The 41,179-nt window shown below is 64.8% G+C and carries 38 protein-coding genes (1 of these 38 only partly in view); 26 read left to right on the forward strand and 12 right to left on the reverse strand.

Annotation, left to right across the window (positions count from 1 at the left end; all coding sequences use genetic code 11):
• The 13 genes from FAS41_RS06690 to FAS41_RS06750 form a co-directional block, all read left to right on the forward strand.
• Nucleotides 1–472, forward strand: the final stretch of a protein-coding gene (locus tag FAS41_RS06690; protein WP_138520820.1) for a CheR family methyltransferase. The gene continues 773 nt to the left of window position 1, outside the view; 472 of the gene's 1,245 nt are visible here — the last part of the coding sequence; its start codon lies off the left edge, out of view; its stop codon occupies nucleotides 470–472.
• Complete coding sequence (locus FAS41_RS06695) at nucleotides 465–1,166, forward strand: chemotaxis protein CheW (protein ID WP_138520821.1); 702 nt, start codon at nucleotides 465–467, stop codon at nucleotides 1,164–1,166. Before FAS41_RS06690 ends, FAS41_RS06695 begins: the two co-directional genes overlap by 8 nt.
• Complete coding sequence (locus tag FAS41_RS06700; RefSeq protein ID WP_138520822.1) at nucleotides 1,163–3,460, forward strand: hybrid sensor histidine kinase/response regulator; 2,298 nt, start codon at nucleotides 1,163–1,165, stop codon at nucleotides 3,458–3,460. Before FAS41_RS06695 ends, FAS41_RS06700 begins: the two co-directional genes overlap by 4 nt.
• Nucleotides 3,457–4,464, forward strand: coding sequence for a chemotaxis response regulator protein-glutamate methylesterase (cheB, locus tag FAS41_RS06705; RefSeq protein WP_138520823.1), 1,008 nt, complete (start codon nucleotides 3,457–3,459; stop codon nucleotides 4,462–4,464). The genes FAS41_RS06700 and cheB overlap by 4 nt, the downstream gene beginning before the upstream one ends.
• A gap of 25 nt (nucleotides 4,465–4,489) precedes the next feature.
• Entirely contained in the window at nucleotides 4,490–5,500 is a 1,011-nt protein-coding gene (locus tag FAS41_RS06710; protein ID WP_138520824.1) for a response regulator, read from the forward strand.
• Between the two features lie 119 nt (nucleotides 5,501–5,619).
• Nucleotides 5,620–6,715 (forward strand): peptide chain release factor 2 gene (prfB, locus tag FAS41_RS06715; protein ID WP_100227314.1). Its coding sequence is split into 2 segments (ribosomal slippage): nucleotides 5,620–5,691 and nucleotides 5,693–6,715, totalling 1,095 coding nucleotides; the frame shifts between segments, so codons are not numbered across the junction.
• Nucleotides 6,716–6,832: 117 nt separating this feature from the next.
• Nucleotides 6,833–8,338 carry a lysine--tRNA ligase gene (gene lysS, locus FAS41_RS06720; protein WP_138520825.1) on the forward strand — a complete coding sequence of 502 codons (1,506 nt, stop codon included), beginning with the start codon at nucleotides 6,833–6,835 and terminating at the stop codon, nucleotides 8,336–8,338.
• Nucleotides 8,339–8,628: 290 nt separating this feature from the next.
• The gene (locus FAS41_RS06725; RefSeq protein WP_138520826.1) at nucleotides 8,629–9,345 is read left to right on the forward strand and encodes a TetR/AcrR family transcriptional regulator; all 717 of its coding nucleotides are present in this window, start codon (nucleotides 8,629–8,631) and stop codon (nucleotides 9,343–9,345) included.
• Between the two features lie 107 nt (nucleotides 9,346–9,452).
• Complete coding sequence (locus FAS41_RS06730; protein ID WP_138520827.1) at nucleotides 9,453–10,016, forward strand: hypothetical protein; 564 nt, start codon at nucleotides 9,453–9,455, stop codon at nucleotides 10,014–10,016.
• Nucleotides 10,013–11,317 (forward strand): flavohemoglobin expression-modulating QEGLA motif protein, encoded by a 1,305-nt coding sequence (locus tag FAS41_RS06735; protein ID WP_081517831.1) that lies wholly within the window; start codon nucleotides 10,013–10,015, stop codon nucleotides 11,315–11,317. Before FAS41_RS06730 ends, FAS41_RS06735 begins: the two co-directional genes overlap by 4 nt.
• Before the next feature lie 159 nt (nucleotides 11,318–11,476).
• Entirely contained in the window at nucleotides 11,477–12,415 is a 939-nt protein-coding gene (locus FAS41_RS06740) for an alpha/beta hydrolase (RefSeq protein WP_138520828.1), read from the forward strand.
• The gene (locus tag FAS41_RS06745) at nucleotides 12,412–12,735 is read left to right on the forward strand and encodes a PA3694 family proteiin (protein WP_138520829.1); all 324 of its coding nucleotides are present in this window, start codon (nucleotides 12,412–12,414) and stop codon (nucleotides 12,733–12,735) included. Before FAS41_RS06740 ends, FAS41_RS06745 begins: the two co-directional genes overlap by 4 nt.
• Before the next feature lie 39 nt (nucleotides 12,736–12,774).
• Nucleotides 12,775–13,284, forward strand: a complete 510-nt coding sequence (locus tag FAS41_RS06750) for an O-acetyl-ADP-ribose deacetylase (protein ID WP_138520830.1) — start codon at nucleotides 12,775–12,777, stop codon at nucleotides 13,282–13,284.
• A 200-nt stretch (nucleotides 13,285–13,484) separates the two neighbouring features.
• Here the strand turns inward: FAS41_RS06750 and lptF are convergent, their stop codons facing one another.
• The 3 genes from lptF to FAS41_RS06765 all read right to left on the reverse strand — a co-directional run bounded on the left by lptF (nucleotide 13,485) and on the right by FAS41_RS06765 (nucleotide 17,243).
• Entirely contained in the window at nucleotides 13,485–14,276 is a 792-nt protein-coding gene (gene lptF, locus FAS41_RS06755) for a lipotoxin F family OmpA-related lipoprotein LptF (protein WP_138520831.1), read from the reverse strand.
• Nucleotides 14,277–14,313: 37 nt separating this feature from the next.
• Nucleotides 14,314–14,724, reverse strand: a complete 411-nt coding sequence (locus FAS41_RS06760) for a DUF4398 domain-containing protein (protein WP_138520832.1) — start codon at nucleotides 14,722–14,724, stop codon at nucleotides 14,314–14,316.
• 176 nt (nucleotides 14,725–14,900) lie between these two features.
• Nucleotides 14,901–17,243 (reverse strand): heavy metal translocating P-type ATPase, encoded by a 2,343-nt coding sequence (locus FAS41_RS06765; RefSeq protein ID WP_246084821.1) that lies wholly within the window; start codon nucleotides 17,241–17,243, stop codon nucleotides 14,901–14,903.
• An 87-nt stretch (nucleotides 17,244–17,330) separates the two neighbouring features.
• Here FAS41_RS06765 and cadR point away from each other — a divergent pair, with 87 nt between their 5' ends.
• The gene (cadR, locus tag FAS41_RS06770) at nucleotides 17,331–17,798 is read left to right on the forward strand and encodes a Cd(II)/Pb(II)-responsive transcriptional regulator (protein WP_017521130.1); all 468 of its coding nucleotides are present in this window, start codon (nucleotides 17,331–17,333) and stop codon (nucleotides 17,796–17,798) included.
• Nucleotides 17,799–18,061: 263 nt separating this feature from the next.
• Here the strand turns inward: cadR and FAS41_RS06775 are convergent, their stop codons facing one another.
• Complete coding sequence (locus FAS41_RS06775; RefSeq protein WP_138520833.1) at nucleotides 18,062–18,397, reverse strand: pilin assembly protein; 336 nt, start codon at nucleotides 18,395–18,397, stop codon at nucleotides 18,062–18,064.
• Between the two features lie 218 nt (nucleotides 18,398–18,615).
• Between FAS41_RS06775 and ppc the strand changes: the two genes are divergently transcribed.
• From ppc to FAS41_RS06815, 8 genes are all read left to right on the forward strand, one after another.
• On the forward strand, nucleotides 18,616–21,252 hold the full coding sequence (gene ppc / locus FAS41_RS06780) for a phosphoenolpyruvate carboxylase (protein ID WP_138520834.1): 2,637 nt from the start codon (nucleotides 18,616–18,618) through the stop codon (nucleotides 21,250–21,252).
• A gap of 247 nt (nucleotides 21,253–21,499) precedes the next feature.
• Nucleotides 21,500–22,147, forward strand: a complete 648-nt coding sequence (gene adk / locus FAS41_RS06785; protein WP_138520835.1) for an adenylate kinase — start codon at nucleotides 21,500–21,502, stop codon at nucleotides 22,145–22,147.
• 104 nt (nucleotides 22,148–22,251) lie between these two features.
• Complete coding sequence (gene tsaB / locus FAS41_RS06790; protein WP_138520836.1) at nucleotides 22,252–22,926, forward strand: tRNA (adenosine(37)-N6)-threonylcarbamoyltransferase complex dimerization subunit type 1 TsaB; 675 nt, start codon at nucleotides 22,252–22,254, stop codon at nucleotides 22,924–22,926.
• Nucleotides 22,927–22,992: 66 nt separating this feature from the next.
• A complete protein-coding gene (locus FAS41_RS06795) occupies nucleotides 22,993–23,337 on the forward strand; it encodes a hypothetical protein (protein WP_138520837.1) in 345 nt (114 codons plus the stop codon).
• Complete coding sequence (locus FAS41_RS06800; protein WP_138520838.1) at nucleotides 23,334–24,194, forward strand: DUF72 domain-containing protein; 861 nt, start codon at nucleotides 23,334–23,336, stop codon at nucleotides 24,192–24,194. Before FAS41_RS06795 ends, FAS41_RS06800 begins: the two co-directional genes overlap by 4 nt.
• Nucleotides 24,195–24,268: 74 nt before the next feature.
• Complete coding sequence (locus tag FAS41_RS06805; RefSeq protein WP_138520839.1) at nucleotides 24,269–25,096, forward strand: isocitrate lyase/PEP mutase family protein; 828 nt, start codon at nucleotides 24,269–24,271, stop codon at nucleotides 25,094–25,096.
• Between the two features lie 3 nt (nucleotides 25,097–25,099).
• Nucleotides 25,100–25,792, forward strand: a complete 693-nt coding sequence (locus tag FAS41_RS06810) for an extensin-like domain-containing protein (RefSeq protein WP_171049449.1) — start codon at nucleotides 25,100–25,102, stop codon at nucleotides 25,790–25,792.
• Between the two features lie 55 nt (nucleotides 25,793–25,847).
• Complete coding sequence (locus FAS41_RS06815; protein WP_138520840.1) at nucleotides 25,848–26,630, forward strand: class I SAM-dependent methyltransferase; 783 nt, start codon at nucleotides 25,848–25,850, stop codon at nucleotides 26,628–26,630.
• A gap of 238 nt (nucleotides 26,631–26,868) precedes the next feature.
• Here FAS41_RS06815 and FAS41_RS06820 read toward each other — a convergent pair whose 3' ends face one another.
• Nucleotides 26,869–27,501, reverse strand: a complete 633-nt coding sequence (locus FAS41_RS06820) for a TetR/AcrR family transcriptional regulator (protein WP_138520841.1) — start codon at nucleotides 27,499–27,501, stop codon at nucleotides 26,869–26,871.
• A gap of 97 nt (nucleotides 27,502–27,598) precedes the next feature.
• On the opposite strand from FAS41_RS06820, the gene FAS41_RS06825 reads away from it, so the two are divergent.
• From FAS41_RS06825 to FAS41_RS06840, 4 genes are all read left to right on the forward strand, one after another.
• Nucleotides 27,599–28,702 (forward strand): efflux RND transporter periplasmic adaptor subunit, encoded by a 1,104-nt coding sequence (locus tag FAS41_RS06825; RefSeq protein WP_138520842.1) that lies wholly within the window; start codon nucleotides 27,599–27,601, stop codon nucleotides 28,700–28,702.
• A 6-nt stretch (nucleotides 28,703–28,708) separates the two neighbouring features.
• A complete protein-coding gene (locus tag FAS41_RS06830; RefSeq protein WP_138520843.1) occupies nucleotides 28,709–31,777 on the forward strand; it encodes an efflux RND transporter permease subunit in 3,069 nt (1,022 codons plus the stop codon).
• Between the two features lie 803 nt (nucleotides 31,778–32,580).
• A complete protein-coding gene (locus FAS41_RS06835; protein ID WP_246084822.1) occupies nucleotides 32,581–33,060 on the forward strand; it encodes a BRO-N domain-containing protein in 480 nt (159 codons plus the stop codon).
• Between the two features lie 349 nt (nucleotides 33,061–33,409).
• Nucleotides 33,410–33,604, forward strand: coding sequence for a hypothetical protein (locus tag FAS41_RS06840; RefSeq protein WP_138520844.1), 195 nt, complete (start codon nucleotides 33,410–33,412; stop codon nucleotides 33,602–33,604).
• 99 nt (nucleotides 33,605–33,703) lie between these two features.
• Here FAS41_RS06840 and FAS41_RS06845 read toward each other — a convergent pair whose 3' ends face one another.
• The 7 genes from FAS41_RS06845 to FAS41_RS06875 form a co-directional block, all read right to left on the reverse strand.
• Entirely contained in the window at nucleotides 33,704–34,381 is a 678-nt protein-coding gene (locus tag FAS41_RS06845; RefSeq protein ID WP_138520845.1) for a DUF4197 domain-containing protein, read from the reverse strand.
• A 107-nt stretch (nucleotides 34,382–34,488) separates the two neighbouring features.
• Entirely contained in the window at nucleotides 34,489–34,887 is a 399-nt protein-coding gene (locus tag FAS41_RS06850; RefSeq protein ID WP_138520846.1) for a YbaY family lipoprotein, read from the reverse strand.
• A gap of 85 nt (nucleotides 34,888–34,972) precedes the next feature.
• A complete protein-coding gene (locus FAS41_RS06855) occupies nucleotides 34,973–37,060 on the reverse strand; it encodes a YjbH domain-containing protein (RefSeq protein ID WP_138520847.1) in 2,088 nt (695 codons plus the stop codon).
• Complete coding sequence (locus FAS41_RS06860; RefSeq protein WP_138520848.1) at nucleotides 37,057–37,830, reverse strand: capsule biosynthesis GfcC family protein; 774 nt, start codon at nucleotides 37,828–37,830, stop codon at nucleotides 37,057–37,059. Before FAS41_RS06860 ends, FAS41_RS06855 begins: the two co-directional genes overlap by 4 nt.
• Nucleotides 37,827–38,483, reverse strand: coding sequence for a YjbF family lipoprotein (locus FAS41_RS06865; protein WP_138520849.1), 657 nt, complete (start codon nucleotides 38,481–38,483; stop codon nucleotides 37,827–37,829). The genes FAS41_RS06860 and FAS41_RS06865 overlap by 4 nt, the downstream gene beginning before the upstream one ends.
• 9 nt (nucleotides 38,484–38,492) lie before the next feature.
• Nucleotides 38,493–39,599, reverse strand: a complete 1,107-nt coding sequence (locus tag FAS41_RS06870; protein WP_138520850.1) for a polysaccharide biosynthesis/export family protein — start codon at nucleotides 39,597–39,599, stop codon at nucleotides 38,493–38,495.
• A gap of 176 nt (nucleotides 39,600–39,775) precedes the next feature.
• Nucleotides 39,776–41,179, reverse strand: a 1,404-nt coding sequence (locus FAS41_RS06875) for an undecaprenyl-phosphate glucose phosphotransferase (protein ID WP_246084823.1), incomplete at its 5' end; no start/stop codon positions are given.

Genomic DNA, 41,179 nt, shown 5'->3' on the forward strand with positions numbered 1-41,179 from the left:
CGCCTTCCCACGGCAGGGCGCCGATCCAGTTCCTCGCACAGCGCCGCTGAACTGGACTGCCCCGGCGCCGATTCCGCGTCCGGCTCCGCCCAAGCCCGCGCCGGCACGTCCGCGTCCGGTCGCCAAGCCTGAGCAGTCTGAGCAGCCGATGCCCTTGTCTGCCGATAAGGCGCTGGCGGAGATCGCCCGGTTGGCCAATTCCGGCCAGGCCGATGAAGCGCGCCAGCGCTGCGAGGCGCTGCTGACCAAGCAGGGTCCGAACGCCGAAGCCTTCTACTGGCTCGGCCTGCTGGCCGACGCCCAGGGGCAAGGCAGCGAGGCCCAGGCGTTCTACCGCAAGGCGCTGTATCTGCAACCCGATCACCAGGAAAGCCTGCAACATCTGGCCGCGCTGCTCGCGGCCCAGGGCGACATGGCCGGCGCCCGTCGCTTGCAGGAGCGCGCCGCGCGAGGAGTGAAGCGCAATGGTTGAACGCAATTTGTCATCCATCGGCAGTTCCGCCTTCGGCGATGACCTGCCGACGGTGGACGACTGCTGGAACCGCATCGGCGTGCGTGGCGACCGCAGCTGCCCGAAGCTGGCCGAGTACATCCATTGCCGCAATTGCCCGGTGCATGCCGCCGCTGCCATCAGCCTGCTGGACCGCTACGCGCTGGGCAGCGAAGGCGTGGAACTGGCTCCTGTCGAAGTCGCCGAAGCGGCTGTCGAGGAAGGCCGTCAGCACCTGATCTTCCGCCTTGGCGAGGAATGGTTGGGCCTGCCCACCCGTGCGCTGGCTGAGGTTGCTCCTGCGTGCGTGGTGCATTCGCTGCCGCACCAGCGCTCGCCCGCGCTGCTGGGCGTTGCCAATGTGCGCGGCACGCTGGTGGCCTGCATTTCCCTGGGCGAACTGCTGGGCCTCGACGCTCGCGCGGCCGCCCGTGACAACGCGCGCATCGTGCCGCGCATGCTGATCCTGGCCGCTGTCGGAGGGCCGATCATTTCGCCGGTGGATGAAGTGGACGGCATCCATGAGCTGGACGAGAAGGCCATCGTCGAAGCCGCCTCCCAGAGCCACGCCGCCAACGACCGCTTCACCCGCGGGGTGATGCAGTGGCGCAATCGCAGCATCCGCCTGCTCGACCAGGAAGCCCTGCTCGACGCCGCTACCCGGAGCCTCGCATGACCCCGGACCAGATGAAGGACGCGTCGATGCTGGAGCTGTTCCGCCTGGAGGCGGAGGCCCAGACGCAGGTGCTGGTGCAGGGCCTGATGGCGCTGGAGCGCAACCCGACCCAGGCCGACCAGCTCGAAGCCTGCATGCGCGCGGCGCACTCGCTCAAGGGCGCCGCGCGTATCGTCGGCCTCGATGCCGGCGTGCAAGTTGCCCACGTAATGGAGGACTGCCTGGTCGGTGCCCAGGAAGGCCGGCTGCTGCTGACCTCGGGGCATATCGACGCGTTGCTGGCCGGCACCGATATCCTCCTGCACATCGCCGATGCTCAGCCCGAGCGCGCCGAACAGGCCCAGCAGGGCGTGCCGGCCATGGTCGAACGCCTGCAGGCGCTGGTTTCCGGAAAGGCTCCGGCGCCGCCAACCGCGCCCGTTTCGGCACCCGTCCCAGAACTTGTCGAACCCCCTGCGCCGGCTGTCGAACCGCCCGCGCCCGCCGCTAACACTCCTGCTCCCGCCGAGCGGGCTCCGCGTCGTCGCTCCAGCGACAGCGATGAAGCCGGCGAGCGCGTGCTGCGGGTGACCGCCGAGCGCCTGAACCAGTTGCTCGACTACTCCAGCAAGTCGCTGGTGGAGTCCCAGCGCCTGAAGCCGCTGCTTGATTCGCTGCAGCGCCTCAAGCGTATCCAGGCCAGCGCCAGCCGTGTGCTCGACGGTGCCCGCGATGCCGCCAGTACGGCCAACCTCGACGCCGAAGCGCAGGCCTATCTGGCCGACGCACGCCGGCTGGTCGGTGAGTGCCAGCAACTGCTCAGCGAGCAGATCGCCGAGCTGGATGAGTTCAGCTTCAAGGCTGGCCAGCGAGCGCAGTCGCTTTATGACACCGCGCTGTCCTGCCGTATGCGGCCCTTCTCCGACGTGCTGTCCGGGCAGGCGCGGATGGTCCGCGACCTCGGCCGCTCGCTGGGCAAGACCGTGCGCCTGGACATCCAGGGCGCCACCACCCAGGTTGACCGCGACGTGCTGGAGAAGCTCGAAGCGCCGCTCACCCACTTGCTGCGCAACGCCGTCGACCACGGTATCGAATCCGCCGAAGTGCGCGCCCGCACCGGCAAGCCGGAGGAGGGCAGCATCCAGCTGCTGGCCCGCCATCACGCCGGCATGCTGGTGCTGGAGCTGCAGGACGACGGCGCTGGCGTCGATCTCGACCGCCTGCGCTCGGCCATCGTGCGCCGCCAGCTGTCCACCGAGGAAACGGTGGCGCGCCTCACCGAGGAAGAGCTGCTGAGCTTCCTGTTCCTGCCCGGGTTCAGCATGCGGGAGCAGGTGACCGAGGTGTCCGGCCGCGGCGTCGGCCTGGACGCCGTGCAGCACATGGTGCGCCAGCTGCGCGGTGGCATCCGCATGGAGCAGGTGCGAGGGCAGGGGGCGCACTTCCATCTGGAAGTACCGCTGACGCTGTCCGTGGTGCGCAGCCTGGTCGTCAGTATCGGTGGTGAGGCCTACGCCTTCCCACTGGCGCACATCGAACGCATGCGCCGCCTGGCGTCGGACGAAATCGTCCAGCTCGAAGGCCGCCAGCAGTTCTGGCACGAAGGCCGGCATGTCGGCCTGGTATCCGCCAGCCAGCTGTTGCAGCGCCCCGATGGTGAAGCCGCGCCGGACGAGATCCCGGTGGTGGTGATCCGCGATCGAGAAAGCGCCTACGGCGTGGCCGTGGAGAAGTTCCTCGGTGAGCGCACCCTGGTGGTAGTACCGCTGGATACCCGGCTGGGCAAGGTGCAGGACGTTTCCGCCGGCGCGCTGCTGGATGACGGCACACCGGTGCTGATCCTCGACGTCGAGGACATGCTGCGTTCAGTGGAAAAACTCCTGGCCACCGGCCGCCTGGAGCGCATCGACCCCACCGGTCGCCTACTGGGTCCGGCGCGCAAGCGCGTGCTGGTGGTGGATGATTCGCTCACCGTGCGCGAGCTGGAGCGCAAGCTCCTGCTGGGCCGGGGTTATGACGTCGCCGTGGCCGTGGACGGCATGGACGGCTGGAACGCCTTGCGCTCGGAGCATTTCGACCTGGTCATTACCGACATCGACATGCCGCGCATGGACGGTATCGAGCTGGTCACCCTGATTCGCCGCGACACCCGCTTGCAGTCGCTGCCGGTGATGGTGGTGTCCTACAAGGACCGCGAAGAAGACCGTCGGCGCGGCCTGGATGCCGGCGCCGACTATTATCTGGCCAAGGCCAGCTTCCACGACGAGGCCCTGCTGGATGCGGTGGTCGACCTGATCGGAGGAGCACACGGGTGAAGATAGGGATAGTCAACGACATGCCGCTGGCGGTGGAAGCGATGCGCCGCGCGCTCGCCTTCGAACCGGCGCATCGCGTCGTCTGGGTCGCTGCCAATGGCGCCGAAGCGCTGGAGATGTGCGCCGCGCACAAGCCCGACGTGATCCTCATGGACCTGCTGATGCCAGTGATGGATGGCGTCGAGGCCACCCGCCGGATCATGGCCCAGAGCCCCTGCGCGATTATCGTCGTCACGGTCGACCTGGAACAGAACATGAGCCGGGTGTTCGACGCCATGGGCAACGGTGCAGTTGATGCGGTGAATACCCCGATCATCGGCGTCGGCGATCCCGCCGAAGCGGCCCGCCCGCTGCTGCGCAAGTTGCAGAACCTGGCCTGGCTCACCGCCCCGCGCGATACCCGGCCCACTACCAGCGTTTCCCCGGTACGCAAGGGGGGCGGCGCGCGCAAGCTGATCGCCATCGGCTCCTCGGCAGGCGGCCCGGCGGCGCTGGCGGACCTGTTCGCCCGGCTGCCGGCGGATTTCCCGGCGGCCGTCGTGGTGGTCCAGCACGTCGACGAGGTGTTCGCCGCCGGCATGGCCGAGTGGCTGTCCACCCAGTCGAAGATTCCCGTGCGCCTGGCGCGCAATGGCGAGCCGCCGCAGCCCGGCTGTGTGTTGCTGGCCGCGACCAATCACCATATCCGTCTGGTCAAGGGCGGTGAACTGGCCTACACCGCCGAGCCCAGCGGGCACATCTACCGGCCATCGATCGATGTGTTCTTCGACAGTGTGGTGGAACACTGGTCCGGCGATGCGGTCGGCGTGCTGCTCACCGGCATGGGCCGGGACGGTGCCGAAGGATTGAAACGCATGCGTGCGCGCGGCTTTTTGACGCTGGCCCAGGACCAGGCCAGCAGCGCCGTGTACGGTATGCCCAAGGCTGCGGCGGCGATCGGTGCCGCGGTGGAGATTCGTGCACTGGGCGACATTGCCCGAAGACTCGCTGAGGTCTGCGCCTGAGCGCAGCCTACGGAGCCCCCATCAGATGAACCCTTTGACGAGTGACTACCCCGTGAACACCCCAGGCGATTCCGCTGTGATGGTGCTGTTGGTCGACGATCAGCCGATGATCGGCGAGGCCGTGCGCCGCGCGCTGGCGGACGACCCCAGCATCGACTTCCATTTCTGCTCCGATCCGCACCAGGCCATCGCCCTGGCCATCCAGATCAAGCCCACGGTGATCCTCCAGGATCTGGTGATGCCCGGCGCCGATGGCCTTTCGCTGGTGCGCGAGTACCGTGCCAACCCGGCTACCCGCGACCTGCCGATCATCGTCCTGTCGACCAAGGAAGACCCGGCGGTCAAGAGCGCGGCATTCAGCGCCGGCGCCAACGACTACCTGGTCAAGCTGCCCGATGCCATCGAGTTGATTGCCCGGGTGCGCTACCACTCGCGTTCCTACCTCGCGCTGCTGCAGCGTGACGAGGCCTACCGCGCCCTGCGCGAGAGCCAGCAGCAGCTGTTGGAAACCAACCTGGTGCTGCAGCGGCTGATGAATTCCGACGGCCTGACCGGGCTGTCCAACCGCCGACACTTCGACGAATACCTGGAAATGGAGTGGCGTCGCGGCCTGCGCGACCAGACGCAGCTGTCGATCCTGCTGATCGACGTGGATCACTTCAAGGCCTACAACGACACCTTCGGCCACGTGCAGGGCGACGAGGCGCTGCGCCAGGTGGCCGGGGCGATCCGTACCAGTGCCAGCCGCCCCTCGGACCTGCCGGCGCGTTACGGCGGCGAGGAGTTCGTCATGGTCCTGCCCAACACCTCGCCCGGCGGCGCGCGCCTGCTGGCGGAGAAGCTGCGGCGCCTGGTGCAGGACCTGAACATCCGCCATGAACTGCCGACACCGGGTTCGTCGCTGACCATCAGCATCGGCGTGGCGACCCTGATCCCCCAGGCCGGGCAGGCCTGCCGCCAGCTCATCGAATTGGCCGACCAGGCGCTCTACAACGCCAAGCACGGTGGTCGAAACCAGGTGGCCATCGCCGGCTGAACGGGCGGGGAGGGTGCGGAAACGGTGAGCGTGCTTTGTCGTAAAGCCTGAAAGGGTGACAAAAAATCACGTATACTTGCCGGCTTTTCTACGCCCTTTACCCGTGAGAGATGCCCGCCATGGAAATCCAACCGATCCTCAACAGCATCAAGGACCTCTCCGACCGTACCCATTCGATTCGGGGGTATCTTTGACTACGATCTGAAACATGATCGTCTGATCGAAGTAAACCGCGAACTGGAAGACCCGGCGGTCTGGAACAAGCCCGAATACGCCCAGAACCTGGGCCGCGAGCGCGCCATGCTGGCGCAGATCGTCGAGACCCTCGACGAGCTCACCGGCGGTCTGGCCGATTCCCGCGACCTGCTCGACATGGCGGTCGAGGAGAATGACGAAGGCGCCGTCGGCGACGTTGAAGCCGAAGTCCAGCGCCTGCGCGAAATCCTCGAGAAGCTCGAATTCCGCCGCATGTTCAGTGGCGAGATGGACCCCAACAACGCCTACCTGGACATCCAGGCCGGCTCCGGCGGCACCGAAGCCCAGGACTGGGCCAACATGCTGCTGCGCATGTACCTGCGCTGGGCGGACAAGAACGGCTTCGATGCCGAGATCGTCGAGCTGTCCGAAGGCGAAGTCGCCGGCATCAAGGGCGCCACCGTGCACATCAAGGGCGAGTACGCGTTCGGCTGGCTGCGCACCGAGATCGGCGTGCACCGTCTGGTGCGCAAGAGCCCGTTCGATTCCGGCAACCGTCGCCATACCTCGTTCACCGCGGTGTTCGTCTCGCCTGAGATCGACGACAACATCGAGATCGAGATCAACCCGGCCGACCTGCGCATCGACACCTACCGCTCCTCCGGCGCGGGCGGTCAGCACGTGAACACCACCGACTCCGCGGTGCGTATCACCCACGTGCCGACCAACACCGTGGTGGCGTGCCAGAACGAACGCTCCCAGCACGCCAACAAGGACACCGCCATGAAGATGCTGCGGGCCCGGTTGTACGAGCAGGAGATGCAAAAGCGCACCGCCGCCTCGCAGGCGCTGGAAGACACCAAGTCCGATATCGGCTGGGGTCACCAGATCCGTTCCTACGTGCTCGACCAGTCGCGCATCAAGGACCTGCGTACCGGCGTGGAACGCAGCGATTGTGACAAGGTGCTCGACGGCGACCTGAACGAGTACCTCGAGGCCAGCCTCAAGCAAGGGCTCTGACGCAGAGCCCCATTGTAGGAGCGAGCTTGCTCGCGAACCCGTCCAAGAGCTTCGCGAGCAAGCTCGCTCCTACACGTATCCCCCAATTTGATTTAGACGCCAGGCAGATAGACGACCATGAGCGACCAACAACTCGACCAGCACGAACTGCAACAGGAAGAAAACAAGCTGATCGCCCAGCGCAAGGAAAAGCTTGCCGCCGTGCGTGAGGCCAAGGCCATCGCCTTCCCCAACGACTTCCGCCGCGAGAACTACTTCGCGGACCTGCAGAAACAGTACGAAACCGCGACCAAGGAAGAGCTGGAAGCAGCCGCCATCCCGGTCAAGGTTGCCGGTCGCATCATGCTCAACCGCGGCTCCTTCATCGTTCTGCAGGACAGCAGCGGCCGCCTGCAGGTCTACGTGAACCGCAAGACCCTGCCCGAAGAGACCCTGGCCGAGATCAAGACCTGGGACCTGGGCGACATCATCGGCGCCGAAGGCACCCTGGCCCGTTCCGGCAAGGGCGACCTGTACGTCGAGATGACCAGCGTGCGCCTGCTGACCAAGTCGCTGCGCCCGCTGCCGGACAAGCACCACGGCCTGACCGACACCGAGCAGCGCTACCGCCAGCGCTACGTCGACCTGATCGTCAACGAAGAAACCCGCCATACCTTCCGTGTGCGTTCCCAGGTCATCGCCCACATCCGTCGCTTCCTGTCCGATCGCGGCTTCCTCGAAGTGGAAACCCCGATGCTGCAGACCATCCCCGGCGGCGCGGCGGCCAAGCCCTTCGAAACCCACCACAATGCGCTGGACATGGCCATGTTCCTGCGGATCGCCCCGGAGCTGTACCTCAAGCGCCTGGTGGTCGGTGGCTTCGAGAAGGTCTTCGAGATCAACCGCAACTTCCGTAACGAAGGCGTCTCGACCCGGCACAACCCCGAGTTCACCATGCTCGAGTTCTACCAGGCCTACGCCGACTACGAAGACAACATGGACCTGACGGAGGAGCTGTTCCGCGAGCTGGCCCAGGCCGTGCTCGGCAGTACCGACGTGCCCTATGGCGACAAGGTCTTCCACTTTGGCGAGCCGTTTGCCCGCCTGTCCGTGTTCGACGCCATCCTCAAGTACAACCCGGAACTCACCGCGGCTGACCTGACCGACCTCGAGAAGGCCCGCGCCATCGCCAAGAAGGCCGGCGCCAAGGTCCTCGGCCACGAAGGCCTGGGCAAGCTGCAGGTGATGATTTTCGAAGAGCTGGTCGAGCACAAGCTGGAGCAGCCGCACTTCATCACCCAGTACCCGTTCGAAGTGTCCCCGCTGGCGCGCCGCAACGACAACGACCCGAGCGTTACCGACCGCTTCGAGCTGTTCATCGGTGGCCGCGAGATCGCCAACGCCTACTCCGAGCTCAACGACGCCGAAGACCAGGCCGAGCGCTTCATGCTGCAGGTCAAGGAGAAGGATGCCGGTGACGACGAGGCGATGCACTACGACGCCGACTTCGTCAACGCGCTCGAATACGGCATGCCACCCACCGCCGGCGAAGGCATCGGCATCGACCGCCTGGTGATGCTGCTGACCAACTCGCCGTCGATCCGCGACGTCATCCTCTTCCCGCACATGCGCCCGCAGGCGTAAGTGCAGGATCGGTGAGAAAGGCCGCCTTCGGGCGGCCTTTCTCGTTTGGGCAGCGGACGGCTTTTGTAGGAACGTGGGATTTGGGCGGTATGCCATCCGACGAAGTGCACCCGCGCACCGTGGCTCGGCGTGCCTGTGGCACGTCTCACTCCCAGGCCTGATTCCCAGCCGCCTGCTCTGCCTCGCGGTCTGCTCTGTGCGCCGGTGTCGCAGCTGCACGGCGGCAATTGTTTTCCCACAGAAAAGCTCGAACAATGCGCCATCAGGCCGCGCCGCCGGAGGTAATGCCAGTGACCCAAGTGTCCCCGCGAGACAGCGCAGCGCAAGTCGCCAGCGCCATCGCAGAAAGTGTCAAATACCAAGGCCGCAAGGCCAGCCGCCAGGGCAGCGAGCAGCGCCGCCAGGCGATCCTCGACGCCGCCCTGCGGATCATCGTGCGTGATGGTGTCCGCGCCGTGCGCCACCGCGCCGTGGCCGCCGAGGCGGGTGTGCCGCTATCGGCCACGACGTATTACTTCAAGGATATCCAGGACCTCATCACCGACACCTTCGCGCTGTTCGTCGAACGCAGCGCCGAAGCCCTGTCGACTTTCTGGGGCAGCGTCGAGGGTGACCTTCAGGCCATGGCCGCCGGCCTCGCCCAGGACGACCCGCAGGCACGCCGGGAGTTGACCGCCAATATCGTCGAGCTGGCGATCAAGTACGTGCAGGTCCAGCTCACCGAGCGCCGCGAGCACCTGCTGGCCGAACAGGCCTTCCGCCAGGAAGCGCTGCTCAACCCCAGCCTCAGCGATCTGGCGCAGCGTCACCGGCGGATTCTGTCCCTGGGCGTAGTGCATTTCTTCGAAGTGCTCGGCTCCAGACAGCCCGAGCAGGATGCCCGGGTGTTGACGGCCATCATCCTGCAGATGGAGTATCAGGGCCTGCTGGACGGGGCCGATCACCTGCAGATCGAGGAAATGCGTGCCATCCTTAGCCGCTATCTCGACCTGGTGATGGGCCTGTAGCCCCGGCTGCTGCATTCCAACCCCGCCATCCGGCGGGGTTTTCGTGTCGGAACTCTGGAGGCCTCTGCGCATCGCATGGGAAGGCATCCGGACCTAAGGAGGGCGTGATGAAAGTCTGGCGTGCACTGCTGCTGTTGAGCATCGGCCTGCTCAGTGGCTGTCTGGTGACGTTCAAGGACCCGATTCCGGCCAACGAGCCCGCTCCGGCTCACCTGCTGGGCCAGTGGTCGCGTGTGGACGAGTACGGCGAGGAGCAGTTCCTCGAAGTCACCCGTTCCGGCTCCAACCTTTACCGCGCTGTCAGCTATGTCGACAGCAAGGACAATACCGACAGCGTCGAGGACTTCGGCTTCACCGTCGCCCACCACGGCAAGCGCTGGTACCTGTCGGCCGGTTTGCCGAAAAGCATGGGTGGCAACTTCGCCCTGGCCGGCTTCGAGATCACCGACAAGGACGAACTGGTGATCTATAACCTGGATGTCGAGCACATCCTGCAGGACATGAAGGAAGGCGCGCTCAAGGGCGAGAAGGTCGACACCGAGCAGGGCGCCGGCGCCCTGGTGACCAGCCCGTTGCCCCAGGTGATCACCTACCTCAACGATCCGGCCAACTCTGATGTGTTCGTCGAAGCGCTGCGCTTTTCGCGCGTGACCCCGGGAGAACAGCAATGACCCCACGGCGCAAGAAGTCCACGCCCAACGAATACCAGCAGATCATTCGCGGCCTGTCTGACCGCATCGTCGAGGCGCAGACGCCGATCCGCGTGCTCGACGCCATCAAGTGGGATGACGGCATCCGCGATGACTTCCTCAAGGGCCGTGGCAAGCACGCGCCCAAGGTTGACCGTGCCTACTACGACAGCCGTCCGCTGTCCTTCGACAGCAGCGCGAAGAAGCAGGAATTCCAGAACATCGAGCGCGACATCACCCGTCACCTGGGGCAGTTCAACCCGGTCGGGCAGATCATGCGGCGCATGTGCAAGGAATACCGCATGGTCATCCGCATGCTCGAAGCGCGCGGCACCCAGGACTTCGGCCTGATTTCCCAGGAGCTCTACGGCTCAGCCTCCGACGCCTTCCACGCCGGCGACCCGACCTTGGCTGATCTGGGCCTGATGCTTTCGGATTACCTGAACAATATCGCTGACCGTGGTGACCTCAAGGATGAGCCCAAGACCCTGACTGCCAGCGACGCGGTGAAGATGCTGCAGGAACGCCTGAACAAGGTGTTCGACGGCAAGGAAGACACCATCCGTGTCTTCGAATCCGACGGTATCGTGGCCGACGCCGCGGCTGGCGCCGACTACATCAAGGTGCGCGCCGATGCCATGTTCAATGAGCGCGATGTGCGCGCGCTGGAAGTTCATGAAGGCCTGGTGCACGTCGGCACCACGCTGAACGGCCTCAACCAGCCGATCTGCACCTTCCTCGCCAAGGGGCCGCCGTCCTCCACTGTGACCCAGGAAGGCCTGGCGATCCTGATGGAAGTCATCGCCTTTGCCTCCTACCCGACGCGCCTGCGCAAGCTCACCAACCGCACGCGAGCCATCCACATGGCCGAAGAGGGCGCGGATTTCCTCGAGGTGTTTCACTTCTACCGCGAGCAGAACTACAGCGTGGAAAGCAGCTACCAGAACGCCAGTCGGGTGTTCCGTGGCTCGACCCCTGTCGGCCTGCCCTTCACCAAGGACCTGTCGTACCTCAAGGGCTTCATCCTGATCTACAACTACATCCAGCTCGCGGTGCGCAAGGGCAAGCTGGAGCAGATCCCGCTGCTGTTCTGCGGCAAGGCCACCCTGGAAGACATGCGCACCTTGCGCCAGCTGGTGGACGAGGGCCTGGTGGTGCCGCCCAAGTACCTGCCTCCGCAGTTCCGCGACCTCAACGCCTTGTCGGCGTGGATGTGCTTCTCCAACTTCCTCAATCACCTCAGCCTCGACCGCATCGAGGCGGATTACGCCAATATCCTCTGACTGCCTACGCGGGATGGACCGCGGTCGTAGGACGGTGTGGAGCGAAGCGATACCCATCGATGTTTCGGCGCTGCAGGGTGATGGGTATCGCAGGCTCCACCCATCCTACGCAAGGTGTTTCCCTGCAATCCCGGGGTGATGTATGCCAAGGACGAACTCATGCTGAACCGCTGTTTCCGCGCCGCCACTCTGACCTTGCTCCTCGCACTCGGCGGCTGCAGCTCGCTGCTGTTCTACCCCAGCGACGACGTCGCCATCACCCCGGCCCGCGCCAAGCTGGACTACCGCGACGTCACGATCACCACCGCCGACGGTGTGAGGCTGGCCGGCTGGTGGCTGCCGGCAAAGGCGGGTGTGCCGGTGAAGGGCACCGTACTGCACCTGCACGGCAACGGCGGCAACATGGCCTGGCACCTGGGCGGCGCCTACTGGCTGCCGGAGCAGGGCTATCAGGTGCTGATGCTGGATTACCGTGGCTACGGAAAGTCCCAGGGCGAACCCAGCCTACCGGCGATCTACCAGGACATCGACGCTGCTTTCGCCTGGCTGGACAAGGCTCCGGAGGTGCAGGGCAAACCGGTGATCCTGCTCGGCCAGAGCCTGGGCGGTGCCCTGGCGGTGCACTACCTGGGCCAGCATCCCGACCGGCAGAAGCAACTGCACGCGGTTGTGCTGGACGGCGTGCCGGCCAGTTACCGCGACGTCGCGCAATACACCCTCGGCAACGCCTGGCTGACCTGGCCGCTGCAGGTCCCGCTGTCCTGGCTGGTGCCCGATGGCGACAGCGCTATCCGTTCCATGCCGCGACTTTCTGGCGCACCCGTGCTGCTCTTCCACAGCATCGACGATACCATTGTGCCCCTGGACAACGGCCTGAGCCTCTACAAGGCCGCGTCGCCGCCCAAGGTCTTCCAGCTGACGCGCGGCAACCACGTGGAGACCTTCGGCGAACCCGTGTGGCGCGAAGTGATGCTGCGCTTCCTCGATGACCCGCAGCACTTCACCGGTTTGCGTCGTCTGGCTGAAGTCCCGAACTATCCCTCTCCGGCGAAGCCACAGGAATCGCAGGCGGACCCGAAACAACAAGGCACCCCATGAACGACCGCAACCCGATCTCCTACATTCTCACCGTCATCGCCACCATCTTCGTCTCGGTCGGCACGCTCTGGTACTACGGCTACCTGCACTTCGCCAAGCCCGAGGATGCGCTGGAACTGACCCAGTTCACCATGCTGAAAAGCATTCCGGGCCAGGACACCAAGCTGTCCCTGGACCCGGCCGACCAGCAGGCGCAGTGCATCGACGGAGTACTGGTGATGTTCGACATGAACCAGAAGGGCCTGACCGGTGTGCTGGTCGACGGTCGCAAGCGCGCCGTGCGCTGCATGGGCGAGCAGACCCCGCAAGAGGTCAAGTGACGGCGAGCCCGCCGTCGCAGGCCAAAGGGAGCAAGCAACATGAGCCATCCCGAGATCCGCGTCTGGCAGGGCGATATCACCCGTCTCGACGTCGACGCCATCGTCAACGCCGCCAACAGCTCATTGCTGGGCGGCGGTGGTGTAGACGGCGCCATCCATCGGGCCGCCGGCCCGGATCTGGTTCACGCTTGCCGCCCGCTGGGTGGTTGCAAGACCGGCCAGGCGAAGATCACCCCCGGCTTCCGCCTGCCGGCACGTTTCGTCATCCACACCGTCGGGCCGGTCTGGCGCGGCGGTGAGCACGGCGAGCCGGAGCTGCTCGCCCAGTGCTATCGCAACAGCCTGCAACTGGCCGAGGACAAGGGCCTCGCCAGTATCGCCTTTCCCGCCATCAGCACCGGCATCTATGGCTATCCCGCCGAAGCTGCAGCGCAGGTCGCCGTGGACGAGCTGAGTCGCCCGCGCGGGGAGGGGAGTTCGTTGAGGGAACTGGTGCTGGTGCCGTTCTCGGCGGAGATGGCGGAGCTCTATCGGCGCTTGCTGGGCTGATCGCCCTTAATGAACGGAGCGGATGAGGGCGTTCGCTTCGCGAGCAAGCTCGCTCCTACGAAGAGCACAAGAGCGGACAGTGTCGCCGGATCCTGATCGTAGGATGGGTGGAGCGCAGCGATACCCATGCTGCAGGTGCAGTGATCGATGGGTATCGCTTCGCTCCACGCCATCCTACAAGAGCGCCGTGTCCCGAAGGATCAATAGGTGCCGCTCACCGAAGAGCGCGGCTGCACCGGGTTGGCATCGTTGGAGATGGTCACCTCGACGCGGCGGTTCATCGCGCGGCCGGCCGAAGTCGCATTGCTCGATACCGGATACTCCTTGCCGTAGCCACGGGCGACGACGCGGTCAGGGGTTACGCCCTGGCTCAGCAGTGCCAGGCGGATGGCGTCGGCGCGGCGCTCGGACAGACCCTGGTTGTGGGAGGATGAGCCGCTGCTGTCGGTATAGCCCTCGACGATCACCTTGCGCTCCGGGTTCTGCTGCAGATAGCCGGCGAGGTTCTGCACGTTGCCCATGGCGCCGGGCTTGAGCTCGGCGCGGTCGAGATCGAACAGCACGTCACCGAACGACACCATGGTCCCGCGCGAGGTCTGCTTGGCGTTCAGCTCGCCCTTGAGCTTGTTCAGCTGCGCGGTGCGAGCATCCAGTCGAGCCTGGGCACGCTGAGCCGAGGTGTTCTTCATCTGGTCCTCGGCATTGCGCAGGGCCACGGTCTGGTTGGCCAGCTCGATACGCTGCTGGGTCAGGTAGGCCAGTTGGTCGACCTCCTTCTGCTCGGCACCGTCGCGGTAGGCCTTGTCAGTCTTGGCCAACCAGTCGCCAGCGTCCTTGGTTTCCAGTGCGGCCTGCTGGGTTGCCTGCGGTTCGGCCTGCAGGGCCTGGAAGTCGCCACGGGCCTTCTCCAGGTTGGCGTTGGGCGGCGTGGAGCACGCGGCCAAGGCCAGGGCAAGGGTCGAAATGGCGGGCAGTACGATGAGCTTGTTCATGTCGAAATTCCTTATATGACCGGACGTAGGGGCGGGATCACTGGGCCTGCTGCAGGCCTTCCTGACGCAACTCCATCACGCCCTGCTGGGCGTCCTTGACGTTGTTCTGGGCCTTTACGGCCTGCGACTTGCGTTCGGCCACGCGGGCGTCCCATTCGGCCTGCTGCGCCAGGCGCTTGGCCTGGTCGTATTCCTTGTCGTTCAGGGCGATGCGCGCCTGGGCGAGTTTGTCCTGGGCATTCTTGGTCTCGACCGGGGCGTATTCCGGTCCGCCGGAGCTGACGGCGGCATTCACCGCCGACTCGGTGACGGCCATCTGTTCGCTGGGCGGGTTACCGGCGCAGCCGGCCAGCAGCGCGGCGCTGCCAAGGGCGAGCAGGCTGAGGCGCAGGGAAGCGCGGGTGGAGGCGGTCGGGACGGTTCGAGCGCTCTGAGATTTCAGTTCCATTGGATGAATCCTCTGACGTTTGGTAAGGGGTTCCCTCGGCGATTCGAGTGCCGGTGGATGCCTGCCGCGCGGGTCTGCGACTTCGTGGGCATCTGATTAGGGGACTAAGAGTTTTGTCAGGGGGTTCAAAAAAAATGCCCGCCGTATTGGCGGGCATTGGCGACGATCCACTGGGATCAGCCGCGATGACGCAGTAATCGCAGGCCGTTGAACACGACCAGCAGGCTGGCGCCCATGTCGGCGAAAACCGCCATCCACAGGGTGCCTTCGCCGGCCAGGGTGAGGGCAAGGAACACCGCTTTGATGCCCAGCGCCAGGGTGATGTTCTGGATCAGCACGCGGTGGGTCTGTCGCGACAGGCGAATGAAGGACGGCAGCTTGCGCAGGTCGTCATCCATCAGTGCGACGCCAGCGGTTTCGATGGCCGTGTCGGTGCCCGCCGCGCCCATGGCGAAGCCGATGTCGGCGCGCGCCAGGGCCGGAGCGTCGTTGATGCCGTCACCGACCATGCCGACGCGCTTGCCGCCTTCCTGGCGCTGCTTCACTTCACGCAACTTGTCTTCGGGCAACAGGTTGCCCAGCGCCTCGTCGATGCCCACCTGGGCGCCGATGGCATTGGCGGTGTGCGGATTGTCGCCGGTCAGCATCAATGTCTTCACACCCAGTTCGTGCAACTGGGCGACCGCTTCACGGCTGGTCTGCTTGACGCCATCGGCCACGGCAAACAGCGCCAGCGGGCCGTCGTCATCGAGCAGCACGATGACCGTCTTGCCCTGCTGTTCGAGGGCATCGAGGCGGGCCTCCAGCTCCTTCGAGCACAGCTCCAGCTCCTCCACCAGACGGTGGTTGCCCAGGTGATAAGTGCGGCCGTCGATCTCGCCTTTCACGCCGCGGCCGGGCAGGGCGGTCAGCTCGCCGACGCTGTACAGCGAGATGTTGTCGGCTTCGGCGGCCTGGGCCACGGCGTGCGACACCGGGTGATCCGAGCGAGCAGCGAGGCTGGCGGCCAGTGCGCGCACGTCGCCGGCGGCGGTCTCCCGCAGGGCGGTGAAGTCGGTCTGGCGCGGGCGTCCCTCGGTGAGCGTGCCGGTCTTGTCGAGGGCGATCCACTCCAGGGAACGGCCCATTTCCAGGAACACGCCGCCCTTGATCAGGATACCCAGGCGTGCCGCTGCCGACAGGCCGCTGACGATGGTCACCGGAGTGGAAATCACCAGGGCGCAGGGGCAGGCGATCACCAGCAGCACCAGCGCGCGATAGACCCAGTCCAGCCAGGCGCCGCCGAAGAACAGCGGCGGAATTAGCGCGGTGGCGATGGCAATGAGGAACACCGCCGGGGTGTAGATGCGCGAGAACTGGTCGACGAAGCGCTGGGTCGGTGCGCGCGAGCCCTGGGCCTCTTCCACGGCGTGGATGATGCGCGCCAGGGTGCTGTCATCGGCCACGCGAGTGACGCGGTATTCCAGCGCGCTTTCACCGTTGATGGTGCCGGCGAACAGGGTGTCACCGGCCTGTTTTTCCACCGGCAGGCTTTCACCGGTGATGGGGGCCTGGTTGACGCTGGAGCGACCGTTAAGCACCTCGCCGTCGAGGGCGATGCGCTCGCCGGGACGCACCCGCACTCGTGCGCCGAGAGCGACGGACTTGGCGGAAACTTCCTGCCACTGCCCGTCGACCTGCACCGTGGCCAGTTCCGGAGCCAGTTGCAGCAGGCCGCGAATGGCATTGCGTGCGCGATCCAGCGACTTGGCCTCGATCAGTTCGGCGATGGCGAACAGCACCGCGACCATCGCCGCTTCCGGCCACTGGCCGATGAGCATGGCGCCGGTCACGGCGATGCTCATCAGGGCGTTGATGTTGAGGTTGCGGTTTTTCAGGGCGATCCAGCCCTTGCGGTAGGTCGGCAGGCCTGCACCGAGGATGGCGGCGATGGCCAGTGCTGCCACCAGCCATTGCGGGCCGATGGCGAACCACTCGAAGAACTCCGCGCCTGCCGCTGCGACACCGGCCAGCGCCAGCGGCCACCAGGGCTTCTGCTGGGTGGGCTGTGCGGAAACGGGGGCGTTTTCGTCCACTGGCTCGGCCTGCATGCCGAGGGAAGCGACCAGCTTCTGCAGCGGCTCGATGCTGTCGAAGCGATGCTGCACGCGCAGCAGGCGCTGCATCAGGTTGAAGTCGAGGTCCTCCACCGCCGACACGCGGCCCAGCGCATCGCGTAGCAAGCGCTCCTCGGTGGGGCAGTCCATGGCTTCGATGCGCAGGCTGGTCCAGCGCAGCTCGCCGCTGGCCGAGCCGGCGGCGGCAGTGGCGGCGCTTTCGGCTCGCGCACCGTGATCTTCGCCATGATCGTGATCGTGGGCATGGCCATGGTCGTGCGAGTGCGGTGCAGGTTCGGTGGCCGGGGCACGCAGCAGCGCGCCTTTGTCGCAGCCGCAGCAGCCGGCGGCTGGGTGTTCGCGGTGCTGCTCCTGGGTTGGGGCTGGACCGTGGATGATCGGGCCCTGGCGATTGGCAGTCATGTCGTCCGTTCCTGTTTGACGAGTTGCTGCTGATTGCACACCCTGTAGCAACTACAGAGTCAAGCGTCCGTTGGCGAGGAGTCGCACATGAAGATCGGTGAACTGGCGAAACTGACCGGCTGCCCGGTGGAAACCATCCGCTACTACGAGCGCGAAGGCCTGCTGCCCGCGCCGTCGCGCAGCGAAGGCAACTACCGGCAGTACGATGCCAGCCACGTCGAGCGGCTGTCCTTCATCCGCCATTGCCGATCGCTGGACATGACCCAGGAGGAGATTCGCATTCTCCTCGGCCTGCGCGATCGTCCCGAATCCGATTGCGGCACCGCCAATCGCCTGATCGACGAGCACCTGCACCATGTTGAGGTGCGCATCGCTGAGCTGCAGTCGCTCAGCCAGCAACTGCGCGACCTGCGTGCGCAGTGCCAGGGCGAAGGCAACAGCGAGGATTGCGGCATCCTGCGCGAGCTGGAGCAGCCGGCGGAGCCTTCGGTGATTCCGGAGGCCTGCGCCGAGGCGGGACATCTGCACGTCCCCGGTGTCCATGGGCGGCATTGATCGCACCCGGTAGGAGCGCCCTATGGGCCCGCTCCTACATGAGGTCCGGTGCGAGGATCTGCCCTCTCCCTAACCCTCTCCCTGAAGGGAGAGGGGACTGGTTCGGCACAGGTTGAAACCAATGTGTCAGCCGGCACAGACGGCTCCCTCTCCCTTCAGGGAGAAGGCGGGGGAGAGGGAAACCCTGGGCACGACCTCCCAGAGGAATGCTGTCGCTTCTACAGGTAAAACAAACGCCCCGGCATCTGCCGGGGGCGCTTTCATCAGGAGTGCTCCGCCTCCGTAAGTTCGTGCAGGTACTTGCGCGACAGTGCCAGGAAACGCGGAGTCGGGCCGATGTCCTCGTAGATCGGATCACCCTGTTCGTCCTGCGCTACTACCTTGTTTCCCTGCACATAGGGGAAGCTTGCCTCCAGTTCTTCCAGCGCCGCATTGACCAGTTCCCCCAGCAGTTCCTCGACGCTGCGCTTGGGATACATGTCGTGTAGTGCGGCCAGACGCGCGGCCGTCTCGACATCCAGCGGAATGCTGTACTGGTGGTGGGTCATGCGCCCCCTGGCGTTCTTTTCCCAATGGCGTACCAGCTCGCGAATCTTCATGTTCACCTCTAGGGTCGTTACGTGGCGGTCGGCCCTCGTGAGGTCGCCGCAGGTTTTCCCGATGATGGGGATAACTTTCAGCCTAGACGTTGTCCGAGCAGGATTGCGGGCGTTCGTCGAGCGCTTGCCTGCCGGCCCGGCCGGCGGCACTGTGAAGCCAAGCGACGCCTATTCAGTCAGGGGCTCTCAGACTAGGGCTTTCTATCCAGGAGACTGTGATGCCGGATATCGACGCGCGCCTGCGCGAGGACGTTCACCTGCTCGGCGAGCTGCTCGGGCAGACCATCCGCGCCCAGTACGGGCAGGGCTTCCTCGACAAGATCGAGCTGATCCGCACGGGCGCCAAGGCCGCTCGACGCGGCTCCGCCGAAGGCGCCAAGCAGCTTACTGCTACCCTCGACGGCCTCGGCGAAGACGAATTGCTGCCGGTGGCGCGGGCTTTCAACCAGTTCCTCAACCTGGCCAACATCGCCGAGCAGTATCACCGCATCCGCCGGCGCACGCCCAAGGAGCCGGAGCCCTTCGAGAACCGCGTGCTGGCCGAGCTGCTGGCGCGCCTGCGCAAGTCCGGCCTGGGTGCCGAGGGCCTGGCGCGTCAGGTGGCGGACCTGGAGATTGAGCTGGTGCTCACCGCGCACCCCACCGAGGTGGCGCGCCGCACGCTGATCCAGAAATACGATGCCATCGCCGCGCAACTGGCCGCTGGCGACCACTCCGATCTGTTGCCCGAGGAGCGCCAGGCGGTGCAGGAAAAGCTCCAGCGCCTGATCGCCGAAGCCTGGCACACCGACGAGATCCGCCGCACCCGCCCGACGCCGGTGGACGAGGCCAAATGGGGCTTCGCGGTGATCGAACACTCGCTCTGGCATGCGCTGCCGGACTTCCTCCGCCATGTCGACCGCACTCTCCAGGAAACCCTTGGCGAGCGCCTGCCGCTGAGCGCCGCGCCGATCCGTTTCGCCTCCTGGATGGGCGGCGACCGTGACGGTAACCCCAACGTCACCGCCGCCATCACCCGCGAGGTGCTGCTACTGGCGCGCTGGATGGCGGCCGACCTCTATCTGCGCGACGTGGACAGCCTAGCCGCCGAACTCTCCATGCAGCAGGCCAGCGATGAGCTGCGCGGCGAGGTCGGCGATCTCGCCGAGCCGTATCGCGCGCTGCTCAAGCAACTGCGTGAACGCCTGCGCGCCACTCGCTCCTGGGCCGAGCGTGCCATCCATACCGGCGAAGAGCCGGGCACCGAGGTATTGCAGGACAACCGCGAGCTGCTGGAGCCGCTGCAGCTCTGCTATCGCTCGTTGCAGGCCTGTGGCATGGGCGTGATTGCCGATGGCGACCTGCTCGACACCCTGCGTCGCGCCGCCACTTTCGGGCTGTTCCTGGCGCGGCTGGACGTGCGCCAGGACTCCACGCGCCACGCCAACGCCATGGCCGAAATCACCGAGTACCTGGGCCTGGGCAACTACACCGAGTGGGACGAAAGCGTGCGCCAGGAGTTTCTTCTCGAAGAGCTGGCCAGCCGTCGCCCGTTGCTGCCAGCGAACTACGAAGCTTCGCCCGAAACCGCCGAAGTCCTCGCTACCTGCCGCGTGGTGGCGCAGGCACCGGCGGCTTCGCTGGGCTCCTACGTCATCTCCATGGCCGGGCATCCCTCCGACGTGCTGGCCGTGCAGCTGCTGCTCAAGGAGTGCGGGCTGGAGCGGCCGATGCGCGTGGTGCCGCTGTTCGAGACGCTGGATGACCTGGACAACGCAGGCCCCTGCATCGACCGCCTGCTCAGCCTGGACAGCTACCGCACCCGCCTGGCCGGGCCGCAGGAAGTAATGATCGGCTATTCCGACTCGGCCAAGGACGCCGGCACCCTGGCCGCCGCCTGGGCGCAGTACCGCGCCCAGGAGGCGCTGGTGGATATCTGCCGTAACCACGGTGTCGAGTTACTGTTGTTCCATGGCCGCGGTGGCACCGTCGGCCGTGGCGGCGGCCCGGCCCATGCGGCAATTCTCTCGCAGCCGCCGGGCTCCGTGGCCGGGCGTTTCCGTACCACCGAGCAGGGCGAGATGATCCGCTTCAAGTTCGGCCTGCCGGATATCGCCGAGCAGAACCTCAACCTCTACCTGGCTGCCGTGCTGGAGGCTACCTTGCAACCGCCGCCAGTACCCGAGCCGGCCTGGCGCGAGGAGATGGACCGCCTGGCCGCCGATGGCGTGCTTGCTTACCGCGCCGTGGTGCGGGAGAACCCGCAGTTCGTCGACTACTTCCGTGAGGCCACGCCGGAGCAGGAACTGGGCCGCCTGCCGTTGGGCAGCCGCCCGGCCAAGCGCCGCGAGGGCGGGGTGGAGAGTCTGCGGGCGATCCCGTGGATCTTCGCGTGGACCCAGACGCGGCTGATGCTGCCGGCCTGGCTGGGCTGGGAAGACGCTCTGTTCAAGGCCATCGAACGCGGCGAAGGCGCGCTGCTGGGGCGCATGCGCAAGGAGTGGCCATTCTTCACCACGCGCATCGACATGCTGGAGATGGTGCTGGCCAAGGCCGACCGGGAAATCGCCCAACTCTACGACGAACGATTGGTGCAATCGGAACTGCGACCATTAGGTGCGCATTTACGCGACCTATTGTCGCAGTCGGTGCGAGTGGTGCTGGGGCTTACCGGGCAGTCGCAGTTGCTCGCCCACGCCGCCGAGACGCGCGAATCCATCGGCGTGCGCAACACCTACCTGGACCCGCTGCACCTGCTTCAGGCCGAGCTGCTGGCGCGCTCGCGGCGCTGCACGGGCGATGCCTGCGGCGGTCTGGAGCAGGCCATGCTGGTGACGGTGGCGGGTATTGCGGCGGGACTGCGCAACACCGGTTGAGGTCTCGTCACCCCCCACCAAAGGTGGATTGCCGAGCGGCCAGATGAGATTAATTTGATGGCTGTCCCGGGCGCTAAGAAACGCCCGGGACCGGCTCGCGCAGTCCCCATGGCCGGCTTGTCTGGCGGGGGACCGCTGTGTATCGTGAGCAACCTTTCGGCGCATGTCTGCGCCATTCCAGCACGATGAGATTGGCCCCACGAGGCGGATCCGTGATTTCGCTTAACAAGTATTAAGGAGCATATCGATGCGTGTGATTCTGCTCGGGGCGCCCGGTGCCGGCAAAGGTACCCAGGCTCGCTTCATCACTGAGAAGTTTGGCATTCCGCAGATTTCCACCGGCGACATGCTGCGTGCAGCGGTCAAGGCTGGCACCGAGCTCGGCCTGCAGGCCAAGAGCGTAATGGACGCCGGCGGCCTGGTTTCCGATGACCTGATCATCAACCTGGTCAAGGAACGTATCGCCCAGCCCGACTGCGCCAAGGGCTTCCTGTTCGACGGCTTCCCGCGCACCATTCCCCAGGCCGAGGCCATGAAGGAAGCGGGCGTCTCCATCGACCACGTGGTCGAGATCGCCGTGGACGACGAGGAAATCGTCGGCCGTATCGCCGGTCGCCGCGTTCACCCGGCCTCGGGCCGCGTCTACCACGTCGAGCACAACCCGCCGAAAGTGGCTGGCAAGGACGACGAGACCGGTGAAGACCTGATCCAGCGCGAAGACGACAAGGAAGCCACCGTGCGTCACCGCCTGTCGGTCTACCACTCGCAGACCAAGCCGCTGGTCGACTTCTACCAGAAGCTCGCCGCTGCCGAAGGCACCCCGAAGTACACCCGCGTCGAGGGTGTCGGCTCGGTGGAGCAGATCACCTCCAAGGTGCTCGGCGCTCTCAGCTGATCCATCCTTGGCACCACCAAAGGCCCGCACACGCGGGCCTTTGGCGTTTATAATGCCCGCCCATTTTTGATCGCCTCCTGCTCTCAGCCCTGAAGGAAAGCACCATGCCCACGCTGCTGGCCCTGGATACCTCGACCGAAGCCTGTTCCGTCGCTTTGCTGCATGACGGCCGCCGGTTCGTCCGCCACGAGGTGATCCCGCGCCTGCACGCTCAGCGCCTGCTGCCCATGGTGCAGGACATCCTTGGCGAGGCTGGTATAGCGCTGTCCGCCGTGGACGCCATTGCCTTCGGTCGTGGCCCCGGCGCCTTCACTGGCGTGCGTATCGCCATTGGCGTGGTGCAGGGGCTGGCTTTCGCCCTGCAGAAGCCGGTACTGCCGATCTCCGACCTGGCGGTGCTGGCCCAGCGTGCCTATCGCGAGCACGGCGTGAGCCAGGTGGCTGCGGCCATCGATGCGCGCATGGACGAGGTGTACTGGGGTTGCTACCGCCTGGAGCAGGGCGAGATGCGCCTGTCCGGCGCCGAGGCGGTGTTGCCGCCGGAGCGAGTCGAGTTGCCGCGCGACGCCCAGGGCGAGTGGTTCGGCTCCGGCACCGGCTGGGGTTTCCAGGAGCGCCTGGCGGTGAAGGTGTCCGCCTGCGACGCCAGCCTGCTGCCGCACTCCGAAGACCTGCTGAGCCTGGCCGAATTCGCCTGGACACGCGGTGAGGCCGTTGACGCAGAGCAGGCCCAGCCCGTCTACCTGCGCGACAACGTGGCAACTCCCAAGAAAGCCTGACCTGCGCCAATTGACCACAGCCCGGAGCGCTCGCTAGAGTGAGCGCATTCCCACCGAGTTTCTGACATGCGTATCGACGGTTTTACTTCCATTTCCCAGACGCCGGAGCGTGGTTCCCGAACGGGCACCGCGGTCACGCCGTATCGGGACGTGCAAAGTGACGTCGAAGCCCGTCGCGATCAACCCGCGCCGACCTCGGCGAGCCAGGGGCTGGAGTCGCAGTCGCAGACTCGCCGCGTCGAATCCTCCAGCGCCAGCAGCTACAGCGTGCCGGCGACCCTGCGCGACATCGAGTACCAGCGCCCGCTGAGCTCCCGCGCGGCCCAGGCCCTGGCCAGCTACACCAGCACCGCCAGCATGGCCGGCCAGTACGAAGGCCAGGAAGTCCTCGGTCTCGACCTTTACGCCTGATGTCCTTGCCGTACTTCCTTGGCTGCCCCTCGTGGAACGAGCCGGCCTGGCGCGGCACTTTCTACCCCTCCGATCTGCGCGCCGCTGAGACGCTGGGCTTCTACTCTCAAGTGTTCAACGCCGTGGAAGGCAACACTACCTTCTACGCCCGCCCCAACGCCGACACCCTCGCGCGCTGGGCGCAGACCATGCCGGAGACGTTCCGCTTCTGCGCCAAGCTGCCGCGCGACATCAGCCACGAAGGCGACTTGCGCGGGCAGTTGGAAAACACCCGTGACTTCCTCGATCTGCTCAAACCGCTGGGCAAGCGCGTAGCGCCGCTGTGGCTGCAGGTTTCCGCAGGTTTCGGCCCGGATCGCCTGGGTGAACTGGCTGCCTGGCTGGATGAGTTCTCCGGGCGGCGCATTGCCGTGGAAGTGCGACACCCGGCGTTTTTCGCCAAGGGTGACGAGGAGCGGGCTCTGAACCGCCTGCTGCTCGACCGCGGCGTCGAGCGTATCTGCCTGGACTCGCGGGCATTGTTCGCCGTGCAGTCCGACGACCCGGCCGTGCTCCATGCGCAGTCGAAGAAGCCCAAGGTGCCGGTACGCCCGGCTGCCTTCAGCGACAGCCCGCAGGTTCGCTTCATCGGCGGGCCGGACCTGGATGCCAATCTCGTCCATCTCACGCCCTGGATCGGCAAGGTGGCCGAGTGGATCGAGCAGGGCCTGACGCCTTACATCTTCCTGCACACACCGGACAATCACCGCGCCGCCGAACAGGCCCAGCGCTTCCACGCCTTGCTGCGCGATCGCCTTCCGGGCCTGCCGCCGCTGTTCGAGCCCAAGCCGGAAGTGGAACAGCTCGGCCTGCTCTGAGCGGTCAACTGGGCATGGCGCGGGGTGGGCGAGGGGACTAACCTGCTCCTTCCCCGTTCGGCAAGGAGTTAGCCATGACCACTCAACAACAGCGCGGCGCAGCCTTCCGCGCGCTGCACCAGCGCGACGGCCTGTTCGTCCTGCCTAATCCCTGGGATGCCGGCTCAGCGAAGATGCTTGCCCACCTGGGTTTCGAAGCCCTGGCCACCACCAGCGCCGGACTGGCCTTCGCGCTCGGTCGCCGTGATGCCGAAGGGACAGTGAGCCGTGACGAAGCGCTGGCTAATGCGCGTGAGATCGTCGAGGCGACGTCGCTGCCGGTGGCCGCTGATCTGGAGAACGGCTATGGCGATACGCCTGACGATTGCGCCGAGACCATTCGCCTGGCCGCTGCCTGTGGGCTGGTTGGCGGCTCCATCGAGGACGCCACAGGCCGACCGGATACGCCGATCTACCCGCTGGAGCTGGCGGTCGAGCGCGTCGCCGCTGCCGTGCAGGCCGCACGAGCCTTGCCGTTCACCTTCACCCTGGTGGCGCGCGCGGAGAACTTCCTGCACGGCCGTGTCGATCTGGACGACACCATTCGCCGCCTGGTGGCCTTTGCCGAGGCTGGCGCCGATGTGCTCTACGCGCCGGGGCTGAAGACTCGCGAGGAAATCTCTGCAGTGGTGCAGGCGGTAGCGCCGCGGCCGGTCAATGTGTTGGTGGGCTCGCCTGCGGTGCAACTGAGCTTGGAGGAACTGGCGGAACTGGGCGTGAAGCGCGTCAGCGTCGGTTCGACCCTGGCGCGGGCGGCGTACGGTGCTTTCTTCAGTGCTTCCGAGGCATTGGCCAAAGGCGACCTGAAGCCCATGCACGGTGCCATGCCGTTCGACCGCATCAACGGGCTTTTCCGGGGCTGACACTTGCGCGGGTGGCTGCTGGGTTTCGGCCTCGTCATCGCCGGCTTCGCACTGGCCGTGCAGCAGCAATGGTTGAAGCTGCCCGACCGCTGGAGTCCCTGGGCGCCGCTGAATGTAAGCGATGAGCCGAACCTGCTGACCCGCTACAAGCTATGGCGCCTGCGCGACGATGCGGAGCTATGCCGGCTGGCGCTGCAAAGCTCCGACCTCAAGGCACAGCCCATGGCCGACAGTGAACCGGTTGCCGGCTGCCCGTTGCAGAACGTCTGGCGTGTGCAGGCCGCCGAGGTGAAATTGAGCAGCAGCTTCCTCGCCAGTTGCCCGTTGGCCGTGAGCTTCGCGCTGTTCGAGCGCTACTCCCTGCAACCGGCTGCACGGTCGGTCTACGGTCAGTCGGTGGTGGGCGTGGAGCACCTGGGTAGCTTTGCCTGCCGCAATATCTATGGCCGCACCGAAGGGCGGCGCAGTCAGCATGCCAGCGCCAATGCGCTGGACATCGCGGCCTTCCGCCTCGCCGATGGTCGGCGCATTGTCGTGGCCCGGGACTGGAACGGCGAGGGCGATGCCGCGCGCTTCCTGCGCGCCGTGCGTGATAGCGCCTGTGGCAACTTCGACGGCGTGCTCGGACCGGACTACAACCGCGCCCACCACGACCATTTCCACTTCGACCTGGGGGGCTGGCAGCTCTGCCGTTGAGCCCCTGTGCCACGGGCTGCGGTAGAATCACGGTTTTTTCCAGGATCGTCCCGTCATGACCGAAGCACTCACCCCGCCGCGCATCGTCGTCCAGGCGCTGGCGCCTGCCTGGCAAGTCGCCGCCGAGCAGTGGGCGCAGCGGCTCGGGCTGTCGATGGGCGAGGGCGAGGCGGATTTCGCCCTGCAACTGGGCGATGACGGTCTGCAGTTGCTACAACTGGGGCCGGATTCCCCCGGCCCGGTGCGGGTGGACTTCCTCGAAGGCGCTAGTGCGCATCGCCGTCAGTTCGGTGGCGGTGCCGGGCAGATGATCGCCAAGGCGGTCGGCATCCAGCAGGGCGTGCGTCCCCATGTGCTGGACGCCACCGCAGGCCTGGGCAAGGACGCCTTCGTGCTGGCGACCCTGGGCTGCGAGATGGACCTGACCGAGCGCCAGCCGATCATCGCCGCGCTGCTCGAAGACGGCCTGGCCCGTGCCGCAGGGGATTTCGAGGTGGGCGCCATCGTGGCGCGCATGCGCCTGCTGCAGGGCAATGCCATCGAGCGCATGGCCGCGTGGGAAGGGGAGGCGCCGCAGGTGATCTACCTCGACCCGATGTTCCCGCACCGAGACAAGAGTGCGCTGGTGAAGAAGGAGATGCGCCTGTTCCGCCCGCTGGTGGGGGATGACCTCGACGCTCCGGCCCTGCTGGAAGCGGCGCTGAAACTGGCCAGCCACCGCGTGGTGGTCAAGCGCCCGCGCAAGGCGCCGATCATCGAGGGCGGCAAGCCCAGCTACAGCCTGGAAGGCAAGTCCAGCCGGTACGACATCTATCCGCTGAAGAGCCTCAAGGGCTGACGGCCAGGTCGAGGGTCCGAGGCTTTGCGTAGGAGCGGACTCCGTCCGCGATGACTCTCGGCGCGACCCAAACCTATCGCGAACAAGGCCCGCTCTTACTGAACATATCGCCGCAGCTTCTGCTTTTGTAGGAGCGAGCTTGCTCGCGAACCCGCCCAACGCCGAAGCTGCCGGAGTGCCCCGTTCGCGAGCAAGCTCGCTCCTACAGGTTCCCTGGGCGCTCGTGAGGCTGGCTCGGTCAGGGCCGGAAGGCCTTGAGGAACAGCGCCACTACCTCCCGTGCGTGAGCCTCTGACTCTTCCTCGGTCGGCGGCACCACACAGCCGATCATCAGGCGGAAGTGCACGCAACCCTGCACCAGCATCAGGAAATGCTCGGCAGCCCGGCGCGGGCTGTCCATCGCAAGCTTGCCCTGCTGGCGCGCCTGCTCCAGCAAGCGTTCCATCTGGTCCAGCACGCGCTGGGGCCCTGCATCGAAGAATAGCTGCGACAAATGCGGATTCTGACCACCCTGGGCAATCATCAGCCGGCTCAACGCAATGGCTTCCGGGCTGTTGATCAGCTGGTTGAAGCCGCGCGCGAGGTTAAGCAGCAGGCTTTCCAGCGGCGCATCAGCCGATGGCTCGGCGAACAGCTCGGGCAGGTTCTCTGCGCACTTGGCCTGCACGGCTTCGGCGAACAAGGTCTCCTTGTCCGTGAAGTGGCTGTACACGGTGAGCTTGGACACCCCGGCCTCGGAGGCGATGGCCTCCATACTGCTGCCGTCGTAGCCGTGGCGGACGAACAGCTCCTTGGCGGCTTCGAGAATGGCCTTGCGCTTGGCTGGGTCCTTGGGTCGACCCGGTCCGTTCGATGAGTTCGATGGCGACATGATTTTACATTTCTAATACTGGACTGATGGGTTCTGTATTTTTACTATACCGGGGAGTATAAGAATTCCAACCGCGTTTTGCGAAAGGTCACACATCATGTTCCGCCATGCTCTGTCTGTCGCGCTGCCTGCTGCCTTCATCCTTTCCCTTTCCGCTTGCGGTAATGGCGAGCCTCCCAAGCCCGCTGTGCGCCCGGCCATCGTGGTCCAGCCGCTGCCGGCGAAGGACATCACCGAGGCCTATCCCGGCGAAGTCCACGCCCGCCATGAGCCCGAACTGGCCTTCCGCATCGGTGGCAAGGTCAGCAAGCGCCTGGTGGAAACCGGCGAACGGGTGAAGAAGGACCAGCCACTGGCGGAACTCGATCCCGAAGACGTTCGCCTGCAGCTCGAAGCCACGCGTGCCCAGGTGGCCGCTGCCGAAGCCAACCTGCAGACCGTCCGCTCCGAATATGCCCGCTACAAGACCCTGCTGGAGCGCCAGCTGGTCAGCCAGTCGCAGTTCGACAACATCGAGAATACCTACCGCGCCGGCGAGGCGCGGGTGAAACAGATTCGCGCCGAGTACGACGTGGCCAGCAACCAGGCCGGCTACGCGGTGCTGCGCTCGCCCCAGGACGGCGTGATCGCTACCCGTCGGGTGGAGGTCGGGCAGGTGGTCGCCGCTGGGCAGACCGTCTTCACCCTGGCCGCCGATGGCGACCGCGAAGTGCTGATCAGCTTCCCTGAACACGCCTTCGAACGCTTCCGCGTCGGCGAAGCAGTGAGCGTCGAACTCTGGTCGCAGCGCGACAAACGCTTCAGCGGCAAGATTCGCGAACTGTCGCCGGCGGCCGATCCGCAGTCGCGCACCTTCGCCGCACGTGTCGCCTTCGACGACGCCAAGGTGCCCGCCGAGCTGGGCCAGAGCGCCCGCGTCTATATCCATGCCGAGGGCGCCGTGCCGCTGGCGGTGCCGCTCGCTGCCGTGACTTCGGAAGCCGGCCAGCCGTTCGTCTGGGTCGTCGACCCGAAAACTTCCACCCTGCATCGCCGCCCGGTGCGCATCGGGCCTTTCGCCGAAGACCGTGTGCCGGTGCTGGAAGGCCTGAAGGATGGTGACTGGGTGGTGGCCGCCGGTGTTCAGGTGCTACGCGAAGGACAGGAGGTGCGGCCGGTCGACCGGGAGAACCGGTCGATCAAGCTGGTGGCGAAGGAGTAACGCCCGATGCAATTCAACCTTTCCGCCTGGGCGCTGCAGAACCGCTCCATCGTCCTGTACCTCATGCTGCTGCTGGGCATTGTCGGTACGCTGTCCTACACCAAGCTGGGGCAGAGCGAGGACCCGCCGTTCACCTTCAAGGCGATGGTGGTGAAAACCAACTGGCCGGGGGCGACCGCCGAAGAAGTCTCGCGCCAGGTCACCGAGCGCATCGAGAAGAAGCTGATGGAGACCGGCGACTTCGACCGCATCATTTCCTTCTCGCGTCCCGGTGAGTCCCAGGTGACCTTCGTCGCCCGCGAGGACTTCCACTCGCGCGATATCCCCGAGCTCTGGTACCAGATCCGCAAGAAGGTCAACGACATTCGCTACACCCTTCCGCAGGGCATCCAGGGGCCGTTCTTCAACGACGAGTTCGGCACCACCTTCGGCAACATCTACGCATTGTCTGGCAAGGGCTTCGACTACGCCGTGCTCAAGGACTACGCCGACCGCCTGCAGCTGCAACTGCAGCGGATCAAGGACGTCGGCAAGGTCGAGCTGGTCGGCCTGCAGGACGAGAAGATCTGGATCGACCTGTCCAACACCAAGCTCGCCACCCTCGGCCTTCCGCTGGCGGCGGTGCAGAAGGCGCTGGAAGAGCAGAACGCGGTCACCGCCACCGGCTTCTTCGAGACGGCGACCGACCGCGTGCAACTGCGCGTGTCCGGACGCTTCGATTCGGTGGAGGATATCCGCTCCTTCCCGATCCGCGTCGGCGACCGTACCTTCCGCATCGGTGATGTGGCCGAGGTGCACCGTGGCTTCAACGATCCGCCCGCGCCGCGCATGCGCTTCATGGGCGAGGACGCCATCGGCATCGCCGTGGCGATGAAGGACGGCGGTGACATCCTGGTGCTGGGCAAGAAGCTCGACGCCGAGTTCGAGCGCCTGCAGCAGACGCTGCCGGCGGGCATGGAGCTGCGCAAGGTTTCCGACCAGCCGGCGGCGGTGCGTGAAGGCGTCGGCGAGTTCGTCCGCGTGCTGGCCGAGGCGCTGATCATCGTGCTGCTGGTGAGCTTCTTCTCCCTCGGCCTGCGTACCGGCCTGGTAGTGGCGCTGTCGATCCCGCTGGTGCTGGCGATGACTTTCGCCTGCATGTACTACTTCGGCATCGGCCTTCACAAGATTTCCCTCGGCGCGCTGGTGCTGGCGCTGGGGCTGCTGGTGGACGACGCGATCATCGCCGTGGAGATGATGGCGGTGAAGATGGAGCAGGGCTACGACCGGCTCAAGGCGGCGAGTTACGCCTGGACCAGCACGGCCTTCCCGATGCTCACCGGCACCCTGGTCACCGCCGCCGGCTTCCTGCCGATTGCCACCGCGCAGTCCGGCACCGGCGAATACACCCGCTCGTTGTTCCAGGTGGTGACCATTGCATTGCTGGTGTCGTGGATCGCCGCCGTGGTCTTCGTGCCCTACCTGGGCGAGAAGCTGCTGCCCGATCTCGCCAAGCGCCATGCGGAAAAGCACGGCGGCAGCGACAAGGGCCACGACCCGTACTCGACACCCTTCTACCAGCGCTTCCGCCGCGTGGTGGAGTGGTGCGTGCGCTACCGCAAGACGGTGATCCTGCTGACCGTCGCCGCCTTCATCGGCTCGATCATGCTGTTCCGCCTGGTGCCGCAGCAGTTCTTCCCGCCCTCGGCGCGCCTGGAATTGCTGGTGGACCTGAAGCTGGCCGAAGGCGATTCGCTGACCGCCACCACCGAACAGGTCAATCGCCTGGAGAAGATGCTCGCCGAGCATCCGGGCATCGACAATTACGTGGCCTACGTCGGCACCGGTTCGCCGCGCTTCTACCTGCCGCTGGACCAGCAACTGCCGGCGGCGAGCTTCGCGCAGTTCGTGGTGTTGGCGAAGAGCCTGGAGTCGCGTGAAGAGATTCGCCAGTGGCTGATCAAGCACATGAACGAGGACTTCCCGACCCTGCGCACCCGCATCAGCCGCCTGGAGAACGGCCCGCCGGTGGGCTACCCGGTGCAGTTCCGCGTTTCCGGCGAGCACATCCCGGAAGTCCGCGAGCTGGCGCGCAAGGTCGCCGACAAGATGCGCGAGAATCCCCATGTGGTGAACGTGCACCTGGACTGGGAAGAGCCGAGCAAGGCGATCTTCCTCGACATCGATCAGGAGCGCGCCCGCGCCCTGGGCGTAAGCACCTCGGACATCTCGCAGTTCCTGCAGAGCTCGCTGACCGGCTCCACCGTCAGCTACTACCGCGAGGACAACGAGCTGATCGAGATCCTCCTGCGCGGCGACGAGCGCGGCCGGCATGACCTGTCACAACTGCCCAGCCTGTCGATGCAGACCAGCAGCGGTCGCAGCGTGGCGCTGTCGCAGGTGGCGACGCTGGAGTACGGCTTCGAGGAAGGTATCATCTGGCGACGCAACCGCTTGCCGACGGTGACCGTGCGCGCCGACATCTACGACGACTCGCTGCCGGCGACCCTGGTGAAGCAGATCTCGCCGACGCTGGACCCGATCCGCGCCGAGTTGCCCGACGGTTACCTGCTGGACGTCGGCGGCACCGTGGAGGATTCGGCCAAGGGCCAGAATTCGGTGAACGCCGGCGTGCCGCTGTTCATCGTGGTGGTGCTCAGCCTGCTGATGATTCAGCTGCGCAGCTTCTCGCGGATGATCATGGTGTTCCTCACCGCACCGCTGGGGCTGATCGGCGTGACGTTGTTCCTGCTGATCTTCCAGAAACCCTTCGGCTTCGTGGCCATGCTCGGCACCATCGCGTTGGCGGGGATGATCATGCGTAACTCAGTGATCCTCGTGGACCAGATCGAGCAGGACCGCGCCCACGGCCTGGACACCTGGCACGCCATCATCGAGGCCACGGTGCGACGCTTCCGCCCCATCGTGCTGACCGCCCTGGCGGCCGTGCTGGCGATGATCCCGCTGTCGCGCAGCGTGTTCTTCGGGCCGATGGCGGTGGCGATCATGGGCGGCCTGATCGTCGCCACGGCGCTGACCCTGCTGTTCCTGCCGGCGCTCTATGCGGCGTGGTTCAGGGTGAAGAAGGAGGCCTGACGGATTCCGGATGCTCAGCGCCGGCGCAAACTTGTAGGAGCGAGCTTGCTCGCGAACCCGACCCGTTTCGGCGTTACCGGGGTATCCGTTCGCGAGCAGGAACTAGGCGTTCCCTCACTCCTACAAGGTGGCTCCAGGCTCCAAAGGGCGAGGAAGTCGTTCTTGCCGGCTGACGCCAAAGTTTCATGCCACTCCGGACAGTCCCCTCTCCCGCTTGCGGGAGAGGGTTAGGGAGAGTGGGTCTAGATCTTGTAGGAGCGAGCTTGCTCGCGAACAGATTCCCTGGCGAGTCCAGCGTGCGTCAGGTTCGCGAGCAAGCTCGCTCCTACAGATTGACTCCAGCATCGCGCTTTGGTGTAGGGCGAATAACGCGCAGCGTTATCCGCCGTCTGGCGACTCGAAACGAATCGCCCGACAGACGCGAACCTTCTGACCTGTCACCCTCACGATCTTTTCCTGTCTTCGATTCCCAGGCCCGGATTGCTCCGTAAGGCACGAGGTATTCGTTCAGGAACCGCCTGACTCATCAACGGCGTTGCGGTCCTACAAGCCGGCTGCTTAGCGTTTCCCTGCCACGGAACAGCCGTGGTCAGGTGTGGAAACCTGGATTGCTACAACCTTCGCCGTAACGGAGATGGCCCGGCCTTTTTGAAGGCCGGGCCGACTCTGGCTGTCTATGGCGGACCGTGTGAGGCGGGCTTCGGCCCGACCGGTCTATGGCTGTAGCATCCCGGTTTCCACCCTTGCACGGTCCGCCTCCCTTCTCGGGATGGTGGCTTTCCAGCTGGACAAGGAGAGACCGCATGACCCCTTCGACGATGTTCCCGGCCAACAATGGCCTGAGCTTCCATACCTTCCAGCGCTACGATCGATTTTTGCGCGGCCTGATGATTGATCGTCAGGCCTGGTTCCCCGCCCGCGACCTCGCGCGCCTGACCAATTCCGATGTGAGCGGTCGCACCACGCGCAAGCTCGACCCTGACCAGTACCGCTGGGAGCGCCTGGTCGGCAGCCGGGAGGACGAACTGCTGGTCAGCGAAAGCGGCCTCTACACGCTGCTGCTCGTGTACTTCTACCACCCGGAAAACCGCAACCTGCGACAGTGGCTGAGCAATGACGTCGTACCGGTCCTGCGCGACGCTCAGTTACCGACGGGCTCTTTCCCCCGCCACGCCTTGCGCGAGGTACAGGGTTACCCGCTGGCAGTGCTCGAATGGCAAGGTAGCGTCTGGCTTCGCTTTGGTGACGCCGCCCGCGTGCTGGAGCGCGACGGCACTGCGTAGGATGGCGTGGAGCGAAGCGATACCCATCGCTGGCAGTCCGTAGGACGAATTACCCGGAGCGGGTTATCCGGCCTACGGATGCCGAGCTTCTGCGAACGCACGTTCGTATGAAAGGGTGACTGTCCAGTACGCCTCTGGCCCAAACTGGCGTAGGACGCCCCCGGCGAGACTTTGTGCACAGCTGTGCGCCTCCGGCATTCTTGGTTCAGAATCAGAAAGATCCTCTGTGTAAATAAGAATACAAAGGAGCCCGACAGAGGCGACGAGGTCGACAAGCCCACCGCCCAACCAGCAAGTGGTGCGTCGAGCGCCCTCAATACGACAGTGGCCAAGCCCAAGGCAGGACAGCATGAAACTGCGGAAAGAAATCGAAAATACCATCCGGGAAGCGCGTGAAGACCGCGCCAACGCGGCGCTCGCGATCTGTGTATTGCTCGAGGAGAAGCTGGGCCTTTCGCAGACCGGGTGGTTCGATGACGACCCGCTTGCGCTGCAAGCCATCGCCGAGTGGAAGGCTTCCGCCATTCCTCAGCAGCAGGAATGAGCGCCCCGAGGGGCAGTTAACCCACGCTTGCTCTGCATGAGCAGAAAAGAAAAAGCCCGGCATTTTGCCGGGCTTTTTGCGTCCTTCTTCAGGCGGAGCTCAAAGCACCCCGAACACCTTCTTCGCCAGGCCGGTGGCCGCGGCAGTCGGGTTCTGGCGAATGGTCTTCTCCTGTTCCGCGATGAGCTTGAACAGGCCGTCCAGCGCTTCCTCGGTCACGTAGTTCTCGATATTCGCGTTCTTCGCATCGACAACGCCGAAGGCGGCAGCCTGGCTGGCGAATGCGTTGTACTGCTTGGCCACGCCGACCTGGTCGGTGGCCTGCTTGATGATCGGCAGGAACTTGGCGCGCAGTTGCTCGCGACTGCTGCGGTTCAGGTAATCGGTGGCGGAATGCTCGCCGCCCTGGAGGATGCCCTTGGCATCGGTCACGCTCATCTTCTTGACCGCATCCACCAGCAGCGCCTGGGCTTGCGGCATGGCAGTCTCGGCGGCCTTGTTCATGCTCGCTTCGAGCTGGTCGACCTGGGCGCCCATGCCGAATTGCTTCATGGTCTTGGCGGCCTTGCCCAGCTTCCCGGGCAGTTCGATGCGCACGGCCGGGTCATTGCTGAAACCGCCAGGTTGGCTGAGCTGCTTCACGGCTACCTGGGCACCCTGGGTCAGCGCATCTTTCAGGCCGCCGGTGGCATCGCTCTGGCTAAGGTCGGAGAGGGACAGGGCAAAGGCATTGAAGGACAGCAGGGCGCCGGCCAGCAGAACGGGGAATCGCAGCATCGATACTTCCTTGGCGAAACACGACGGTTTCGAACCGCCGAGGTGGAGAAGGGAGGGGGGAGATTAACGGAGGATGGCCGCCGGGGAAAACCCGGCGGCGCGGTGAATCAGCGCACGGGATCGACGCGGACGCGCAGCGGCTGAGGATCGCTGCCATCGAGTTTGACGCTGTGGCGCTCGGTGGTGATGAACAGCAGGCGGCCGCCGTCCTCGATGCGCGCACTGATGCTGTAGCTGTGGCCCGGCTTGACCTGGTTGCGGTCGTAATCCAGATGGAACGCCAGCGGCACCTGGCGACCGGGCTCCAACTGTTGCTGGGCGAGGTCGACGGCCGGCGCATCGGCCAGCGATACGTCCTGCAGGCTGACGGTGACCTGGGCAGTGGGCGGCAGGGCGATGCGCTGCAGGTAGAAGACTTCGCCATCCAGCGATGCCTTGTCGCCGGAAGAAGTGGAACTGCAGGCGGCGAGCAGGCCGGTCATCAGTAGCAGGGGAAGGGTTTTCATGGGGGGAGCTCTCCTTGGATCCAGGGCGCGTCAGACCATTGTGGGTGACTTTGGTTTCCGCGCCATGATCTGGGAGAGCGTCGAGTTATTTCACGATGCGTCCGAAGCGGTTCTGGAACATGACCTGATCGCGGCCGTCCGTGAGGTCATACAGCGAGTAGTAGTGGCTGAGTCGTGCGCCACCGTCACGGGTCAGAGGGTCCCAGCTCAGGTTGGCGCGGCGCATGGTGGAACTGCTCATCAGCTCGTCGAAGGGGATTGACACGTAGATGCCCTTGTCGAAGCTGCCCTCGCCGTAGGCCTCCTTGTCCGCCGTGGTCAGCGTGACCCAGGCGCCGAAGCGCACGCCGTTCCTGAACTGGCGGGACAGATCGAGGGTGCCGCCCCAGTCGCGCGCCAGGTAACGGCCGGCACTGACCTGCGCGAGGATGTCCTCGAAACCGGTTTGCCAGTAGAGGGTGACGAAGCCGGTCGCCGTCTGGTAATCGCGCAGGGCGAAGTGCTGATCGAACTCACGCTGGCGCACCAGATCAAGGTTGGCGCCCAATGCCCAGCGTTCGTTCATGGGGCGATACAGCAGTTCGCCGCCCACGCCGGCGTACATGCTTTCCAGATAACCGGCGTAGACCATGCCATAGAGGTCCTGGTCCAGCCGCATGGTCTTGTTCATCTGGAAGGTTTGCAGCATGACGTTGGAGGTTGTCATGTACTCGCGGACATCGGTGCGCACGCGCGGCAGGTTGCTCGGTGCGTCGTAGGTGAAGTTGTCGAAGTTGTTGAACAAGTTGACGCTGAGCAGGCCGTTCGCCCACAGGCTTGGCGTGAAGCGGTATTCGCTGTCGAGGTCGGCTGTGAACTGATAGAGCAGGAAGTCGTTCGGCCCGCCGACGCTCTGGTTGTAGCCGAGGCCGACGTTGTAGCTGAACGGATCGGGTTTCTGTTGGTACAGCACCTGTTCCTGCTGCGGCAGCGGTACGTTCTGTTCGGTCGCACGGCGCAGGTCTTCCAGCGGCCGTTCCTGATTGACCACGTCCTCGAACAGTCGACGCGGCACGCTGGTTTCGACGATGGGCTGGCCATAGCGCGTGTCGACGACGGTAAACCACTGGGCTTCCTGGTCGGTGCTGTTATCCAGGATGCGTGCCGTACGCCCCACCGCTTCGGGTGGATAGAGATAGCGGGTCTGCTCGCCGTACACCACGACTTCGTGGTCCTTCTGCGTAATGCGCTCGACCTTGTAGCCGGCGTTTGTTTCCAGGCGATGGGAGACCTCGGCCCAGTCGGTTGTGCCGCCTGGTTTCTGCTCCACTCGCTGTGCCAAGGTTTCGGGAGCGGGGTCGCTCACTTTCGCTGGGGCCTTGCGGGTAGCGAAGTTGGTGTGCAAGGTGATGCCGAACATGGCGGTGTTGCCGCGCTCGAAGGCGGCCGTCAGGTCGATCGAATCGCTTGCCTTGAAGACCAGGCCGATGTTGAACGGCGAGTCCTGCTTCTGTGGGTTGTCGAGTGGTTCGTGCTGGTAGTCGTTGCCGTCGTATTCGAGCTTGAAGGACAGCGGTTTCCAGGGCGTCTGCCAGTTGATGCCGCCGAAGAGGGAAGGGCGGCCACGGAAGTAGCTATTGGAACTCAGTTCCCCGGTACCCTTGGACTGGGGCCGCGTATTGAATCGGTCATCGATCCAGCCGAGCGGATTGTCCAGCTCGCCCCGGTTGCCGATGTAACCCCAGGCAAGTCCCAGGCTGAAGTCGAGATCACCGACGCGCTTGTTGCCAACAAAGTACTCGCTGGAGAACAGGCCGGTACCGCCAATATCTCGACCACCCAAGGCAATCTCGGGCACCCAGCGGCTTTCCTGCAGCAGGCGGAATTTGACGTCAAAGGCTTTGTCCTTGTAACTCTGGTTGCCGCTCTCGTCTGCAGATCCATATTTGCGGTTGCTGATTGCGGTATAGCGGAACGTACCCTCCATCCAGTCGAACGGCTGCAGTGAAAAGCTGTAGCGCGAGTAGGGATCGGTCCGGTTGGCATTGACGCTGATCTCACCGGCCGGCGCCATGCGCGCGGTTGGCGTCTGCAACAGGCCGATGCCACCGAAGTCGTTCAGCGTATAGCGCGGTTCAGCGAAGGTCAGGTTGGCGCCTACCAGCAGCAGGTAAAGGCCGTGGCGGCTGTTCATGGCGATCCCATGGGTAAAGGCTGAGTGGCGAAGAACCGGGCCAGTTCCTGATTCAGGTCCGGGGCTATCGACTGCACACGCCCGGCATCCAGCGGGATCAGCACGATGGCGCCGGGCGCCGGGGGCTCGGCGTCCTCGCGATTCCACAGGGCGATACCCAACCGGGAAACCTGTCCGTCAGGCTGAATCAGATAGAGGTAATCCGGGTCGGCCTCCGCCAGGGCAGGGCAGTGTTGTGCATATCGGTAGGCCTGTTGTAGAGGCGCAAATGACAGCTTGCAGTCGTTCGAGACCGCACCGGTGACGCGAATACTGTCGGGCCGCGGCGGGAAGATCAGTCGGTCGCCGCCCTGCAGCTTGGGCGAATGGGCGGCGCTCAGTTCGACGGCCAATGGGTCGAGTCGGTAAAGGCGCCGCCCGGTGACCGGAAGTCGGGCCACCTGCTCGTTCAGTTGCCGGGCTGCATTGGCCATCCCCGGCTCGTTCTGAAGCATGGCGAGACGTTGGAGCTGGATCAGGTCGAACAGGACGCCCGCTTTCAGTCGTTGTTGTTCCTGCTTCAGGCTGTCGCGCTGCCAGGACGCACCAAACCAGTAGCTCAGCGGGTCTATCCGCAGTTGACCCATCAGGTCGCCCAGGCGCAGGCCTTCGACAATTTCCTTTTCTCCCGGAGAGGGGACTGCGCCGAGCACCTCGATGCGAGGGTTGGCAAATAGTGTGTTGCCGAGCGTGAGGCCCAGCAGCAGACAGCCGATCCGCGCAAGGCTCATTGTTGCCCCCGCAGTGGTCGCAGTTGGGTGAGCGTGACGCTCAGGCTCGGCGTGACCTGCTGGCGACTTTGCAGGATGAAGCCATCCTGCGGGTCGACCCAGTAGTGGTTGGTCGAAGACATGCCCGCAACCGGGGAGGCCAGTGATTCGTCGACACGCAGCAGGGCGTGGTCCTGGTCCAGAATGCGCACAGTCTCGACGCCGGCTTGGTGGAAGGTGCCCCTGAGGGGAACATCGAACTGAGCGTTTGAGCCGAGATCAATCCAGCGCTGGCTTGGCTGCCCGTCTGCAATGCGCTGCAACCCGAGAGGAAAGGGGGAGTCATGGGCCAGTCGCGTCCCAAGAAGATCCTCCGGGAAGCCCAGGGTGCGTACGATCACGCCGTCCTCGAGTAACAACAACTGATTGGAGTTGGCCCGCCAGTACTGCAGCTTGCCCTGCACGCGCACCAGCGCCATCACCGCCGAGCCGTATTCGGTTGTCACCTGGATCTGGTAATAGGGCAGCGCATCGACCTGGGCTTGTGTGACCTCCAGGGAGGCCGGGCCATGAAGGCTGGCGCCCAGGGTGTTCAGGGAGCCTTGCATCAAGGGGTTGCAGCCACTCAGTGACGCGGCCAATGCGGCCAGCGCGATCAGGCGGAGGGCGATCATGACCACGTATCAGTTGTTGTTGAGGTTGTGCTGGACGGTCGAACCTGTGCCGATAATGCCGGCCGAGGGAACGAGCTGGCTGATCAGGCGATTCCAGCGGGTCACTCCGGCTGGGCCGACGTAGACCACGTCCTGGGGGCGCAGCTGGAACTGCCGGGCGAGGATGAACGCAGTTGGTGAATTGGCGTCGAGCTGGAAGACCTTGGCGCGTTCGGTTTCCAGGTTCTCCACGCCGCGAATGACGTAGACGGCCTTGCCGTTGGAGGTGGTCTGGTTGAGACCGCCGACACTGCCCAGTGCGTCGGCCAGGTTCATTTCGCGGGTCTTGAAAGTCAGGGCGCGCGGTGCGTTGACCTCGCCCATCAGGTAGACCTTCTTGCGGTCGTTGTAGGGCAGGTAGATGCGGTCGCCGTCCTTCAGGCTCAGGTTGTACAGGTCGGTTCCCTCGGCGGTGTTCAAGGCATCCAGGTTGAGCTGGAAGACTTCTCCGTCCCGAGTGAGCGTCAGGCCGGCAAGGTCGGCGTTGAGCGAGTCCACTTCAGCGGTGCCAATGGCCTCCATCAGCGTCAGGGGGGTGGTGGTGATGGGCTGCTGGCCCGCCTTGACGAAGGCGCCATTAAGTACCACTCGCTGGCTGGCGAAACGCAGGATGGCAATGTCCACCTGCGGCTCTTCGACATAGGCCGAAAGCGCCTCACTGATGGTCGCGCGGACGTCCTCGATGGTGCGCCCGCCTACTCGAACCGTGCCGATGTAGGGATAGAAGAGGGTGCCGTCCGGTCGGACCAGGCGTCCGTTGGCATCGGTTTGCTGCTGCTGCCCCGCTGGCGAGGTCAACTCGGGGTGATCCCAGACCGTGATGTAGAGCAGGTCACCCGCGCCAATGCGATAGCTTTCCGGGCGGTAGTCGGTCAGCTTTACCGGGACGGCACCCTGAGGTTGCGTCGCGGCTTCTACCGCCAGCAGTTTGGGAGTGATCTGTACCAGTTCGACACGGCTGGACTCGGCAGAGTCGTCCTGCAATAACCGTCCGGTATCGAGGTTCTGACCAGGGGAGAACATGCATCCCTGGAGTGCAAAGGCGGACAGGAACGCGATAGATAAGGGACGGAGCATGGGCTGGTTACACATGGAAGATGATGGGATTGACGCGGGAGATGGCCGACGCCGGTTTTCCTGGGCATAAGAGGACGGCCGAGAGGCTGCGCAGGGTAGCAATCAGGTCTGATAAGGGATGTAGGAAAAGGATGGCGATGCGGGACAGGAAATTCGCTAACTGACAGCGAGTTTGACTAGTAAGCGTTCTGGTGGACGAAGCCCTTGAATAGCGTCAGGAATACGATCTTCAGGTCCCACCACAGCGACCAGTTGTTGATGTAGGCCAAGTCAAACTCGACGCGCTTCTGCATCTTCTCCAGCGTGTCCGTCTCCCCACGCCAACCATTCACCTGGGCCCAGCCAGTGATACCTGGCTTGACCTTGTGACGCAGCATGTAGCTGCTGATCTGCCCGCGATACTCTTCGTTGTGCGCAATGGCATGGGGGCGTGGGCCGACGATGGACATATCGCCCAGCAATACGTTGATGAATTGCGGCAGTTCGTCCAGCGAGGTTCGGCGCAGGAAGGATCCAACTGGGGTGATGCGATTGTCGTTGCGTGTGGCCTGGGTGACTCTCGCGCCGTTCTCCATGACCCGCATGCTGCGGAACTTCCACACTTCTATCGAACGGCCATCGATGCCGTAGCGCTTCTGCTTGAAGAAGATCGGGCCGGGCGACGTGAGTTTTACCGCAACGGATATCAGCAACATCGGGACGGCGATGAGGCAGAGAATCAACGAAGACAGCACGATGTCTTCCAGGCGCTTTACCCATGCGCCGGCTCCCACCATGGGACTGTCGAAGATGCTGATGGTTGGAATGCCGTCGATGTTCTGTGAGCGGGCATGAAGCAGGTTGAAGACGAAAACATCGGGGACGATATAGACGGAGGTCGTGGTATCGCTCAGTTGCTCCACCAACCATCTGATTCGTGTTTCGCTGCGCGTGGGGAGCGTAATGTAGACACGATCCAGCTTGCCCGTACGAGCCTGTTCGACCAGGTGTTCCAGCGTGCCGGAAATAGGCAGTTTCACATTGCCAGTGCCCAGGCTAACGGGGGCGTGAAGCTTGTCATCGAAGAAGCCGACCAGTTCCAGCCCCATCCAGGGGGCGCTGGCAATGCTGGTTGCCAAGCGCTGCCCCAACGTGCCTGCGCCGGCAATGGCAACCGAGCGAGTGTTAAAGCCGCGACGGCGAAGCGCATGCAGGCCTGAGCGCAATAGCACGCGGTAACCGCACAAGCCGCCGAGTACCAGTGAGAACCACTGTATCTGACCTTTCCCGCTGAGCACGGTGATCTCTGGACTGAGGTAGTCGGCAACCGCAACGCCGGCAAAGCTGATTGCCCAGACACCACCAACCTTCTGTATCTCCTCGCGAATTCGTTCACCCCGCCATGAGACATAGAGTTGCCCGAAATCACTGAGTAGATAGAAGATGACCAGGGCAAACAAAGTTGCGATGACGGTTGAGTAATTCCACTGTGCTCTATCGATGGCGATGACCACGCTCATGCCGAGACAGATGACGCCGAGGTCAAGCAGCTTCTGCAGGATGGAAATAGTGGCTTGATGGGGGCGGAGGATTCTGCGTTC

It is taken from the genome of Pseudomonas nicosulfuronedens (genome assembly GCF_005877905.1).
GTDB classification, from domain to species: domain Bacteria; phylum Pseudomonadota; class Gammaproteobacteria; order Pseudomonadales; family Pseudomonadaceae; genus Pseudomonas; species Pseudomonas nicosulfuronedens.

What these genes read in the sequence shown, in the direction of transcription:
- FAS41_RS06695 (WP_138520821.1), top strand. Translation starts at nt 465, where the DNA reads ATGGTTGAACGCAATTTGTCATCCATCGGCAGTTCCGCCTTCGGCGAT.
- FAS41_RS06700 (WP_138520822.1), top strand. Translation starts at nt 1,163, where the DNA reads ATGACCCCGGACCAGATGAAGGACGCGTCGATGCTGGAGCTGTTCCGC.
- FAS41_RS06710 (WP_138520824.1), top strand. Translation starts at nt 4,490, where the DNA reads ATGAACCCTTTGACGAGTGACTACCCCGTGAACACCCCAGGCGATTCC.
- lysS (WP_138520825.1), top strand. Translation starts at nt 6,833, where the DNA reads ATGAGCGACCAACAACTCGACCAGCACGAACTGCAACAGGAAGAAAAC.
- FAS41_RS06730 (WP_138520827.1), top strand. Translation starts at nt 9,453, where the DNA reads ATGAAAGTCTGGCGTGCACTGCTGCTGTTGAGCATCGGCCTGCTCAGT.
- FAS41_RS06735 (WP_081517831.1), top strand. Translation starts at nt 10,013, where the DNA reads ATGACCCCACGGCGCAAGAAGTCCACGCCCAACGAATACCAGCAGATC.
- FAS41_RS06740 (WP_138520828.1), top strand. Translation starts at nt 11,477, where the DNA reads ATGCTGAACCGCTGTTTCCGCGCCGCCACTCTGACCTTGCTCCTCGCA.
- FAS41_RS06745 (WP_138520829.1), top strand. Translation starts at nt 12,412, where the DNA reads ATGAACGACCGCAACCCGATCTCCTACATTCTCACCGTCATCGCCACC.
- FAS41_RS06750 (WP_138520830.1), top strand. Translation starts at nt 12,775, where the DNA reads ATGAGCCATCCCGAGATCCGCGTCTGGCAGGGCGATATCACCCGTCTC.
- lptF (WP_138520831.1), bottom strand. Translation starts at nt 14,276, where the DNA reads ATGAACAAGCTCATCGTACTGCCCGCCATTTCGACCCTTGCCCTGGCC.
- FAS41_RS06760 (WP_138520832.1), bottom strand. Translation starts at nt 14,724, where the DNA reads ATGGAACTGAAATCTCAGAGCGCTCGAACCGTCCCGACCGCCTCCACC.
- FAS41_RS06765 (WP_246084821.1), bottom strand. Translation starts at nt 17,243, where the DNA reads ATGACTGCCAATCGCCAGGGCCCGATCATCCACGGTCCAGCCCCAACC.
- cadR (WP_017521130.1), top strand. Translation starts at nt 17,331, where the DNA reads ATGAAGATCGGTGAACTGGCGAAACTGACCGGCTGCCCGGTGGAAACC.
- FAS41_RS06775 (WP_138520833.1), bottom strand. Translation starts at nt 18,397, where the DNA reads ATGAAGATTCGCGAGCTGGTACGCCATTGGGAAAAGAACGCCAGGGGG.
- ppc (WP_138520834.1), top strand. Translation starts at nt 18,616, where the DNA reads ATGCCGGATATCGACGCGCGCCTGCGCGAGGACGTTCACCTGCTCGGC.
- adk (WP_138520835.1), top strand. Translation starts at nt 21,500, where the DNA reads ATGCGTGTGATTCTGCTCGGGGCGCCCGGTGCCGGCAAAGGTACCCAG.
- tsaB (WP_138520836.1), top strand. Translation starts at nt 22,252, where the DNA reads ATGCCCACGCTGCTGGCCCTGGATACCTCGACCGAAGCCTGTTCCGTC.
- FAS41_RS06795 (WP_138520837.1), top strand. Translation starts at nt 22,993, where the DNA reads ATGCGTATCGACGGTTTTACTTCCATTTCCCAGACGCCGGAGCGTGGT.
- FAS41_RS06805 (WP_138520839.1), top strand. Translation starts at nt 24,269, where the DNA reads ATGACCACTCAACAACAGCGCGGCGCAGCCTTCCGCGCGCTGCACCAG.
- FAS41_RS06815 (WP_138520840.1), top strand. Translation starts at nt 25,848, where the DNA reads ATGACCGAAGCACTCACCCCGCCGCGCATCGTCGTCCAGGCGCTGGCG.
- FAS41_RS06820 (WP_138520841.1), bottom strand. Translation starts at nt 27,501, where the DNA reads ATGTCGCCATCGAACTCATCGAACGGACCGGGTCGACCCAAGGACCCA.
- FAS41_RS06825 (WP_138520842.1), top strand. Translation starts at nt 27,599, where the DNA reads ATGTTCCGCCATGCTCTGTCTGTCGCGCTGCCTGCTGCCTTCATCCTT.
- FAS41_RS06830 (WP_138520843.1), top strand. Translation starts at nt 28,709, where the DNA reads ATGCAATTCAACCTTTCCGCCTGGGCGCTGCAGAACCGCTCCATCGTC.
- FAS41_RS06835 (WP_246084822.1), top strand. Translation starts at nt 32,581, where the DNA reads ATGACCCCTTCGACGATGTTCCCGGCCAACAATGGCCTGAGCTTCCAT.
- FAS41_RS06840 (WP_138520844.1), top strand. Translation starts at nt 33,410, where the DNA reads ATGAAACTGCGGAAAGAAATCGAAAATACCATCCGGGAAGCGCGTGAA.
- FAS41_RS06845 (WP_138520845.1), bottom strand. Translation starts at nt 34,381, where the DNA reads ATGCTGCGATTCCCCGTTCTGCTGGCCGGCGCCCTGCTGTCCTTCAAT.
- FAS41_RS06850 (WP_138520846.1), bottom strand. Translation starts at nt 34,887, where the DNA reads ATGAAAACCCTTCCCCTGCTACTGATGACCGGCCTGCTCGCCGCCTGC.
- FAS41_RS06855 (WP_138520847.1), bottom strand. Translation starts at nt 37,060, where the DNA reads ATGAACAGCCGCCACGGCCTTTACCTGCTGCTGGTAGGCGCCAACCTG.
- FAS41_RS06860 (WP_138520848.1), bottom strand. Translation starts at nt 37,830, where the DNA reads ATGAGCCTTGCGCGGATCGGCTGTCTGCTGCTGGGCCTCACGCTCGGC.
- FAS41_RS06865 (WP_138520849.1), bottom strand. Translation starts at nt 38,483, where the DNA reads ATGATCGCCCTCCGCCTGATCGCGCTGGCCGCATTGGCCGCGTCACTG.
- FAS41_RS06870 (WP_138520850.1), bottom strand. Translation starts at nt 39,599, where the DNA reads ATGCTCCGTCCCTTATCTATCGCGTTCCTGTCCGCCTTTGCACTCCAG.